We start from the raw sequence: 57,671 nt of genomic DNA, 5'->3' as shown, positions 1-57,671 counted from the left end.
CGCCCGGCTCCTAACGTCGGTGCAGGTCACCGTGGTGCCGGAGCGTCCGGCACCGGACCGTTGGAGGCCGTCGTGGAAACCGTGGGAACGCGTGGTGCGCATCGGTGGCGCGCCGTGGCCGTACCGCTGACCGTCAACATCCTTTTACCGCTGGTTTTGTACTACGTGTTGCGGGCGCAGGGCGTCGCCGAATGGCAGGCCCTGTTGCTGAGCGGCGTGGTACCGGCCGCACACGCACTGGGCACCGCGCTGGTGCGCCGGCGGATCGACCTCTTCGACCTCCTCGTGGTCGTGCTGCTGGCGGTGTCCGCGGGGCTGTCCGCGATCAGCGGCAGCCCGCGGGTGCTGTTGTTGAAGGACGCGGGCATCCCGGCCGCCCTGGGCCTGTGGATGCTGGGCACCCTGTTCGGGGCCCGGCCCTTCGCGTTCCACTTCGGGCGCCGGCTGCGCAGGTCGGCGGGGGAGGCGGATGCGGAGCGTGCCTGGCGCGAACTGCCGGAATTCCGGGGTGCGTTGCGGGGAATGACGGCCCTGTGGGGCGGCGCGCAGTTGCTCGATGCCGCGCTGAGCACGGTGTGGGCGTGGGAACTGCCCGTGGACCTAGTGCCGGTGGTCGGCAGGATCCAGTCCTTCGCGATTCTCGGCGCGATGGTGGTGCTGACCGTGCGCCGCAGCCGCGCCTTCCGCGCCGACCACGGCACCCCGCTCTTCGGCCTGCGCACGCAGAACGCCGCGGACGCCCCGGCCCGGACGGTGGACGAGGCGCTGCGGACGTGACACGCGACGAGCCTCCGATGCCGGCTGTCGTTCAGCGGGGTGGGGCGGCGGGTGAGTTGGCACCGTCGCCGTCACGGTGCGGCCGGTCCGTCGTTGGACCGGACGACAATTCGCCCCCTCCCCTCTGGAGACCCCGATGAACTCCGTTGTGCGTGACCGCCGTCGTGGTCGTGGACGTGTGCCGGCGGCCGTGCTGCTCGCCGTCGGCGCGGTCCTGACGTCGACGGCCGCCGCCGGTGCGGCCGACCTCGGCATGATCACCTACACCACCCCGCACGGTAAGAGCGCCACCCTGAACCAACCCGAGCCCGGCCGTTGCTACACCGTCGCCGGTGCCGGCACCGCCTCCAACCTCTCGCTGGTCGGCAAGACCGCCCACTTCTACGCCCACCCGGGCTGCAAGGGCGCGCCGGTCGCCCACCTCGGTCGCGGCGAGCGGAAGAACCTGCACTTCGCGTCCCTGCGCGTCGACGCCGACTGAGCCGCGGACGTGGCGATACGGGGATCCGCCGGCGCGACCCGGGCGCGCCGGCGGAGGTTGCGGGCCGAATCCTTCCGGCGCGCTCAGTGCTCCCGCTCCGCGCGGGGCGCGGGTCTCGGTGGTGCCCGTCGGGTCACGCGGGGATGGCGACGTGGCCGGACCAGGTGTGCAGTGCCGCCTTGTCCTCGAACTTGCCGATGCTGGTGTCGATGGGCCGGTCGGTGTGCTGGTGGAACAGCCACGCGCTGTGGATGTCCGGCTGGCCCGGCTTGTTGTTGTACTGGGCGATCCAGAGGCCGTCCCCGGCGAAGGACGTGGTGTCGCGGTGCAGCCAGAAGTCCCGGTTGCAGTACAGGAGCGTCTTGTGGCCGGGGGTGCGCTGCTGCACCTGTTTGAGCCAGCTGTCCTTCCACGAATTCGGGACGCGGGCGTCCTCCCAGTCGAGGATGAGAATGTCCCCCTCGATCAGATTGATTTTCGAGAGGAAGAAGTCGACCTGGGAGGTGACAGGGCCCGGCCGGGCGAAATGATAGAAGCCGGTCACCAGTCCGGCGTTTCGTGCGGTCTTGCGCTGGGCCACCCATTTGGGATTCGTGTAGGTGGTGCCTTCGGTGAGTTTGATGAAGACGAAATCGCTGCCGGCCGTCGGGTACTTCTCCGACTGGGCTGACGACACGTCGATCCCTGTGACGGTCATGGTTGGCTCAATCCTTTATGCCTTGCGTCTTTCTTCCTTACGCCTTTGTGCCTTGGCGCCTTCGTTCCTTGAATCCTGGATGTCGTGAAGGCCGGCGTCGCAGCGCCCCGCGGGAGAGGCTGCCGAACGGCCTCTCGGAGCAGTGCCGTCGGTGCTGTCGCTGCCGGCGGTACGGGCAGCGTCGGCACCCCTCCGGCCTTGCGCAGGGGTCGTTTTCATCGTCTCGCTGTGGAGTGGCTGCGGCATCTGGATCATCTCGGATCGTTCCGTTGCGGATCGCCCGCCACGGCTTTTGTCGCTGTGGCCTTTGCCTGCCTGTGCGCGCAGGGTGTTTCGGCCTCTCGGGAAGCGGCCAGATGCCGGTTGACGTCGGAAATTATTGCCTGTTCCACTTCTTGGGCGGCTCGGGTTCTCGGGGTTCTGCGGGTGCCGTGGGATTGCGGGGGATTCCGTGGGGGAGGGTGGGGACTTGCGCTGCTGTGGGGTTGCCGTGGAGCACTCGACAGCGGTCGGAGGTGCGGCGCAGGATGGAAGCAGGGAAGTCGGCGGCATATGACCCTCCTCATATGACGCCGTGCCCCGATCGGAGCGTGTGGCTGGCCGTCAGGAGATGCGGAGGCGATGAGTCGCAGCACCGGGACGGAACTCGGCGTCGTGCGCGACACCCCGGCGATCCATCCGCCCGAGGGAGGGGGAACGCGGCGTCGTCCGCCCCCACCCCGCGGCCGCCGCGCACGCGTTGAACTGCTCGGCGGCTTCCGACTGGTCACGGATGACGACCCGGCGCGGATCCCCGCGGGATCGGAACGCCTGCTCGCCTTTGTCGCGCTGCGCTACGGCGCGGTGCCGCGGGGCCTTGTCGCGGAGAGCCTCTGGCCGGACGTCTCCGAGTGCCGGGCGTACGCGTCGTTGCGTTCGGCGCTCAACCGGCTGCGCTGTGCGGGCTGCCGCATGCTCGACGTGGGCCCCGGCGCGTTGGCGCTCGCCGGCGGTGTGGACGTCGACTTCCGGGAGTTGAAGCCGCTCGCCCACCTGCTCGTCGATTCTTCGGTGGCGTCCCCGGGCACGTCCGTGTGCCTGGGGTTGGGGGCCTCGGAGATCGACGCGCTGTCCCAGGACCTGTTGCCGGGCTGGTGCGACGAATGGGCGCTGCGCGAGGCCGAGGAGTGGCGGCAACTGCGGATGCACGCCCTCGAAGCGCTCGCCACCCGCTTCATCAGCGCCCAGCACTTCGGCCACGCCGTGTGCGCCGCCGGGGCCGCGGTGCGCGCCGAGCCGCTGCGCGAGACCGCCCGGGCAGTCCTGATCAAGGCGCATCTCGCCGAGGGTAACCAGTCCGAGGCGCTGCGCGAGTTCCAGCGCTACCGGTCCCTGCTCCAGGCCGAACTGGGGTTGCGTCCGACGTCCCGGCTGCTCGGTCTCGTCGCCGATCTGCGGTCGGCCGCGGCGCGGTGTGCCGCCTGTCCGGCGACGTACCGCGAACCGGTCGCCGGCGGGTATGACGCCTCGGTCACGCCGCGGTGACGGCGGAATGGCCATGATGACGTGAAGAGAGCGGGCACGCGCGCCGGTCGTCCGTTCGGCAGCCGGTACGCCGGTGACGGACGGCCCCCTACGGGATGACTGGTGAGGGGGCGGAGCCGCCGGTCACGAGCGTCGGCCGGGTCGGCCGTGCGGCTCGTCATGCGGCGATGCCCCGCGACGCGGCGGACGCCGAGGACGGCGCGTCGACGTCACGACGGGGGCCACCATCGGACGCCGGACACCACGAAGGGGCTGAGATGTCGGAGCGCGAGAACATTCTGCATGTGCGGGTGACCGCCGACGACGCGGAGACGCTGCGGACCCTGCTGCGGGAGGAGTCGCTGGACATCGGCGGACGTCCCCGCGGGACCACGGGGCCCGGGAACGAGATGACCATCGAGGCGTTCGTACCGCGCGGGAAGGCCGATCGGCTGGCGCGCGAGGGCGTTTCGGTGGACGTCCTCAGGGACGCGACCGAGACCGGGCGGGCCCGCCAGGCGGAGGTTGGACGCGGCAACCGGTTCGCCGATCCGCAGGAAGTGCCGTACGGACTGGGCGAGATGCTCAAGGACAAGGGGCCAGGAGGCTGAGATGCCGTATCTCAACACCACCGAGGTCGACTCGGCGTTGGTGAACCTGTCGAGGGCCTACCCGGCGCTCTGCGAGTTGATCGACCTTCCCGAGCCCTCGATCGAGGGCGTCGGCTGCCACGCCGTCCGCCTGGGCGCGGGACCCGCCGGCAGCCGGGACTGCGTGATGCTCATCGGGGGTGTGCACGCCCGCGAATGGGGCAGCTGCGAGATCCTCGTCTACTTCGCCGCCGACCTGTTGCGGGCCTGTCACACGCACTCCGGGCTGGCCTACGGTGGCCAGTCGTACTCCGCGGCCCAGGTGAAGACGCTCCTGGACGACCTGGAGATCGTGCTCTTTCCCCTGGTCAACCCGGACGGCCGGAAGTACAGCCAGACCGTCGAGCCGATGTGGCGGAAGAACCGCAACCCGGCCTACGGGAACGGCGAGGGTGACTGTGTGGGCGTGGACATCAACCGCAACTACGACTTCCTCTTCGACGCCGCGACGGCCTTCGCGCCCACCGCGGGCGTGCGGGTGTCGACCGATCCGTGCGATCCGCAGCTGTACCACGGGCCCGGTCCGTTCTCCGAACCGGAGACGCGCAACGTGCGGTGGCTGCTGGACGCCTACCCCCGGACCCGCTGGTTCATCGACGTGCACAGTTTCTCGGAGGACATGCTGTATGTCTGGGGCGACGACCAGGACCAGTCCACCGACCCGTCGATGAACTTCCTCAACCACACCTTCGACGGCGTGCGGGGCGACGCGGGGGACACCCAGTACCGCGAGTTCATCCCCAAGATCGACTTTGATCACGAGATCGAACTGGCCCGGGACTTCCGGGACGGATTGCAGGCCGTGCGCGGCAGGAAGTACACCGCCAAGTCGGCCTTCGACCTGTATCCGACCTGTGGGACCAGCGACGACTACGCGTTCGGCAGGCACTTCGTCGACCCGGCCAAGGGGAAGGTCCTCGCCTACACCATCGAGTGGGGCACGGAGTTCCAGCCGCCGTGGAACGAGATGGAGAACATCATCAAGGACGTCAGCGCGGGGCTCGTGCAGTTCTGCGTCAACGCACCGTCCACCGTGGCGGCCTGATCGCGGGCCCGGTCCGGCCGGACAGCCGGACCGGGCCCGCATAGCGGCCGGCCCTATGCGGGCATCGGTTGCTGGAGGCGGAACGCCTGTTCGGCCAGGGGGTCGCGGGCGGGCAGCACGGCGCCTGCCGGCTCCGTGGCCAGGCTCTCGATGTCCTGGGCCGTCTCGGGGTGGACCCCGCCGCTGGGGGGAACGAGGTGCTTGGCGTAGCGCGAGCTGGGGTGGGCGGCGAGCACGCGCACCCGGCCGTCACCGGAGCCGCGCGGTGCGACCGGGACGACCGCGACCGACAGTCCCTGGTCGTCCTCGACGAACAGGTTGAAGTCGTCGAAGCGGAAGTGGTCGATGTCCACGATCGGCTTGGGGTAGTGGTGGTAGCCGGCGGCCGTCGGGAGCACCCCGGAGTGAATACCGGCAGGTAGTGGTACCGACGCGTTGAATATCGAGTCCGTCCACTCGGACACCTGCTCGGCGGTCTCGATCCGCGTGTTCAGCAGCCGCTCGCCGTCCTGATAGCCGAACTCCGCATAGCCGGGCAGCGTGTCCGGGAACGCGGCGATCACGCGGGCCGCGAGCAGGCGGATCTGGTCCACCTTGGCCGGATCCGCGCAGAACTGCGCCGACCACTCGATGCCCAGCGGCAGGAACAGGCATATCCAGCCGCCCTGGTCCTTGACCCAGACTCCGCCGCCGTGGTGGTCCTGATAAGGCCCGGGGGCGAACGTCCAGTCATCGATCGTGTCGACGAGCTTCAGCATCAGCGCGCGGCTGTCCTTGTACTGCTGGCTGTCGACGCGCTTGGGGTGGTCCGCGACGGAAATCGTCCATGGGTGGTTCTCGTGCTCGGTATGCGTGTCTGCCGCGGATTGGTTCCCTGCCGTGGTGTTCATGGTGTTCTCCCTCTGAGGGCCGGAAGCAGGGTAGTCCCGAGGGCCGGAAGAAGCGCCCCGACTCGATCTGACTCAATCCGACTCGATCTGATGCGTGAGGCGGAGAGAAAACGCAAGCGGATCATTCGACCGCTCCGTGCCAACTCCCGGAATGTGGCGACGGTATGAGTCGCCCTCTGTGAGCGATCCTACGCCTGTTCGCCCTGCTGGGACCCGGCAACTTCCCCCAATTCCGGCGGCGATTGCGCTGTCACTGGGGGTAGTTGTCGCCCCGGCGCCGGTGCCCGGGCTGCCGCGTCCGTGAAATTGCGGAGGTGATGGCGGGGTGCGAGTCGATGTGATGTGGTGCGGCGCGAGGTGAGGCGGGGAAAACAAGGGGGCTTTTTCTGTGGCGCATTCGGGGCGAGATCGTCCGAAATTCAAGAGCGGTCCGTGCGGTTCGCCCGGAATTCACTGCGCGGGAAGCGGGAAGCGGGAAGCGGGAAGCGGGAAGCGGGAAGCGGGTCGGGGGTCAGGGAGAGGGGCGGGAAGGGGGCCGGGAAACGGGGTCGTCCAGTTGCTCCGGGTCGGCGGCGATCGATTCCCAGAACTCCGCGTGGGCCCGTTCGTGGAGCACCCCGAGTCGGAGCAGTCGGGCCCGGGACCGCTGTCGGGAATCCTCGGCGGGGGCGAGGTCGGCGCGCAGCGAGGTGTAGTGCGCGAGCCAGGTGCGGTGCCGCGCGGCCTGGCGGTTGGCGAGCGCGACGATGTCCGACGGGTCGCCGAGGTCGGCGAAGAAGAGCTTGAGCTGCGCCGGGTCGCGGGTTTCCGCCTCGGGGGTGTCCGGGTCGGCCAGCCAGCGTGCCAGTGCGGCGCGGCCGGCGTCGGTGAGGTGGAAGATCCGGCGGCGCCGACCGGTGGTCTCGGCCTCCTCCCGCAGCAGGCCGGCCTGGGCCAACTCGGGCGGAATCCGGTAGAGCTGCGCGTGCAGGATCGGCCAGAAGGGCTGGATGTCGTCCTCGACGCGGGCCTTGAGCTCGTACGGCGTCATGGCGCCGTGCCGGGCGATCAGACCCAGTACGACGTACCTCGCCGGGCTGTACTCCGCCATGTTCCCCTCGCCTGTTCCGCTCACTTGACACGGTCTCATTGAGACCATACCTTCCTTCTCGTTGGGACCATATCAATGAGATGGTCTAAGTCGCGGTGGTCATGGTGGCCTCGACGGTCGACAGCGGTGGCCGAGGGTTGCCGCAGTGACCGCCGCCATGCCGTGGCACGCCGCAGAACGGGGACAGATACCGCATGCACGCCCACTCCCACGCCCACGACCAGGGCGAAACCCGCTCGTCGCACCTCTCCGTGCATCCCGAACTGGCCGACGTCTTCGCCGCGTTGCCCGAGCGGCCCGACAATCCCTACGCCGATGTCGCGGCACTCCGGGCCGGCTTCCGGGCGCTCATGGCGCCGTTGATGCCCGCCGACGACGGCCGCGTCACCATCCGGCGGACGTCCCTGACCGGCCCGGACGGCAACACCATTGACGTCCAGGTGCTCCGGCCGGCCGGAGCGGTGGGCGTACTGCCGGGCGTGCTCTATCTCCACGGGGGCGGCTTCGTCTACGGGGAGCTGGACGGGCCCAGCCCCATGGCGCGTGAGGCGTGCGTCGCGGCCGGCGCGGTCGTGGTCAACGTCCACTACCGGCTCGCCCCCGAACACCGTTATCCGGCCGGTGTCGAGGACTGCTACGCCGCCTTGGAATGGATGGCCGCCCACGCCGGCGAACTCGGCCTGGACGCCGACCGGATCGCCGTCACCGGGGCCTCCGCGGGCGGCGGCCTCAGCGCCGCCGTCTGCCTCATGGCCCGCGACCGCCGGGGCCCCCGCATCGTCTGGCAAGGGCTCCTCATCCCCTGTCTGGACGACCGTCTCCACACCGCCTCCGTGCGGGGCGTCACCGACCGCCGGATCATCAACGGCGCCGGCCTGGGGCACACATGGGACACCTACCTCGGCCCTGACCGCGGTCCGGACACCCCCGCCTACGCGGCCCCCGCCCGCGCCACCGACCTCTCGGGCCTCCCGCCCGCCTACGTCCTGACCTGCGGACTCGACCCGCTGCGCGACGAGGGGCGGGACTACGCGCGCCGCCTGATGGAGGCCGAGGTGCCCGTCGAGACCAAGGACGTGCCCGGCGCCTGGCACTTCTTCGAGGCGTACGCGCCGCACACCGAGGTGGCCCGCCGCACCACCGCGCACTGGCTGGCCGCCCTGCGCGCCGCCCTGACGACCGCGCCGCGAGAGTCCGCGCCACGACCTTCGGCCGCGCGGGCCTGACCGCCGCCGGATGCCTGGCGCGCCCGCACCGCGCCAGGCATCCGGCGGCATCGAACGGGCGGAAATGGGCAGGTGATCGTGGTCCCCTCCGGGTTACGGTGATGCCGTCCCGCGCCTGCTGTGGCCGGCGGGGCGTACGAGGAAAGGATGAGGGAATTGGAACTGCCCGCACTGACACACGCCGCACTGTCCGACCGGCTCATCGCGCTCCGCGACGAGCACCAGCGCCTCAAGGGCCAGGGGCTGCGTCTGGACCTGACCCGAGGCAAGCCTTCCCCCGAGCAACTCACCCTTTCACAGCCTCTGTTGGGGATGCCGGGCGCCGACGGCCACACCGCGCAGGACGGTACCGACTGCCGTAACTACGGCGGCCTGCAGGGCCTGCCCGAACTGCGGGCGACGTTCTCCGGGCCGCTCCAGGTCCCGGCCGAGCAACTGGTCGCCTTCGGCAACTCCAGCCTGGAGCTGATGTACGAGTGCCTGGTGGACGCCGTGCTGTTCGGTGTGCCCGGCTCGTCCGCGCCCTGGCCCCGGGAGGGGCGGACCGCCGTGCTGTGCCCGGTGCCCGGCTACGACCGGCACTTCGCGATCTGCGAGAAGCTGGGCCTCGACATGATTCCGGTGCCGATGACCGAGACCGGCCCGGACATGGACGAGGTCGAACGCCTCGTCGCCGACGAACGGGTCAAGGCGATCTGGTGCGTGCCGAAGTACAGCAACCCCACGGCCGTCACCTTCTCCGCCGAGACGGTGCGCCGCCTTGCCGCGATGGAGACCGCGGCCCCCGACTTCCGCGTCTTCTGGGACAACGCCTATGCCGTGCACGGCGTGACGGACGCGGACGAGCCCCTGCTGGACATCCTCGGCCTGAGCGCGGAGCACGGCCATCCCGACCGGGTGTTCGTCTTCGGCTCGACCTCGAAGATCACCGCGGCCGGCAGCGGCGTCGCCTTCTTCGGGTCCTCGCCCGCCAACGTCTCCTGGCTGCTCGGTCACTTCGCGAAGCGGACGATCGGACCCGACAAGGTCAACCAGCTGCGGCACGCCCGCTTCCTGCCCGACGCGCCGGCCGTGGCGGCCCACATGGAACGCCATGCCGCCCTGCTGCGTCCCAAGTTCGAACTGATCGACACCGTCTTGGAGAAGCGGCTCGGGGGCACGGGTGTCGCCTCCTGGACCCGTCCCCGGGGCGGCTACTTCGTGAGCCTGGACGTGTTGGACGGCTGCGCGGCGCGCGTGGTCGAGCTGGCCGGGGAGGCCGGCATCGCGCTGACCCCTGCCGGAGCCACCTTCCCCCACGGCAAGGACCCCCGGGACCGCAATATCCGTCTCGCCCCCAGCTACCCCGACCTCGACGAGCTGCGCGACGCGCTGGAGGGCCTGGTCGTGTGCGTCGAACTCGCCGCGGTGGAGCGCCTGTTGGCGGCGTCCGACGGGACGGGCTGAGCGGCGGCCCGACGGCCCGCCCGCGCCGGGGCGCCCAGGGTACGCTCCGTGCTCCCCGCCCCACGCTGAGGAACCTCCGCAGGTCCGACCGGTCCGGGTGGCGCCGACGGGGGCCGCGGTCGTAGCCTGCTCCGCAGAGGGGCAGCGACGGCCCCGCGGGGACGTGTATCGGCCCGTGACGACGACCGCACCCTGCGTCGCAGCCGGTGTCCGAGGTGTCCACCCGTGCGAGCGGCTGAGGAGCGGATATGCGAGTTCACAGGGCAACGGCAGCACTCATCGTCTGTGCCGGTGTGGCACTGGCGACGGCCACCGCGCCGGTCTCCGCCTCCGCCGTCTCCGCTCCGCCCAGGGGCCAGCGGGTGGCGGTCGTCGACTGCGCCGGCAAGGCACTGGAGCGTCCCGGCAGCTTCATCCTGGCCTGCGGTGACGGCAACAACGTCCTGAAGTCGCTGCGCTGGTCGCACTGGACCTCCCCGTCCGCGGCGGCGGTGGGGATGGACATGGTCAACGACTGCCGCCCGTACTGCGCGGCGGGCCACTTCCACGGCTACCCCGTCCGGGTGCGCTTCGACAACCCGCAACCCCGGTCCGGTCACTCCGGTCAACAGCACTACACACGGGTGACGTTGACCTATCCGGCCGACCGTCCGGCGAACACACCGCGCGTGGTCACCACACGGCTCTGGAGCTGACGGCACGTCCGGCGGGTGGGGCACTGCCACCCCACCCGCCCCCGCCCCTCGTCGACCGCCGTTCCGACTACTTCAACCAGCCCGCTTCGGCGAGCTGTTCGCTCCCGAGGCCGGTCGGGCCGAAGTTGGCGAGTCCCTTGCGCACCGCGAAGATCTGCGGACGCTGGTACAGGGGGAGCGAGTGGCCCAGCCGCCAGACCGCGGCGTCGGCCTTGTTGTAGAGGGCGATCTGCCGTGCCGCGTCCGTGGTCCGGGACGCTTCCAGCAGCAGCGCGTCGACCTCGGGGGACGACACCCCGCCGTAGTTCGTGAAGGTGTTGTCGCCCTGAGGCGTGCGGTAGCCGCCGTACGCCTCGGAGCGGAAGACCTGGTCGACCTGGCGGAACTGGCTGAGGTCGTAGTTGCTCCGGTGGATGTACTTGTCGAAGTAGTCGTTGGACGGCACCTTGCGCAGCTCGACGGCGACGCCGATCTCGCCGAGCATCTGCTGGGTGAGCTTGGCCTGGTCCATCGCCAGTCCCGCGGTGTCCGACGGCAGTACGTAGTCCAGGGTCAGCTGTCTGCCGTCCTTGGTGCGCGGCTTGCCGGGCCCGTTGTCCCGCCAGCCGGCGGCATCCAGCAACTGCTCGGCACGTGCCGTGTCCCGCTTTCCGAAGCCGCCTGAATTGTCCTGGTAGCCCTCCTGGTTGGGCATGAAGAAGTGGTTGCCGAGGACCTTGGGCTGGAACGGCAGGTCCTTGCCGGCCACCTTCGCGAGGGCCGAGCGGTCGACCCCGAGCATCACCGCCTGCCGGACCCGGACGTCCTTGAGCGGGCCGCGCCGGCCGTTGAGGCTGAGGGTCACCTGGTCCCAGCGAGCGCCGATCCGGATGTCGGTGCCCTTGTCGCCCTTCAGGCGCTGGTACGCCTCGGGGCTGGCGGCGCTGGTGTAGTCGATCTCCTTGTTGAGGTAGGCGTCGACATAGCCGGAGCCGTCCAGCGCCCAGTAGATGATCCTGTCCAGCTTGGGCTTCTGGCCCCACCAGTTGGGGTCGGGCACGGCCGTGATGGTCTGTGCGGTCCGGTCGTAGGAACCGATCCTGAAGGCGTTGGCGGTCACCGGGACGGTGCCGGCCCACGCTGTGGCGAAGCTCTCCGGGGTGGCGTTGAGCGAGGCCGGCAGCAGCGGGTCGAACAGGCGCTGCCAGTCGGCGTACGGGGTCCCGAAGGTGACCGTGACCTCCTGGTCGTCGGCGCCGCGGGCCACCTCGGAAATCTGGGCGTAGCCGCTGGTGTCGGCGGCGGCGAACCGCTTGTCCCGCCCGTTCAGCGCCTTCCACTGGGCCGCGAAGTCCCGCCAGCTCAGCGGCTTTCCGTCGGACCACTTCGCCTTCGGGTTCAGGCGGTACCGGACCACCTGCGGGTGGTCGGAGACGACCTCGGCGGAGGTGAGGAAGTCGGGGTTGCGGTGCGGCACGCCCTTGGCGTCGAGGAGGAACAGGTCCGGCTCGACCAGCTCGGTGATGGAGGAGGCGTCGCCCTGGGTGCCGTCGACCTGGTTGGGGTTGTACTGGCCGATCCACTGTTGGATCGTCATCTTGAGGGTGCCGCCCTGTCGGAGGTCCGCGGCCGGGTGCGGATTGAGGTCCTGGGTGCCGACGGCCGGCGCCGAACCGCCCCGTGACGCGTCGGCCGAAGCACCCCCGGACCCACCACAGGCAGTGAGCACCGCGGCGGTGGAAAGGGTCACGACGGCCAGCGCCATGGTTCTGCGGGCCCGGTTCATGCTGCTCTTCCCCTCGGTGGACGGGCGCCGCACGACCACGGCGCACAGGCACCGTAAGCCGGTCCAGACCTTTTAAAAGACCCAGGTCAGGGCATTTATCAAGGCTGCAATGAAGGGTTTACGCAGCAGTCTGGCGGCGGCCGATCGGTGCGATAGCGTCTGGCCGCACCGCCTCCCCGTGAAGGATTCCCACCGGTGATCGCCCACCTCTCCAAACGCCTCGGCTATTACGCTCTGTTGCTGGCCCTGGCCGTCGTCATCTCGTACGTCCTGTCCTCCCTCGCCCTGTCGCCGCGCGGCTACTTCGAAGGCAGACAGCCACCCCCACCACCCGAAGCGATCGACACCCAACTGACCGCGCTCGGCATCAACGACCGCACACCCCTGTGGGAACGGTTCGGGAACTGGCTCGGCCACGCGCTCCACGGCGACCTCGGCCGCACCCTCGACTCCTCCGACGTCGGCACGGAGTTCGGCCGCCGGATCGGCGTCAGCCTGCGCCTGCTGCTGGCCGGCACGCTCCTCGGCACCGTCGGCGGGGTGCTCCTCGGCACCTGGGGCGCGGTGCGCCAGTACCGGTTCTCCGACCGCGCCGTGACCCTCTTCGCGTTCCTGCTGCTCTCCACCCCCACGTTCCTGCTCGCCGTCCTGCTCAAGGTCGGCGCCATCCGCACCAACCAGGCAGTCGGCCACGAACTCATCACCTTCACCGGTGAGAAGACCCCGGGCCTGACCGGGAGCCTGCCCACGCTGTTCGGCGACCGCGCGGTGCACCTGCTGCTGCCGACCCTCGCCATCGCGCTCGGCACCGCCGCCGCATACAGCCGCTACCAGCGCGGCACCATGCTCGACGTGCTCGGCTCGGACTTCCTGCGGACCGCCCGCGCCAAGGGCCTGCGCCGCCGCACCGCCGTCCTCAGGCACGGCCTGCGCACCGCCCTCGTACCGATGTCGACGTTCTTCGCCTACGGGTTCCTGACCCTGTTCACCGGCGCCGCGTTCACCGAGAAGGTCTTCGGCTGGCACGGCATGGGTGCCTGGTTCGTCGACGCGGTCGGCAAGGGCGACATCAACTCCGTCGTCGCCGTCAACGTGTTCGCCGCGGTCATGGTGCTGCTCGCCGGTTTCCTGGCCGACGTCCTGCACGCCGCGCTCGACCCGCGCGTCCGCACGAGCTGAGGAGCCGCACATGAACCGCGTCGCCCGGCGCCGCTTCGTCCGCAACCCCCACGCCGTCCTCGGCGCCTCGCTCCTGCTGCTGCTCTTCCTGCTCGCCTTCGCGGGCCCGTTCCTGACGCACTGGAGCCACACCGACATCGATTACACCGCACTGCGCCAACCCCCCTCGGTGGAGCACTGGTTCGGCACCAACAGCATCGGCCAGGACCTCTACGCACAGGTGCTGCGCGGCCTCCAGAAGTCCCTGCTGATCGGCCTGCTGGTCGCCCTCTTCGCGACCGTCCTGGCGTCGTTCGCCGGCGCCTGCGCCGGGTACTTCGGCGGCTGGGCCGACCGGCTGACCACCCTGCTCATCGACCTGCTGCTGGTCTTCCCCGCGTTCCTGATCATCGCAATCGTCTCGCCGCGGCTGCGCTCGGCGAGCTGGCTCGTCCTCGTCGGCCTGCTGGCCGCCTTCGGCTGGATGCTGACCGCCCGCGTGGTCCGCTCGATGACCCGCTCGCTCAAGGAACGCGACTTCGTCCGCGCCGCCCGCCTCATGGGCGTCCACCCGCTGCGCATCGTCGTCCGTCACATCCTCCCCAACGTCGCGTCCTTCCTGATCGTCGACGCCACCATCGCCGTCGGCGGCGCGGTGATGAGCGAAACCGGCCTATCCTACTTCGGCTTCGGCGTACAGCCGCCGGACGTCTCGCTGGGCACCCTGATCGCCGACGGTACCGGGGCCGCCGTCACCTACCCCTGGATGTTCTTCTTCGCCGCCGGACTGCTGGTGGTGTTCGTCCTCGCCGTCAACTTCCTCGGCGACGGACTGCGCGACGCACTGGACCCGACCTCGGACCGGGCGCGGGGACGACGCACGAAGCGGGCGCCCGGCCGCCGCGAACGGGCTGCCCGGCGGCCGTCGCACCCCGTCGAACAGGGGCACCCCGCCCCGGAAGGGACCGCAGGAGCATGACCGCACCGCGCACAGCCCCCGACGGGGGCCGGTCCGCGACCGCACCGCCCGGCATCGCCGCCCCGGCCACCCCGCGCACCGACGCCGTGCTGCGCATCCGCGACCTGCACGTCGAGTTCGACGGCCCCCGCGGCCCGGCACCCGCCGTGCGCGGCGTCGACCTCACGCTGCACCGCGGGGAAGTACTCGGCCTGGTGGGGGAGTCCGGCTCGGGCAAGTCCACCGTCGCACTGGCCGCCATCGGCCTGCTGCCGGACACCGCCCGGGTCGCCGGCTCGATCACGATCGCCGGCACCGACGTCGTCGGGGCGGACGACGCGACCCTCTCCGGACTGCGCGGACGACGCGTCGGCATGGTCTTCCAGGACCCGCTCTCCGCGCTCACCCCCGTGCACCGGGTCGGCGACCAGATCGCCGAGGCCATCCGCACCCACCACGACGTCCCCCGGGCACACGCCCGCCGCAGGGCCGTCGAACTCCTGGACCTGGTGGGCATCCCCGACCCCGCGACGCGCGCCGCGGCCTATCCGCACGAGTTCTCCGGCGGGATGCGCCAACGCGCCCTGATCGCCATGGCCATCGCCAACGAACCCGACGTCCTGCTCGCCGACGAACCGACCACCGCCCTCGACGTCACCGTCCAGGCCCAGGTGCTCGACGTGCTGCGCACCGCACAGCGCGCGACCGGCGCGGCGCTGCTGCTGGTCAGCCACGACCTGGGAGTCATCGCGGGAACGGCGGACCGGGTGGCCGTGATGTACGCAGGCCGGGTGGTGGAATCCGGGCCCGCCACCGCGCTGTTCGCGGCACCCCGGATGCCGTACACGATGGGGCTGTTGGGTGCCGTGCCCAGGCTCGACGCGCCGGTGGACGCCGCAGCCGCCGCGCCCGGCGCGAAGGAGCCCGCGCACGGCGACACGGCCCCGACCTCCGACCGGGCAACCGCCCCCGGCCCGCGCACGCCCCTCATCCCGATACCCGGCACACCGCCCGAGCCGCACGACCTGCCCACCGGCTGCGCCTTCGCGCCGCGCTGCCCGCTGGCCGACGACGCCTGCCGGGCCGCGGAGCCGGCACTGCTGTCCGTCGGCACCGAGGAGCCGGGCCGACACCACGCCGCCTGCCGGCACGCGGACCGCATCGTCGAACGCGGCCTGACCGCCACCGACGTCTACCCCCTGCCCGACCCGCCCGCCTCCTCCGCCCCCGCCCCGGACCGGGACACCCTCCCACCCGTCCTGAAGGTCACCGGCCTGACCAAGACCTTCCCCGTCCGCAAGGGCTCGGTCGTCAAACGCCGGGTGGGCAGCGTCCACGCGGTGAACGGCGTCGAGCTCGACCTCGGACGCGGCGAGACGCTGGGCCTGGTCGGCGAGTCCGGGTCAGGGAAGTCGACGACCCTGATGGAGATCCTCGGCCTGACCGCGCCCGAGGGCGGCACCGTGGAAGTGCTCGGCCGCGACACCCGGACCCTGGACCGGGCCGCGCGCCGACAACTGCGCGGCACCGTCCAGATGGTCTTCCAGGACCCGCTGTCGAGCCTGGACCCCCGGCTCCCGGTCGGCGAGATCATTACCGAGCCGCTGCGTGCCCAGGGCGTCGACCGGGCCCGGGCGGCCGCCCGCATACCCGAGCTGCTGCGCCTCGTCGGCCTCTCCCCGGACCACGCGGACCGCTATCCGCACGCCTTCTCCGGCGGCCAGCGGCAGCGCATCGGCATCGCCCGCGCCCTGTCCGTCCGGCCGCAACTGCTCGTCCTGGACGAACCGGTCTCCGCCCTCGACGTCTCCGTCCAGGCCGGCATCCTCAACCTGCTCACCGCACTCCGCGCCGAACTCGGCCTGTCGTACCTCTTCGTCTCCCACGACCTGTCCGTGGTCCGGCACATCGCCGACCGGGTGAGCGTCATGTACCTGGGCCGCACCGTCGAACACGGCCCGGTGGCCGAGGTGTTCGGCGCGCCCCGGCACCCCTACACCCGCGCACTGCTGTCGGCGGTACCGCTGCCGGACCCGGTGCGCGAGCGCGGACGCGAACGGATCCTGCTCGCCGGCGACCCGCCGAGCCCCACCCGACCGACCACCGGCTGCGGCTTCCGCGGACGCTGCCCGCGCTACGCGGCGATGTCCCCCACACACGGCGCCGACCGGCGCAGCCGCTGCGAACGGGAGACCCCGGCGCTGACCGCACCCGGTCCAGGCCGCGCCGCAGCCGCCTGCCACTTCGCCGGACCGCCGTGACCGGCCCGCCCCACGGCCACCCGACCCGGGGCACGTCCGCTCCACAAGAGCCCGGCGCCCCGCACCCACACCCACCACCCAAGGGAACGAGCACGATGCACCACACCACCCCGTACACCGCCACCCGGCGCCCGGCACCGAGACGCCCCCGCGCACCGCGCCGCCGGGCCCTCCTCGCAGCCACCGCCGCGACCGCCCTCACCCTCCTCGTCGCCGGCTGCGGCACGTCCGGGGCCGCGACCCACCGCATCCGGGTCGGCGTGAGCGGCGACTCCACCGAGTGGGACGTGCTGGCCAAGGAGGCGAAGAAGCAGGGCCTCGACGTCGAGGTGGTGCCCTTCGACGACTACTCCCTCCCCAACAAGGCACTGGCCGCCGGCGACATCGAACTCAACGCCTTCCAACACCTGGTGTTCCTGGCCCAGTCCAACACCGAGAACGGCACCGACATCGTGCCGCTGGCCCCCACCAGCGTCGTCCCGATGGGCCTGTACTCCAAGAAGGCCAAGAAGCTCGCCGACCTCCCGGACGGCGCACGCATCGCCCACCCCAACGACCCCGCCAACGAAGGCCGGGCCCTGCGGCTGCTGGCCCGGGCCAAGCTGATCGAGCTGAAGAAGGGCACCGGGCTCTACGCCACCGCCGACGACATCGCCGCCAACCCCCACCACCTGCGCCTCACCCCCGTCAACGCCCAGCAGACGCCCCGGCTGCTCGCCGACGTCGACGCGGCGGTCATCAACGACGGAGTCGCCTCGCTGTCCGGCATCCGCGCGGAGACCGCACTGTTCAAGGACGATCCGCACAGCCCCGACGTCCGCCCCTACCTCAACGTCATCGCGGCCCGTGCCGAGGACCGGAACAACCCGGACTACGCCAAGGTGATCAAGCTCTACGCCGGCAAACCGGTCCAGGACGAGGCCCGGCGGACGTCCAACGGCACCGCCGTCCACCTCGACCTCTCCGCCGCCGAGCTGGCCGAGGAACTGGCCCGCGTCGACCGGCAGCTCAAGGGGGCGTCGTGACCCCTTCGCAGCAACCCGACACACCCCGACCGCTGATCAGACTCCGGGACCTCAGCAAGGAGTTCACCGGCGGTACGCGCGCCGTCGACCGGGTGACACTCGACATCGCACCCGGCGGCGTCTTCGGCATCGTCGGCCACAGCGGCGCCGGCAAGTCCACCCTGCTGCGCCTGATCAACCTGCTGGAGACACCCACCTCCGGCACCGTCACGGTCAACGGACAGGAACTCACCGCACTCGGCAGCCGCCAACTCCGCGCCGCCCGCCGGGACATCGGGATGGTCTTCCAACAGTTCAACCTCTTCCGCTCCCGCACTGTCCTCGGCAACGTCGCCTACCCGCTGCGGCAGGCCGGCACCCCCCGGGCTCAGGCCCGCGACCGGGCCCACCAGGCACTGCGCTTCGTCGGACTCGCCGACCAGGCCCGCCGCTACCCCGAACAGCTCTCCGGCGGCCAGCGCCAGCGCGTCGGCATCGCCCGCGCACTGGCCACCCAACCCCCCGTCCTCCTCTGCGACGAGGCCACCTCGGCCCTCGACCCGCAGACCACCGGGGAGGTACTCGCCCTGCTGCGGCGGGTCAACGACGAACTGGGCGTGACGATCGTGCTCATCACCCACGAGATGGAGGTGGTACGGGCGCTCTGCGACCGGATGGCCGTGCTGGACGCCGGACGGATCGTGGAGACGGGTCCGGTACGAGAGGTCTTCGCCGCGCCGCAACACCCCACCACCCGGGCGTTCGTCCGCAGCGCCGTCCAGGCGTCGCCGCTCCTCGACCTGCTCCCCGCCGCACTGCGCAAGCACGGCGTGGACGAGGCCGTCGCCGCGTCGGTACTGGCGGAGGTGAGCGCATGATCCAGCAGGACTGGAGCCTGCTCTGGCCCAAGATCGCCGAAGCCACCGGCGAAACGCTGTACATGGTGCTGGCCACCCTCGCCCTCTCCGGCCTCCTCGGCCTGGTCGTCGGGCTGGCCCTCTACGCCACCCGCAAGGGCGGGATCCTCCAACAGCGGGCCGTCTTCGTCGTCCTGAGCACCCTGGTCAACGTCGTCCGACCGGTGCCCGCACTGATCGCGATCGTCGTACTGTCCCCGATGACACGGGAGTTGATCGGCACGGCGGTCGGCACCGACGCGGTGATCTTCCCCATGACGGTGATCGCGACGTTCGGCGTGGCCCGCATCGTGGAGAGCAATCTGCTCGCCGTCGAGCCGGGCGTCATCGAGGCGGCCCGCGCGATGGGCACCGGCCCGGTCCGGATCCTGCTGACGGTACTGGTGCCCGAGGCACTGGGGCCGCTGATCCTCGGCATGACGTTCATGCTGGTCGCGCTGATCGACTTCTCGGTGATCGCCGGCACGGTGGGCGGCGGGGGAGTCGGCAACCTCGCCATCACCCACGGCTATCTGCGGTTCGACACCCGGGTGATGGTGGTGACCGTCGTCATCCTCATCGTGCTGGTGCAGGCAGCGCAGTTGCTCGGCAACGTCCTGTCGCGGAAGGTGCTCAGACGCTGACACCCACCGGACGGCGACCGCCGGACGCCCCGGCCCCGGCCGCGATCAGGGGCTCGGATACCCTGACCGCTGCCGTGGGGCCGGGGCGGGCCCGACGGCCGACCCACAGACCGCAGAGGGAGACATGCGCAACAAGCAGCGACTGGTACGCACGGGACTGGTGGCGCTCCTCGCAGCCTGCCTGGGCGCGTGCGGCGGTGCCGGGAACGGCGCCGCGGGTCCGCACGGTGACGGTCGCGGCGCCGGCCAGAGCGGTCAGGACACCCCGCCGCAACAGAGCGCGGTCTCCGGCCTGCGGGCCGACGTCCGTCACCTCACCCGGCTGACGACCACCGGCGCCCGCCCGCACATGGTCACCACCTGCACACCCGCCACCAGGCAGGTCAAGCACACCAAGCGAAGCGGCCGGACCAAGAAGACCTGGTACTCCACCGAGCACTACCAGGACTGCCGGAAGACCGCCAAGGGGACCGAGACCTACCGCCGAGTGGTCCGGCCGGAGCGCTGGTGCGTGAAACTCGACGACGTCAACGGCAACCCGCGCAAGGACGGCGTCTGGTACCGCGTCACCTCCGCCACCTACCACCAGGCGCTCGGCGCGGACGCCCGCGCCCGCCTACAGTTCACCCCCACCGGAAGCGGTTGCTGAACCTCACAGGGCCCGCCCGAAGAGGTCCAGCAGCGCCTGCCAATGCCGCTCCGCCGCCTCGGCGTTGTACGCGGCGGTGTCGGTCTGGGTGTACCCGTGGTGGGCGCCCTCGTACAGTTCGCTGCGGTACCGCACCCCCGCGGCGTCCAGCGCCTGCTCCAACGCCTTGATGTGCTCGGCCGACATCGACTGGTCCTCGTCGGCGTGGCCGAAGTACAGCTCCGCCGTGATCCGGTCCACGAGCCGGTGCGGGCTGTCCTCGGCGTCGGTGACCAACCGGCCGGCGTGGAAGGCGCCGGCGGCCGCGACCCGGTCCGGGTACGCCGCGGCGGTACGGACCGCGAGGACACCACCCATGCAGTAGCCGGCCGTTCCCACGGGACCGGCCGCGACCAGGGGCGAGGCCGCCAGCCAGTCGAGGTAGACGGCGGCGTCCCGCATCGCCACCTCGGGGGTGAGGGCCTGCAGATGGGGACTGAGCTGGGCGAAGAGCTCGGGCCGCTCGCCGGGGTCGATGAACTCCGGCAGCTCTACCACCGGGGCGCGCCCGGAACGGTGGATCACGTTGGGCACCAGCACCGTGTACCCGTGCCCGGCCAGTCGCCGGGCCATCGCCTCCAGCGCCGGACGCAGCCCGAAGGCGTCCATGTAGAGCAGCACACCGGGGTGCGGCGCGCCGTCGTCGGGGTGGGCGAGATAGGCGTCGGCGGTCCCGTCCGGAGTGGTCAGGTCGATCGATTCACCGCGCACGTTGGTCATCTCTCCGTACCTTTCATCGAGCGTCCGGACGGCACGCGTCGAGCGGCCGCCCACCCGTCGACCGCACCCTGCGGCCGGCGGATCCTCACACGGTAACCCCTTGCCCGATACACCTTCCGACAGGGACCGGGACAGGGACACGGACACGGACCGGGACGGGGCGTCAGGGCGAACCGGGAGTTGGCACGCCTCCCGACAAGCGCTCCTCACGCCCCGTCAGGCTCCCGCTCCTCCGCACCAGACGCCCTCCCCGCGTACCGCCGGACGACGGGCTCCAGATGGTCCACGCACGGCCCGCCCAGGCCCGACAGTTCCTCGGGTGCGCGCACCAGGCGAACCCGCTCCAGTTCCGGTTCGCGTCCCTTCGCCCGCTCCGACGCCCCCAGCGCCGCATGACGTTCGAGCAGCCAGTCCGCCGGCCGACCGGGGGCGCGGAACACCACGCCGACGCTCCCGCGCACACCGCGGGTGACCAGCCACAGGGCCAGGTCGTCCGGGGCCGCATCGTTCCCGGTCTCCTCGGCCAGTTCCCGGACGGCATTCCGACGCAGTGCGGCGATGTCGAGAGGCGCGTGGGGAGCGGGCGGCTCGATCGACCCACCGGGCAGCTGCCAACGCCCGGGCGCGGCCGTCCACGAGGACTGCCGCCCCACCAGCATCCGCCCGTCGTCCGAGGGCTGCACCACGGTGACGAACAGGGCCGGCAGCCAAGCCGTCACACCCGGGACCCGGCGCAGGGCGAAGTGCCGGTAGGTCGTCCGCATCCAGGAGAGGACCACACCGTCCGGCTCCTCCCGCACCAGCCCCGCACTCGCCGCCACCGGCCCGTCGAACAGGCTCGGATTGGCCCGCACCGCCGCGTTCCAGGCGCGGTCCATGACCAGCCGCTCGTCCTCCGACAGCCCCGGCGCGGCCACCTCGACCAGACGCACCCGACGAACCTCCAGGACCTCCACGTCGGAGGACCACGAGCGTGGCGCGGTCATGGCCCCACCTGTGCGCGAGCCGGCCGGTAGGCGTCGGCGCACGCCGGACCGGCGGCACTACCGGACCGGAATCGGCGGAGGAGTCCCAGCGGCTCGCTCCCCGGCAGCTCCGGCTCCGGCTCCGTGACACGACTGAGGGGATCGGTGATCCGGACGACCTCGACACGTTCGGTCGTGCGGTGGATCGTGGGCAGCAGCATGCTCCCAGGATCGCTCACCGCACCGCCACGACGCCCCTCTTGTGGGCCGCGGCGTGGCGCCGGAACGCCCGGAGCCGGGGTGATGGGACGGAGCGAGTGCGCTCGACGGAGCCGCTCGCGCGTTGTGTGCCCGACGCTCCCGTCCACTCCAGGCGGCTTCCGTTCGGCGCCTGACGGTTTGTCATGTGAGCCGCCTGCCGGCTACTCGCGGCGGCCCGAAGCAGTGGCCGCCATCCTTCACGGATCGCCAACTACGTAGATATGTAAGGGAGTTGGCAGAGCAAGGGGGGGAGGGGATGGGACGGGGAAGGGAGGGGGTTCTGCGCGAAGCGTGGGGAACTCGCTCCGGGCGACGGTGCCTTGGTTCTTGCTTCTCGACTCTTGGTTCGTGGCTCTTGTTCTTGAGTTCTCGGAGCTCGGAGCTCGGAGCTCGGAGCTCGGAGCTCGGAGCTTGGTGTGCGGGCCCGCCGGTGGTGTGTCCACTCGGCAGGCCCGCACCCACACCGTTTCCGGAGGCGTCAGGCCGCCGCGTAGGTGCCCCGTCCCGGGCGCGTGACCAGGTCCGTCTTCTTCACGGCCCGGTCGAGGGTGTTGCGCACCGACTCGATCTGGCCCGGGGTGGATTCCCGGCCCAGCGCCTCGTTGATGTCCCGCGGACGCATCGGTGCGCCGGAGTTCTTCAACACATCGAGCGCGGCGTCCAACAGGCTGCCGGATTCCTTGTCCTGGGCGACCGGCTGCTTCTCAGCCACGGTCCGCTTCGCGGCCGCCTTCTTCGCCTTGGGCTTCGCGGCCGCAGGCTTCTTGGCCGCCGCCGCCTTCTTCGCCGGACGGCGCTTGGTGCGCGGCGACGTCGCGGTCCGCGGCTGCGGAACGACGGACGCCTCAACCGCAGGCTCCGCCTCCGTCTCCGGCTCGGCCGCGACCGGTGCCGCGGCGGCGGCGTCCGCAGCCTGGTTGTCGCCGGCCGCCTCCTGCACCGCGGCGGAGACCGAACCGGCCGTCACGGGCTGCCTGTCGGCGAGTTCCGCACCGGTCAGCACACGGAGGTGCTCCAGGGCGCTGCGGGCGGAAGTCGCCCGCTGGACCACGTCGTCGAGTTGGTTGCGCAGGTGCCGCTCCTGCTCTTCGAGCGTCGGCAGCACGCCTTCGAGATTCTGGATCGTCTGATGGAGAACTGAGTCAGTCATGTCTTTCCTAACCTCACGGGGGAATGAGATTCCAGTCACCATACGCCCAACGACCGTGAGGCGGGAGAGGGGACGGCCTTGCAACCACGAACTGACGCATCCGCGACCTGCGGTCCACGGCCGATTCCTGACTGTGGGACGTGCTTCGGGCATAGGACTGTGCACTGTCTGAAAACGCTCGGGCCAGGGCAAATGCCGGCGGGAACGGGTTGTCGGCCGGTGCCTTGGTGCGCGGCGCGGTCAACGTGCCGCCGACGCACGGCTCAGGCGCCAGGCGCCAGGCGGTCCCCGCGCCACAGGCGCTCAGGCGTGCGACGCGTACGTCTACGGTGTCCGGGGGCGCCGCCGGCTCAGTCGCCCGCGCGCCGAGCCAAGCGCAGTGCGTTGTCCTGCATCCGTCGCAACAGCCCCTGCAACTGGTCGCGTTCGGTCGCGCTGAAGCCCGTGTACAGGGCTTCCTCCGTGCGTTCCTGCACGGCCCACAGGGCGGCGATGGCCTGCTTGCCCTCCGCGGTGATGGTGAGGTCGGCTGCGTCGTCCTCGGCGACGGCCACATAGCCGCGATCGAGCAGCGGCGCGACCGCCTCCCGCACTTCCGTCAGCCCGACGCCGATATCGCGGCGCAGCTGCTCCAGCGGCGTGCGCTCTTCCACGGCGAAGTCCCCGTAGGGATCGGTGCGCTGCAGCGGTGCCGGCAGGTGGGCGATCGCCAGCCAGTCGACCGGCTTCGCCCCACCGGTGATCTTGCGCAGCAGGCCCGCGCGCACCGCGTGGACCGGCACCCGCGCATCGCGCAGTTCCTCATGCAGGGACGGGTCGTCGCCGGCGGAGTCCACCGAGGTCAGTACGTACGCCAGGCGTGCGCCGGCGGCCCGCGCCTGGCGGATCAGGCCCCTTCGACCAGACAGCGGCCGGCGGTGTCCCGACCGGCCCGGGTGGCCAGCGAACGGGCCGTGGCGATCCGCGGGTCCTTGATCGCATCGATGGGCGTCATGACCGGTCAGGGTAGTGCGACGACCGCGCCGGGGCGCTGGATTTCCCGGCCGGGTGATCGTCGAGTACGTCGGTCAGGCGCCGGCGGTCAGGCGCCGGAGCCCGATCGGCCGGCGATCAGGTCCGCCAACTGCCGTGCGGGAGCAGTGGGGTTGACGGGGTGCACGAGCTCGACGCGGTGGACCAGGCGGGGTTCGGAAACCGGGACGGCCGCGATGCCGGGGAGGGTGGCGGCAACCGGTAGGGGGAGGGCGGCCAGGCCATGGCCGGCGGCGGCCAGCGCGGCCAGCCCGTGCAGGTCGGTTCCGCGGTGGCGGATCCACGGTCGGAACCCGTCGGTGCGGCAGACGGTTCGCAGCCGGTCGAGGGGGACGGCGGTGTCGGGGGCGTCGATCCACTGTGCCTGGGCCAGGTCGGTCAGCCGCACCGCGCGGCGCCCCGCCATCGGATGGCCGAGCGGGAACAGCACCGCCAGGGTCTCCTCGGCCGCCGCGAGGGTGGTGGTGGGGCCGAGGTCCGGCATCGGGAGCGGATCGCTGGGTGCGGCGGCACCGTCGACGAAACCGAGGTCGGCGCGCCCGCCGACCACGTCGGACAGCACCGCCTCCCGCCCCAGGACCCGCACCTCCACGTCCAGCGCATGGGCGGTGGCGCGCAGTTCGGCGAGGGCCCGGGCCACGGTGGGGCCGAGGGCGGCCGGGGAGGAGGCGAGCGTGAGGTGGGTGGGGCGGGCCTGGTGCAGGCGGGCGATGTCCGCACGGGCGGCGTCCAGGCGCAGCAACAGGGCCGGGGCGTGTTCCAGCAACCGCGCTCCGGCGGGCGTGGGAGCCACCGGACGGCGCTCGACCAGTCGGCTGCCCAGGTCGGCTTCCAGGGCGGCGATGTGCTGGGAGACCGCGGACTGGGTGTAGCCGAGTGACGCCGCGGCACCGGAGAAGGAACGGTGGTCGAGGACCGCGACGAAGGTGCGCAGCAGATGCGGATCCATGCGCCGCAGTATCGCACGCACATCAGGAACACTTATCCGCAATGCATGAATCATCGTTGGACCTGATCCTGGGGCGCACAGCAGGATGACTGCCATGAACGACACCACGTCCCCGGCGCACTCCGCGCGGCCCGCCCGTTCCCCGCACGCCGGCCCCACCGCACCCCTCGCCCGTATCGCCCTGATCGGCGACCGCTCCGAAGCCGTCCGCTCGCACGCCCGCATCCCCACCCTCCTCGACGCCCTGCGGGTGCGGGACGGACTCGACCTGGACGCCTACTGGATACCCACCGACGAAGCGGACGAGGACCTCACCGGATTCGACGCGATCTGGGTGCTGCCCGGCAGCCCCTACCGCAGCGAGGCCGGCGTCCTGTCCGCGATCCGCTCCGCCCGCGAGTCCGGTATCCCCTTCCTGGGCACCTGCGGCGGCTTCCAGCACGCGCTGCTGGAGTTCGCCCGCAACGTCTGCGGACTGGCCCACGCCGGTCACGCCGAGAACACCCCGGGCCTTGCCGACGAGGACGCATTGGTCGTCCCGCTGGCCTGCTCACTGGTCGGCCACGAGGGAACCGTCGACGTCACCCCCGGCTCCCGCGCGGCGAGCCTGTTCGGCGCCGAGCGCACCCGGGCCCGCTACCACTGCAACTACGCCCCCAACCCCCGGCACCTGGACCTGCTGCGCGCACACGGTCTGGCCTTCACCGGTACCGACCCCGCCGGCGAGGTCCGCCTCGCCGAACTGCCCGGCCACCCCTTCTTCCTGGCCACCCTCTTCCAGCCGGAACTGGACGGCGACGGCACCCGTGCCCACCCCCTGATCACCGGCCTGGCCACCGCAGCCGTCGGCCACGCCCGAACCCGGTGAAGCCGGCCCCCATCCGTGCCTGGCCGAGCACCCTGCTGCACGCCTGGCTGCGCGCATGCACTGTGTCCGATGCCCACGCCGCCAGCCCGCTGGCCACGGCCCCGGACGCCGCGCTCGCCGCCCTACGGGTCGACACACGCGCCGGCACGCGCGTGGACGCCTCCGTTGATACACGCGCCAATTCGCGCGGCGATACAGACGGTGACACGTACCCTGACGGTGCCCGTCGGTCCCCGCCGGGCCTCTACCGCGGAGGGTGGTGCAGGCGATAGGACCCGGCCAGATCCCGCACCTCCACCGAGGAGATCACCTCTCGCGCAGCGCCCCCTGGACAGCCGAGAAGACCGGGAAGCCCGGACCGGCCGGGTGCACCGGGTACATCGGGCAGATGCTTGCCGAGCAGGGCCAGTACGTCCTCCGACAGCCGTCCCTTGAGCTCGTCGGAGCGCCCCGGCAGCAGTCCCACGGCCACATGGACGAAGGCCGGCTGCCCCTCCTCCTGGTCGCCGACATAAGTGTCCGAGGCCGGCCGGAAGAAGGTCTTGCACACGCCTGCCGAGCCGCTGACGTCGAGCACCATGGGGTGCAGCTCGCGCACGAAGGCATGCCGGTCGAAGACACCGGCCAGCTCTGCGGAGTAGTCGACGGTGATGTGGGGCATGAGGGACCTCTCGCGTGCGTTTGCTCTATGCAGCCAGTTTCCGTCATGCACCGGACAGGACGGCGCGGGCCCCGGTCGTCCCCCGCGCCGGGCGGGCTGCTACACGCTCACCCCGCGACCGCGTCGAGCACTGCGCGACCGCGTCGAGGTCGAGGTCGAGGTCGAGCAGGCACTCGACGTACGTCGCCGGCAACTCACCCGGCGGGCGCGTGAGAACGGCGGGCTCGGCGGAGGTGGGGCGGCCGTGGCAGTGCGGGGCGCGGTGACGTCCCCGGGGCTGGCCGAACCCTCCGACCGCCTGAAATCCGATGCCGGAAAAGGGCGGTGTTCCCGACTTGTGACGCGCTGTCCGGCGCCGCGGCACGCTGGAACGGATCCGGGTCGTGGCACGGTCCGACTGACGGCCCACGCCGGCAGGGGACATGGAGGCGTCGCGCGCGCCGCGGCCCGGCAAATATCCGACAGCCGATCCGTCGTCCGGGCCATCGCATGAGTAGGGTGCATCCATGCAGACCAGCGGGGAGGAACAGCGCGGCCACGTGCTGTTGATCGCGGGGGCCAGGGCCACGCACCGACGCACCGTCCAGGTGATACCCAGCGCCAATTTGGCCGCGCTGACCGCCGTTCCCGTGTCCGCGCTGCTCGGCAGCACCCTGCCGGCCGACCTCGTCCACCTCGATGGCGCGCGTGACCAGAACACCATGCTCATCAGGTTGCGCACGGCCGCCGCGGCCTCCGGGCCCCTGCTCGTCTATCTCGCCGGCCAGTTGACCGTGGACCGCAAGCACCACCGGCTCCACCTCGCCTCCGCCGGTTCGACCGCCGCCACCACGCGCTACACGGCGCTGCCCTGGGAATGGGTGAGGAACGAACTGCGCCAGCGGAGCGGCCCCACGACCGTGCTGGTCGACATGGCCGCGGACAAGGGCGCCTGGGCCGTTCTCCACGAAGTCGGCGGCCTGCCGGAAGTGAACGCCGAGGTGTACGGGGTCATCACACCGCCCGGCCTCTCCGGTACGGCCGACGGCATCAGCGTCTACACCCAGCATCTGATCGATGTGTTGCGCACCCAGACCGACCGGCCGGCGGACGCCCGGCTGCACGCGCTGGCCGTGGCCGCCGCGGCGATACCGCCCGGCACCCTCGTCTTGCCGAACACGCCACAACTCGCCCCCTCTTCTCCGCACCACACCGCAGAAACCCAGCCAAAAGCACCGATCAAGCGTCTGCTGTCCGGAGACCGCGCCTTCCTGCCCGCGCTCCGCCGCCGAGTGCCCGAGCCGTCGCCCGGCCCGGCCGACCCGGAGCCCTTCCCGCCGTTCCCGCCGGCCGTGACGTATGGGGCGCCGCCGTTCGTCGGCGACCATCCTCAACCCCACGCGCAACAGCCCGCCGCGCCGGGCCCGTTCCCCGTGCAGGTATCGCAGCCGGCCCCGCTCCCCGGTCCTGGTGCACCCGCCACTCCGGACCAGGGGCAGATGTTTCCAGAGCCCCCGGTGTCTCCGGCATCTCTCGCATCTCCGATGTTTCCTGTGACCCCTGCAGCCCCTGCGTCTCCTGCGTCTTCGGTCTCCGCGATGGCACCGGTGCCTCAGGCGTTCCCCCAATACCAGCCCACTCCTGAAGCGCACCAGGCCCCTGCGGGACAGCCGACCCCACTGCCGCAACCCGCACTTCCGCACCAGCCGGCTCCCGCGCCGCCGGCGTCGACGCCAACTCCCGTGCCGTCCCCGGAACAGGCGCCGTCACAAGCCCCGTCCCCGTCCCCGGCCCCGTCCCAGGACGCGGACCGGGACCCTGCCTCAGCCTCGGCCTCAATCCCCACCCCCACTCCAACACCCACTCCTACGCCCGCTCCCGCTCCCACCTCGCCCCCGCCCCTCGTCGCCCCGCAGGCGCCCGCTCCTTCCGTCCCGGCAGCCAACGAGCCGGACCCCAAGCCGCTCATCTGGCAGGCGGCGCAGGCCGGTCGGCACGACCAGGCCGCGGAGATGGCGGCGTCGTGGGAGCAACAGGCATTGCAGCGCTATGGGTATGACTCGCCGCAGGCCACGCAATGGGCTGAAATCCGGGCCGATCTCGCCCGAATCGCCGGCCGTTGGCCACTCGCCACACAGCTGTGGGTGGCCGCTGCGCACACCCGGCTGGCCCATCAGTCGCCGGACTCCGCCGAAGTGCTCAACGCGGCCCGCGGGGCGCACCATTGCTGGAACCAGATCACCGACATCGGCCAGGCGATCGAGAACGGTCCCGAGCTGATCAATCTGCTGCGTCAGCTGCCCGCGCTCGATCCCCGCCATGTGTCCACGGCGCAGAGCCGTCTCCAGTATCTGCACCAGCAACCGACCGGACGCGATTGACCCGCCCCACCGACACACGAAGTGCCCCTTGCCGCCGAACAAGGAGAGGTTTCGATCGGAATGCCCACCCGGGGCACGGTGGCCTGGGCGATCGGCAACCACGAGCTCTACGTGCCCAACCGAGCGGTGCATGCACTACCACGACCCGCAGTTGTGGGACGAAGTCTGGCTCAGTGAGGCGTAGTTCAGCTGGTTGGCGGAGCGACTGGCGTACTGGACGCGGCTGCGTAAGCCGGTCATGGTGATCACGCACCACCCGCTGCCGGACACCGTCCCCGGCAGTCGCAACAAGCTCGCCGGATCAGACCTTGGTGAAGCACATCGTGTAGTCGGCCATGCGCCGGCCGGTCACGCTGATGCTGTAGTCGTAGGACGAGCGGTCGCACTGCTTGTCGGCGCCGATGAGCCGTGCGCCCATCTTGTACTGCGCGCTGGGGGACGTGCAGTCGACGATCGTCGGCAGCGGCTCGCCGTTCGGATGGTCGACCTTGACGCAGTCGCCGACGTGCGGATCGTGTGTCTTGGCCGCCGCGTTCCGCTCGGCCCGCGCGGCTTCCTTCTTGGCCTTGCCGCCGTTGGGGTTGGTGTTGTAGTCCCAGACGTACCAGGCACCGCCGCCGAAGATCGCCAGGATGATCACGGCGGTGATCAGGCCGCGCAGCGGACTGCGCTGGGGCTGCCGTTGCTGCCCGGGTGCGGGCTGCTGGTGCGGCGGACCGTAGGGCTGTTGTGGAGCCCCGGCGTAGGGCTGCTGGGGAGGGTGGTTCTGATACCTGTTGGGCGGCCCTTCCTCTGCCCGCACCCCTCTCCTGCCTCTTCTCGCCCCTCTCCTCCTCCCTCTTTTCCTCCCGCTTCCCTACCGCCTCACCTTTCCTGTTTCCCTTCCCCTGCTGCCTCCCCTTCTCCTTTCCTTCGCGTCGGCGTCAACGTTTAGTGTCTCCGTATGCGCATCGGCGAACTTGCGGAACGGGCCGGGGTCAGCACGCGGACGCTGCGGTACTACGAGTCCCGCGGACTGCTGCCGGCCCGGCGGGCGGTCAACGGATACCGGGTGTACGACGAAGAGGACGTGTGCCTGGTGACCCAGATCCGCACCCTTCAGGAGTTCGGGTTCGGGCTCGACGAGACCCGGCCGTTCGTGGAGTGCCTGCAGGCCGGGTACCCGAGCGGGGACTCCTGCCCTGCCTCGCTCGACGGGTACCGCCAGAAGATCGCCGAACTCGACGCGTTGATCGGCCAGTTGCAGTCGGTGCGCGACCAAGTGAACACGCAGTTGGTACGGGCCGAGGCGGAGCTGCCTGGTGGGCCCGAACCGCGGTGCGAGATGAGGGGATGACGATGAGCGGGACGGCGGCGCCGCACGGAGCGGCGGAAATGTCGGAGATCACGGACGACACGTTCGAGGCCGAGGTACTGACGGCGGAGCTTCCGGTACTGGTCGAGTTCACCGCCGACTGGTGTCCGCCGTGCCGGCAGTTGGCCCCGGTACTGGCCGCGGTCGCCGACGAGGAACGCGGCCGGCTCAAGGTCGTCCAACTCGACGTGGACCGCAACCCGCGGACGATGATCGCCTACGGGGTGCGGTCGGCGCCCACGCTGATCGTGTTCCGTGGTGGGGAGCCGGTGCAGTCGATGGTGGGCGCGCGGTCCAAGCGGCGGCTGCTCCAGGAGCTCGCGCCGGTGTTGGAGGCGTAGTCGCCCAGCCAGGCCCGGCAGGACCCCGCACCGCCGGCAGCGGCACCGTGCGGTGGCGTCGCCGTGTCGGTGGGCGTGCGGGAGCGCAATGCGGCGTGAGTGCCGGAGCACGCCCGGTACGCACGCCGCCATGCCTCCAACGCCAGGCGCCGAGTTCGGGAAACTGCCCCCTGCCGCCCCTGGCGCCGACTGATACTGGCGGCGGTTCGATGACTGGCCGCTGGCATCGCCGGCGGCAGTGGCCTTCCCGCCTACACCGAGGAGCATTGCCATGCGTCGTATGCGTTCGTTCGCCGTCGCTTCGGCCGCCCTGGCGGTCGTGTTCGGTCTCGCGCCCACCGCAACCGCCGCCTCCGCGGCGCCCGCCCACCGGGCGTCCTATCGCTGCACCCCCGGCTACTTCTGCATCTACAGCAACTGGAATGGTGGGGGGACCCGTTGCCAGTGGTCGCAGCGGAGCAAGGCGAACACCGCTGATGACTGTTCCTTCATCCGACGGGGCCAGAAGGTTCGTTCCCTGTGGAACGGCACCGGTCACCGGGTGCAGTACTACACCCAGACCAACTACCACGGCCGTGTCGGCTCCACCCCGGCCGGTGCGGGCGGCAACCTCCAGGGCAGCTACCAGATCCGTTCCTTCAAGCCGCAGTAGGGGAGAGGAAGAGGGAGAGGAATGGCTGTCCGGCCGGCGGTGGTCTGTTCGCGGAATTGACGCGTCAACCTGAGCGAGCGCTGTGGGGCACCACTGTCGGTGCCCCACAGCGCACTTCGATGTCTGCCGTCGTGCGAATGCTTCGCACGGAGTCGAAGTCGAGGGCGAGGAAAGCGAGGGGACTAGATTCAAGGAAGGAGGAGAAGGAAGTCCCGTCATGGCCTCGCCGTGGCCAACGATAACAGTCAGGCGGGGATCAGGTCGCGGAGATTTCCCGGGGTGACGACCCGGGAATCCGGGTGCAGCCCCTCGGGGCGTTCCAGGCCGAGGTAGGTGACCGGTTCGTCGGGGAGCGACCCGCCCTCCCATCGCGTGACGGTCGTGGCGGAGTCCGCCATCAGGTCGGCGAGGTAGCGAACGGTGAGGTAGTCGCGGGCGACGATGCCGCGCAGCAGGGTGGCGACGGACACCCGGTTCCCCTCGACCTGGTTGGAGGTCGGTGTGCCCGTCAGGTAGAGGTGCAGCCACTTGGCGCGCCACCGGCCGTCGGTGCCGCGTTGGAACGCCAGCGGCAGCGCGACCCGGCCCGGGCCGCGCAGTTCCGACTTCATGCGCACGGTGCGGGGTTCGAACGGGCGGCCCCGCTGTTCGGCGTCGCGCAGCATGAAGCCGAAGAACGACTCCTCGACCTCGTCGAAGCCCTCGCCGGAGAAGACGTTGACCTGCGGGACGATGAACGTGCCGGGGACGGCGTCCAGGCGCAGGTTGATGAACTCCGAGGCGCCGTCGGGTGCGTCGGTGATGTCGCCGGAGTGCTCGCCCCCGACACCGGTGAGGGCGGTGTAGGAAAGCCAGGAGTGGGTGGAGTAGTCGGCGTTGAGCATCAGTGCCGACAGGTCGAAGTCCGTGGTGCGGGAGGTCTGCTTCCAGTAGACGAAGAAGCGGAGCAGTTCGCCCTCGACGGGGGATATCGAGCCGCGCGGGAGGACGCCCAGGCCGGAGGTGGTCGCCTTGCCGCTGAGCGGCAGCGCGACGTCCAGCACGGCGGGGTCGATGAGCAGGTGACGCGGGGTCGGCAGGCGCCGGCGGAGCTCGGCGTCCACCGTGGCGGTCAGCCGCTCGCGCTCCGCCGGCAGCACGGGCGGGCGGGCGTCGGCGGTGACCCAGGCACGGCCCCGGCGGTTGACGAACACCCGGCGTTCGCCGGTTTCCTCGGCGCGGTTGTGGAGGTGCTCGCGGACCGCGAGCAGCACACGGCCGGAGACCTGCGGTGCGACCCGTTCGGCGGCGGCCACGACGGCGTCGCGCTCCGCCTGGGTGAGGGCGTCGCGCAGCAGCCGGTCCAGGGCGCGGAACAGCTTGCCCGGCGCGGACGTCAACAACTCCAGTGCGCCGGCGATGTCGTGCATGGCCAGGCACTCTTCGGCGCGGCCGGCGAGGGAGCGGGCCCGCTGCTCGCCGCGGGCGACGGCGAACACCTCGGCGGCGTGCGGCCAGCGCGGGTACTCGTGCGGGTGGAGGCGTTCGCCGAGGCGCTTCCACGGCTCGCGGTGGGCCGGCACGTCGGCGAGCTTGGCCGGGGACGCGGCGACCACTCGGTCCAGCCCCGCGAGGAGGGCGCGGCGGACCGGCCGGGACAGGGCCCGGAACCGGGTCGGCTCCAGCAGCGTCACATCGCCGTCGGACAGCGCGCAGGCCAGCCGGAGGACGTCGGTGACGGTGTCCAGGAGGAGGTCGGCGCCCTTCGCCAGGCGGACCTGGTTGATCAGGGCGCGGTTCTCGCGGACCGGGATGGCCTCGGGCTGGGGGCCGCACGCACCGTGCTCGGCGAGGAGCCGCAGGTCGTTGCGGTCGTCGTCCCCGAGGGGCGTGCTGCTGCCGGCCAGCGCGAGGTACACCGCGGTGGTCTCGTCGGCCAGGCTGCCGCCCAGGTGCAGCACCGTCATGCGGTCGCCGGCCGCCGCGATCAGCTCGTCGTGGGCGGCGAGCATCTCGGCGTAGGTGTGCCGATAGTTGCCGTAGGACGGGAGGGTGAGCAGGTCCAGTACGCCGGTGCGGAGCTGGGCGAGGGTACCGGCGCGGGCGGTGTCGTCGGCCAGCGCCTCGGCGATGCACTGCATCCAGAAGTCGAGGGTGGCGGGCACATGGGCCGGAAAGTCGCGGAAGTAGACGTTGTGCTCGACGTGGTCGCCGAGCCTCGTGCGGACGGCGTGCAGGGTGTGCGCCGCGGTGTCCACGACCGTGCCCTCGGACAGCTCCGACAGGTGTGCCAGCAGCTCCGCGGAGAGTTTGAAGCCCACCGACATCAGCGCGGCGTCGAGCTGCCGCGCCGCGACGGCACCGTCCCCGGCGGGTCCCGCGGGGGCCGGGAGGCGGTGGGTGTGGCGGATGACCAGTGATGCGAGACCGTGTCCCATTCCCGCATGATCCCAGGCGGGTGTGCGGTGACGCATGCGGATTTCGGCGACGAAGTCGGGCCGCTTCCCGCGGCCGGACCGGGCGGCCGGGTGTGGCCAGGCGGTCCCGGTCCCGGTCAGCGGCTCTGCCTCCTGCGGTCGGTGTGTGCCTGGGCCGCGCCACGGGCCACGGCGCGGGCCAGGCGTTCGGACTCTTCGTCGATGCCGATCAGCCGGTTGTGATGCATCTGGAGCAGCGCGTGCAGCACCTGGTCCGGGTGGCTCCAGGAGCGTTCGCCCAGCTCGCGCAGGAGATGCCGGTAGGCGGACACCTGCCGTGCACGGCGGGCCCAGGCGGTGCGCAGCACATGCCCGCCGGCGGCCGGACCCGGATCGCCGCGGTACGGATCGACCAGGGACAGGACCTGGCGCCGTCGCTCGCGGAAGGCCCGGTACGCCCCGTCGTCCCTGGGCACGGACCGCAGCAGCCAGTCCGCACCGGCGTGCGCCTCGCGGTCCGGTGCGGGTGCCGCCGCGCCGTCGGCGTGGAAGGCGCGCGCGAGGTCCGCGAAGCCCGCGGCGGCCAACAGCGGCGGTTCGACGGCCTCCTGCCGTGCGTGGCCGCGGCGCAGATGCTCCAGCACGGCGACGCTGTCGGCGTGGAAGACCCGCTCCGCGGCCGCGATCGCCTCCGGACCGCCGTACCGCTCCCACTCCGGGTCGTAGCCGTCGCAGACGACCCGCCCCAGCAGGCCGCCGTCGCGCAGCCGACCGGTGGTGTCGTGCAGCCGCGGCAGCAGCTTCCCCGCCAGCACCTCGGGCGGGGCGTGGAACCGGAGCGCCAGGTGCGGCCCGTACGCGTCACGGTGGCGCAGGAAGAACCACCGGTCGACCTCCGCGGGCAACTGGTCCACCAGCGCCGGCAGATGCACGGCGAGCAGTTCCTCGTGCCGTGCGGCCGGGGCGTACCAGGCGGTGGACAGCCATTCCCCGCCCGGCAGATGCACCCCGGGCCGGGGGCGCGGCGGGACGTGACGCCGGGGCGCGGGCGGCTGCGGCTCCGGACGCTCCGCGGGACGGGTCAGTCGCAGTGGGAGGACCACCTCGGCGTGGTGGGCGCCGCCCGGACCGCGCAGCCAGCCGTCCGGGCGGCCCGCGGCATCGGCGGCCACCTCCCGCAGCTCGGCCTGCCCGGACCGCAGCAGCTCGTGCCGGAGCAGCGCCAGATGCCCCGGCAGCGACAGATCGAGCTGGACGCCGCGGTCGCGCTGCCCCACCCAGACCCGCTCGGGGACCCGCCACCCCTCGCGCCAGCGCCGCCAGACATCCCGCCAGTCCGCGAACGGCAGCCTGACGTCCAGCAGTTCGGGGGCGGGGCGCCAGCGCGCCGGTGCCAGCACGGTCCGCCCGTAACGCACCCGCGGCAGGTACGGCAGCACCCCGGCCCCGCCCCAGTCCCAGGCGCGCCAGCGGCGCACCCCGCTCTCGGCCAGCTCGCAGACGAACCGGGCCGCGTCGGGCAGGTCCCACTGCGGGGTGAGGACGTGGAACACGGCGGGGTCGACCCGCCGGCCGGTCGCGGAATCCACCAGGGACAGCCGATCCGGTTCGGCGCGGACGGCGAGACCGCGCAGGTCCAGCACCCCGGGATCGTCCGGGTCGGCGAAGCAGCCGACGGGGAGGAGGCGGTCCAGCAGCTGGGGGACCTGCGTCGCGTTGCCCGGCCGGGCGCGTCCGGGACGTAAGGCGACCTGGGCGCGCCAGGGCCCCTCCGCTGCCGGCTCCTCCCGTACCAGCGCGGCCAGTTCGGCGACCGTCCGGCCGTCCAGCAGGTGGCCGAACCGGCCGAGCAGCGCACCGGCCTGACCGGTACCGCCGACCACCACCAGGCCGAAGTCCCCGTCGGACAGTGCCTCGCAGGACGCGGCGAGCAGCTGCGCGTGCAACTCCAACGTCGCCGGCGGCCGGCCACCGGCACGGGCCAGGCGGCGCACCGCCGGATGGTCGGCATCCAGCACCACCTCCGAAGCACCGGACAGCAGGGCCTGCTGGGCCAACCCGGCCAGGACCCGGTCGCGTTCCGGATCGCCCGCGGTGGCCTGGGCGCGCCCGGAACCGGCCGGACACCGATAGCCCGCCGGTGCGCCCAACCCCACGTCCGGGTCCAGCACCTCCGTCACCGGCACCACACGGTCGGTCCCGTAGCGCGTCACGAACGCCTCGCGGTACTCCCGCAGATGATCCGGTGCGGACTCCGGGGGGCTCAGGCGCCACAGGAACTCCGCCGCCCGCGCGGCCTCCTCGACCACCGCGGCCGGCAGCCGCACCTCGACGTCCAGGGCGAGCTCCACATGGAGCGGGACGGGCCGGTCGCACAACCTCCGCATCCGGCCGCCGAGCTGCTCCAACGCGGACGTCCCGGACCCCACCGGCCGAGCCGCGTAGGACGTCAGCTCTGCCCGGATCAGGCGCAGTTCGGCGAGCTCCGGAAGGTGTGCGGGCGGCACGTCTGCGCAGATGCGCAACACATGGCGCAACGGGTCGCCCGCCGTCGACGGCGGGCGCGCCTCGGTCAGCAGGATCTCCTTGGCGACCAGTTCGGACAGCGTCCCGTACACCGACTGCTCGGTGGCTCCGGGAATCCGCAACAGCAGCGCGCCGACCAGCTCCGCACCGCGCAGTGGGCGGCGCGCGAGCTGCCGCACCGCCTGCACCACCAGGGTGTTCCGCACGCTCACTTCCCGGAACGCGCGCCGGCCGCCGGCACCGTCCGGGGCGTCGCCCGGCGGCCCGCCCTCCCGCGCCGACTGCGGCACGTACGGCAGCACCAGCCGACCGCCGCGCTCCGTGCACAGCCCGTTGACCACCACCCGCAGATGGGCCAGTACGCCCGGCCGCCGTTCCCAGGCCGCGACGAGCCCGGCGAGCCACTCCAGGTCCGGCCGGACCCCGCGGGTGTGCGCGCCGCCCCAACGCACCTTTGCCGCATCCGCCGCGTCCCGCTCCGTGCCGCACCGCACCGGCGCGACCCCCGCCATCAGTCCGAACGGTGTGGCACGGGTGCTCATCCGCAACCGGTGGGACGCCAACGTCCGCACCGCCTGCCGGAGTCTGGCCGGGTTCACGTCCGGCGATCCGTCCAGCACCTGCCGCACCACCGCGGCCAGCGCCGGATGGGACGCCAGCACCGCCTCCCGCACCAAGGGGTCGGCCGCCAGCATGCGTAAGGAGGTGGCCGGGTCGAGCAGCTCGGCCGGTTCGGGCGGCCCCGGTCGGCCGGTGGCCTCCTCCTGATCCGTCCCGAGGTCCGCCGGGACCTCCGCCGCCCGGCACATCGGAAGGACCGGGGCGCGCACCATGCCCACGCCGACCCCGCGAAACAGGCACTCACCGGACACGAACGACTTCCCTCACTTCCCCGGTACCCCGGACCTGTGCGTCACAGTTCTCGGGGTCCGTCCGGGACCTTACGTGAAGCACCGTTTACCTGTATATGCAGAGAATTCTCCGACCCGGTGCGCGGCGGCCGGAGCGCCCCCGCAGCGTGGTGAACTGCCTGGTCAGCCACCATTCGTCGCCCATGGCTACGCCCTGAGGCCCCTGCCGAGTTCGCCCTGATTAAGGTGGGCTGCCCAACCGACTTCGAGGTGAGTGAACTTGACGCATTCGAGGCGCACGACGGACGCGGAAGCCGCAGACCCGGGAGATTCCGGAGGCGGAGGAGAGCAGGCAGAGCCGGCACGCGGCAGACGGCGTGTCCTCCTGCTGTTGGGGGTGGCGGGCTGCGCCTACCTGATCGACCTGTGCAGCAAGCTGGCAGTGGTGGAGAAGTTGGAGTACCGCGATCCCGTCCCGGTGCTCGGCGCCTGGCTGGAGCTGCGGGTGACGCGCAACTCCGGCGCGGCGTTCGGCATGGGCGGCGCGATGACCATCCTGTTCACCGTGATCGCGGTGGCCGTCGTCGTGGCGATCGTCCGCCTGGCGCGCAAGCTCTACAGCGTCCCGTGGGCGATCGCGCTGGGCCTCCTGCTCGGTGGTGCGCTCGGGAATCTGACGGACCGCCTCTTCCGGTCTCCGGGGGGCCTGCAGGGCGCGGTCGTCGACTTCATCGCCGTCCGCGGCTTCAGCGTGATGAACCTCGCCGACTGGGCGATCGTCTGTGGTGGCGTCCTCATCGTGTTCTGTTCCTTCCGGGGCTGGGAACTGGGCGACACCGGCCGCAAGGCGGACGACGCGACGGCCGGGGCCCCTCCCTCGTGAGGCGGAGCCGTACCGATGGGGGTGGGTGGTCGGGCGGGTCGGTGGCGGCAGGGCACTACGCCCACGGCAAGGACCGGTGACTGCGCGGGTGACCGGTGGGTAATGTCGCGTGGCAGCGCACCGGATGAGGGCGAGGCGTCCTGGCCCGGCAGGCACATCCGACCCGACCAGTCCCCGACCGGACATCAATCGCAACGGTGGTATTCGATGGCAGACCATGACCTGACCGGGTTCGACCGCGACCACTTCACCCACGACGGCGTCACGCGCCGGATCCTCCGACGTGGCACGGGGCCCGCGGTGGTGGTGCTGGCGGAGGTTCCCGGCATCACGCCGAAGGTGCTGGAGTTCGCGGAGCGCGTCGCCGCCATCGGCTGCACCGCCGTGCTCCCGGTACTGTTCGGCACCCCCGGTCGCGATGCCGACCCCCATCACGTCGGGTGGCTGAAGTCCACGCTGTACACCGCCTCGACGGCCCGGAAGGTCTGCGTGAGCCGGGAGTTCACGCTGCTCGCCACCGGGAAGTCCTCTGCGGTGGTGACCTGGCTGCGGGCCCTGGCAGCGCAGGAGCACGAGCGTTGCGGCGGGCCCGGCGTCGGGGCCGTCGGCATGTGCCTGACCGGCGGCTTCGCCCTGGCCATGGCCGTCGACGACCGGCTGATCGCCCCCGTGCTGTCCCAGCCCTCGCTGCCCCTGGCCCTGACCAGGAGCCGGGCCGGGGGCATCGACATCTCGCCCGAGGACCTCGCCACCGTCCGGGGCCGCTGCGAGCGCGAGGGCCTTTCGGTGCTGGGCCTTCGGTTCCAGGGCGACCGCCTGGTGCCGAGCGACCGGTTCGCGTTCCTGCGCCGCGAACTGGGCGACGCGTTCACCGCCGTGGAACTGCCCGATTCCGCCGCCAACCCGAGGTCCGCGCTGGCGCCGCACTCCGTGCTGACCGAGCACCTCGTCGACGAACCCGGCCAGCCGACCCGCGAGGCCCTGGACGACGTGCTGGACCTCTTCCGCACGCGCCTGCTGGGGGAGTCGCGCGATACGGACGAGACGGTGCCGTCCGCACAGACCGGGGAGTGACCGAAACGGGCCCCGACGCGCCACCGACGTGCGGGGCCCCGACCCCAACGTGGCGGGGGCGCGGGGGTGAGTGGGGACGGCCGGCTCGTGGATGACGATCCGGTTGCGATGCGGGGCGCCACCGAGTCCGCGGCCGGATGTCCTCGTTGGCCGGATATGGGGTCTTCCGTCTTCGAGCCGGAGAGTGCCGGCACGCCGCGGTTGCGCGGCGCGTACTGGGTGGATCAGCAGCGGGTCAGAGCGGACCGCTGTTGCTCGTGGTGTGTGCCGCGGGAGGTGCCGACGGTGCCGTGCGTGAATCGAGGCGTGGTCGCCGTCGCGATCGCGGTGGTGTCGGTGCTGCTCGTGCTGACCGTGGTGGTGGCGACGGCCTACTTGCCGTGAGCCCGGTCCTTGCGCCGCGACCTGGGCAGCGGATGCACCTCTTCGGTCGACGCCAAGGGACGGTGGCGCAGGTCAAGATAGGCGCGGACGGAGACGCCGGGCTGCCCCGGCGTCTGCCAGGGCGCGGAGGGGCCGCTGGAACGCCACAGGCGGCCCAACTCGGCCGCGGCAAGGGTGGCGGTGGCTTCGTCGGCTGCGGTGACGTCGATGACGACCATGCCGGGTTCGCTGACATGTTCCTCGTGGATATGCACAGTTCTGTATGACCTATTTCGCCCCGTGACGTAAGGAGTAGCCGGCGGGTTTCATCCGAAGGTGGGGCGCGGGAGCGGTGAGTTGACCGTGAGGTGCGTGCGGTGTTCCCGGTCGCGCCGGGGGACGGGCGCCGGCAGGTGGACCGCCGTGGTCAGCAGGGCGGAGGTGGTGTGCCAGCGGCCGGGGAAGTCCGTGACCCGTCGGCCGCCCAGCAGGGGGCCCGGGACCAGGAGGCGAGCGGTGAAGGTGCCCTGTGTCGGGTCGATGACGATCTCGGCCTCGGAGAAGTCCAGTTCGCGTCGGGTCAGGGGATACCACGCCTTGAAGACGCTCTCCTTGGCGCTGAAGAGCAGCCGGTCCCAGTGGACGTCCGGACGATGGGCCGCCAGGGCCACGAGATGCGGCCGTTCGGAGGGCAGGGCGATGGCCTTCAGGACGCCGACCGGCAGCGGACCGTTCGGTTCGGCGTCGATGCTCACCGCGGCCGACAGCTCCGCGGGGGAGACGGCGGCGGCGCGGTAGCCGGCGCAGTGCGTCATGCTGCCGACGATGCCGGGCGGCCACTGCGGGGCGCCGCGCCGATCGGGCAGTATGGCCCGGTCCGGGTGGCCGAGCCGGCGCAGGGCCCGGCGGGCGAGATGGCGGACGGTGGTGAACTCGCGCTGCCGGGACTCCACGGCCCGGGCGATGACCTCGCGTTCCGAGGAGAGCAGCCGGTCGCCGGGGCGCGGCCGGTCGTCGTACGCCGCCTCGGTGGCGACCGTGGCGGGCAGGATCAGTTCGATCACCGCATACCTCCGGCGAACGGTAAGAACAGGGGGTTGCTTCGGGGCACGGTTCCGTCCTTGACGGGGGCGCCGCGGGGCGGCCGGGTCAGCCGGCCGCGGCGCCCGCGGTGGGAGTGTGGGTGCGGGCTGCGTGCAGCCGGGCGTACAGGCCCTGCGCGCACAGGAGTTGAGCGTGGGTGCCCTGCTCGACGATGCGGCCGGCGTCCATCACGACGATCAGGTCCGCGTCGCGGATCGTGGACAGGCGGTGCGCGATCACGAAGCTGGTCCGGCCCGCCCGCAGGGAGCGCATGGCGCGTTGGATCAGGACCTCGGTCCGGGTGTCCACGGAGCTGGTGGCCTCGTCCAGGACGAGGACGGCCGGTTTGGCGAGGAAGGCCCGGGCCACGGTCAGCAGTTGCTTCTCGCCGGCGCTGACGGTGCCCGACTCGTCGTCCAGCACGGTGTCGTAGCCCTGCGGCAGGGTGCGGATGAAGCGGTCGGCGCAGGTCGCGCGGGCCGCCTCCTCGACATCCGCGCGGCAGGCCCCGGGTGCGCCGTACGCGATGTTCTCCGCGATGGTGCCGCCGAACAGCCAGGTGTCCTGGAGCACCAGCCCGAAGCGGGACCGCAGGTCGTCGCGGGTCATCGTCGCGGTGTCGGTGCCGTCCAGGAGGATGCGGCCGGAGTCCGGTTCGTAGAAGCGCATCAGGAGGTTGCCGAGGGTGGTCTTGCCGGCGCCGGTGGGGCCGACGATCGCCACGGTGCTGCCCGGTTCCACGGTGAGCGAGAGGTTCTCGATGAGGGGCGTGTCGGGGGAGTAGCGGAAGGACACGTCGGCGAACTCGACGCGGCCCTCGGCGCGGGCGGGCGTGCCGGGCCGGTGCGGGTCCGGGGCCTGCTCGGGGGCGTCGAGCAGGGTGAAGACGCGCTGGGCGGAGGCGATGCCGGACTGGAGCCTGCCGGCCACCGAGGCGATCTCCACGATCGGCTGGCTGAACTGGCGGGCGTAGAGGATGAACGCCTGCACGTCGCCGAGGGTCAGGGAGCCGTTGACGACCTTCCAGGCGCCGACGACGGCCACCAGCACATAGCCGAGGTTGGCGACGAACATCATGACCGGTTCCATGGCACCGGAGGCGAACTGTGCCTTGGCCGCCGCCCGGTACACCGCGTCGTTGCAGGCGTCGAAGCGCTCCTCGACCGCCGCGCGCCGGTCGAAGCCCTTGATCAGCGCATGACCGGTGCACACCTCCTCCACATGGGCGTTGAGGGTGCCGTTCGCGGACCACTGCGCGGCGTAGTGGGGCTGCGCGCGCTTGCTGATCCGGGCCGCGACCAACGCCGAGACCGGCACGCTCAACAGCATCACCGCGGCCAGCGACGGCGAGATCACCAGCATCAGCACCAGCATCGTCAGCAGCGAGAAGATCGAGGTGATCAGCTCGGCGAGGGTCTGCTGGAGGGTCTGTTGGAGGTTGTCGATGTCATTGGTGGTGCGGCTGAGCAGCTCACCGGCCGGCTGCCGGTCGAAGTGGCCCAGCGGCAGCCGGGTCAGCTTCTCCCGGGCGTCGCGGCGCAGTTCGTGGATGGTGCGCCACACCGCGGACGCCACCAGCCGGCCCTGCGCCAGCATGAACAGCGACGCCACGACGTAGAGCGCCAGCAGGACCAGCAGCAGCCGGCCGATCGCGCCGAAGTCGATCCCGGGCGCCGGGCCCGGGCCGCCGCCGAGCACGCCGTCGGCGATCAGATCGGTGACCCGGCCGAGCAGCAGCGGGCCGAACGCGTTGAGCACGATCCCGCCGACGCCCGTCAACACGGCGAGTGCCACGGCGCGGCGGTGCGGACGCAGCAGGCCGACGAGCCGACGTGCCGGCCGGGGCGCGGTCCGCTCCTCCTCAGGGTCGTCCGGCGAGGCCATGGGCGGCTTCCTCCTCGGTGAGCTGCGAGAGCGCGATCTCGCGGTAGGTCGGGCTGGTGCGCAGCAGCACGTCGTGGGTGCCCTGGGCGACCACGCGCCCGCGGTCCAGGACGACGATCCGGTCCGCGTCGCGGCTGGCGGAGATCCGCTGCGCCACGGTGATCACCGTGGCGCCCGCGGTGTACGGCACCAGCGCGGTCCGCAGTGCCGCATCGGTGGCCTGGTCGAGCGCCGAGAAACAGTCGTCGAAGAGATAGATCTCCGGCCGGCGCAGCAAGGCCCGGGCGAGGGAGAGGCGTTGGCGCTGGCCGCCGGAGACATTGCCGCCGCCCTGGGTGATCTCCGCATCGAGGCCGCCCGGCATCCGCGCCACGAAGTCGGCCGCCTGGGCGACCCGCAGCGCCTCCCACAGCTCCTCGTCGGTGGCGTCCGGCCGCCCGAAGCGCAGATTGCTCGCCACGGTGCCGGAGAACAGGTACGGCCGCTGCGGCACGAACCCGACGGCGGCGGCGAGCGTGGCCGCGGTCAGCTCGCGGACGTCGGTGCCGCCGACCCGCACCGCGCCCTCGGTGGCATCGGCCAGCCGCAGCACCAGGTTCAGCAGGGTCGTCTTGCCGCTGCCGGTGCTGCCGAGCACGGCGATCCGCTCGCCCGGCTCGACGGTCAGGTCGATGTCCCGCAGCACGGGCTCCTCGGCGCCCGGGTAGCGGTACCCGGCCGCGCGCAGTTCGACCCGGCCGGCGGGTCCCCGTACCGGCTGCGGCGCGGCCGGCGGCGCCACGCTCGACCCGGTGTCCAGGACCTCCGTGATCCGACCGGCACACACCCGGGCCCGCGGCACCGACAGGAACACGAAGGCGAGCATCACGACGGACATCAGGATGAGCGAGAGATAGCTCAGGAAGGCGCTGAGCGAGCCGATCGGCATCCGGCCCGCGTCGATCCGGTGGGAGCCGGTCCACAGCAGGGCGACGGTGAAACCGTTCATCAGCAGCAGCACGACCGGCAGCATCGTCGCGATCAGCCGACCCACCCGCCGCGACAGCACGAGGAACGCGTCGTTGGTCTGCGCGAACCGCGCGCGCTCGTGGTCGTCGCGGACGAAGGACCGGACCACCCGCACCCCGGTGATCGCCTCACGCAGCAGCCGCCCCAGCCGGTCCAGGGTCAGCTGCATCCGCGCGTACAGGGCGCCCATCCGGGCCAGCAGCAGGCCGAAGCAGACCGCCACCACCAGCACCAGCGCCACCAGGAGCAGTGCCAGCGGAACGTCCTGGCGCAGCGCCAGCAGCACGCTGCCCAGGCACATCAGCGGCGCGCAGACGACGATGCCGAAGCCGGACTGGGCGAGGTTCTGCACCTGCTGCACGTCGTTCACCGACCGGGTCAGCAGGGAGGGGGTGCCGAACCGGCCGATCTCGCGGGCGGAGAAGTCCAGGATGCGGCGGAAGATCGCGGACCGCAGATCGCGGCCCATCGCCGTCGCGGTCCGGGCGGCCAGCGCCGCCGCACCGAGCGCGGCGGCGATCTGCACCAGCGCCACCACGCCCATCACCACACCCAGCTCGGTGATGCGCCCGCCGTCGCCGCGCACCACCCCCTGGTCGATGAGTGCGGCGCCCAGCGTCGGCAGCAGCAACGTGCCCAGGATCTGGACGAGTTGGAGGACGACGAGAGCGGCGGTGGCCCAGGCATAGGGGCGCAGCTGTGCCCGCAGAAGTCTCAACAGCACGGAGGAACACCCCGGTTGACGGCGGCGTGCGGCCGCACGGTGGACGGAGTCGGCCGGCCCGCCGACATGGTCATTGCACCGCAGTCCGCTCCGAAATTTCACTAGTGTTGGGGGTGGCCACGGACTTTTGACGGCCGGGTACTCGTGAATTCCCTAGAAAGCCCGGGATGCGTTGACAGCGTCTTCCGCGGCTTGCGAGCGTGCGGGTGTCTAACGTCCGGACTGCGTATTCGACGCCAGGTCGTGGCCGAGCTCAAGCGTTTGGACGGTCTCTTTCGTGTTCGAGAAGGGTTTGCCATGTCCAAACGAGCGCTGATCACCGGAATCACCGGCCAGGACGGCTCCTATCTCGCGGAGCACCTGCTGTCCCAGGGCTACCAGGTGTGGGGCCTGATCCGCGGCCAGGCCAATCCCCGCAAGTCCCGGGTCAGCCGCCTCGTCTCCGAACTCAACTTCATCGACGGGGACCTGATGGACCAGGGCAGCCTGGTCTCCGCCGTCGACACCGTGCAGCCCGACGAGGTCTACAACCTCGGCGCCATCTCGTTCGTGCCGATGTCCTGGCAGCAGGCCGAGCTGGTCACCGAGGTCAACGGCATGGGCGTGCTGCGCATGCTGGAGGCCATCCGCATGGTCAGCGGACTGTCCACCTCCCGCACGGTCAGCCCGCGCGGCCAGATCCGCTTCTACCAGGCGTCCAGCTCGGAGATGTTCGGCAAGGCCGCCGAGACGCCCCAGCGCGAGACCACCCTCTTCCACCCGCGCAGCCCCTATGGCGCGGCCAAGGCGTACGGGCACTACATCACCCGCAACTACCGCGAGTCCTTCGGCATGTACGCGGTCTCCGGCATGCTCTTCAACCACGAATCCCCGCGCCGCGGCCAGGAATTCGTCACCCGCAAGATCAGCCTGGCGGTCGCCCGTATCAAGCACGGCCTCCAGGACAAGCTGGCGCTCGGCAACCTCGACGCGGTGCGCGACTGGGGCTACGCCGGCGACTACGTCCGCGCCATGCACCTGATGCTCCAGCAGGACGCCGGCGACGACTACGTCATCGGCACCGGGCAGATGCACTCGGTGCGCGACGCGGTCCGGATCGCGTTCGAACACGTCGGCCTGAACTGGGAGGACCACGTCGTCATCGACCCCGACCTGGTGCGGCCCGCCGAGGTCGAGGTGCTGTGCGCCGACAGTGCCAAGGCCCAGGACCGCCTCGGCTGGAAGCCGGACGTCGACTTCCCCGCCCTCATGCGCATGATGGTCGATTCCGACCTGGCGCAGGTTTCCCGCGAAAACCAATACGGCGACGTGCTGCTCGCCGCCAACTGGTAACGGATCCCAAGCTTTCGAAAACTAGTGAATTCCTGCCGGAATTCCGACGACACTCGCCACATGGATTCCCTCGGTGAGTGGCGAATCCAGGTGGCGAATCCGAACGTACCGCCGAAACGGCGTGGAGAAGTCGGACGCCATTCACGTGCGGCCGTCGGCTGTCGAGATGGGTTGAGTTGAGATGGACAACGAACAAAAACTCCGGGATTACCTCAAGCTTGCGACGGCCGACCTTCGACGCACCCGTCGGCGCGTCCACGAGCTGGAGTCGGCGGCCCAGGAACCGGTGGCCATCATCGGCATGACCTGTCGCTACCCCGGAGACGTCCGCAGCCCCGAAGACCTCTGGCGCATGGTCGAGGCCGGCGAGCACGGCGTCACCCCGTTCCCCACCGACCGCGGTTGGGACCTGGAGGCGCTGGCCGCCGCGCCGACCGCTTCCGGTGGATTCCTGCACGACGCCCCCGACTTCGACGCGGACTTCTTCGGCATCTCGCCGCGCGAGGCGGTCGCCATGGACCCGCAACAGCGCGTCGTCCTGGAATCCGCCTGGGAGGCGTTCGAACGCGCCGGCATCGACCCGACGTCCGTGAAGGGCAGCCGCACCGGAGTCTTCATCGGCGCGATGGCCCAGGACTACCGCGTCGGCCCCGCCGACGGCGCCGAGGGCTTCCAACTCACCGGCAACACCGGCAGCGTGCTGTCCGGCCGCATCTCCTACACCTTCGGCACGGTCGGCCCCGCCGTCACCGTCGACACCGCCTGCTCCTCCTCCCTGGTCGCCGTCCACCTCGCCACCCAGGCGCTGCGGGCCGGCGAGTGCACCCTCGCCCTCGCCGGCGGCGTCACCATCATGTCCGGCCCCGGCACCTTCATCGAGATGGGCCGCCAGGGCGGGCTCTCCGCCGACGGCCGCTGCCGCTCCTTCGGCGACACCGCCGACGGCACCGGCTGGGCCGAAGGCGTCGGCATCCTCGTCCTGGAACGGCTCTCCGACGCCGTCCGCAACGGCCACGAGATCCTCGCCGTCGTCCGCGGCACCGCCGTCAACCAGGACGGCGCCTCCAACGGCCTGACCGCCCCCAACGGCCCCTCCCAGCAGCAGGTGATCCAGCAGGCCCTGGTCAACGCCCGACTCACCGCCGGGGACATCGACGTCGTCGAGGCGCACGGCACCGGCACCACCCTCGGCGACCCCGTCGAGGCTCAGGCCCTGCTCGCCACCTACGGGCAGAACCGCCCGGAGGACCGGCCGCTGCTGCTCGGCTCGGTCAAGTCCAACCTCAGCCACACCCAGGCCGCCGCCGGCGTCGCCGGCGTCATCAAGATGGTCATGGCGATGCGGCACGGCACCCTGCCGCGCACCCTGCACGCCGAGGAGCCCACCCACCACGTCGACTGGTCGCAGGGCGCCGTGCGGCTGCTGACCGACACCACCGACTGGCCCGCCACCGGGGCACCGCGCCGCGCCGCCGTCTCCTCCTTCGGCATCAGCGGCACCAACGCCCACACCATCATCGAGCAGGCCCCCGAACCGCAGCCCGAGGACGCCGCGACCGCGCAGGCCGACGACGCCGCCGGCAGCGCGCCGGCCACCGCCCCCGTGGTGCCCGGCGTCGTACCGGTCCTGCTCTCCGGCCGCACCCCGGACGCCCTGCGCGGCCAGGCCGCGGCCCTGTGCGCCGCCCTCGACACCGGCCGGCGGCCCGACCTGCTCGACCTCGCACACTCCCTCGCCACCACCCGCGCCGGGTTCGAACACCGCGCCGTCCTCCTCGCCACCGACCACCCCGTCCTGGCCGACGGCCTCACCGCCCTCGCCGACGCCGACGACCCGGCCGCCGCCCCCGCCTGGATCACCGGCACCACCCGGGCCGAGACCCGGCTCGCCGTCCTCTTCACCGGCCAGGGCGCCCAACGCCTCGGCGCGGGACGGGAACTCGCCGCCCGCTTCCCGGCGTTCGCCACCGCCCTCGACGCGGCGCTCGACGCCTTCACCCCGCACCTCGACCGTCCCCTGCGCGAGGTCCTGTGGGGCACCGACGCCGCCCTGCTCGACCGCACCGCATACGCCCAGCCGGCCCTCTTCGCCGTCGAAGTGGCGCTCTACCGGCTGATCGAATCGTTCGGCGTCCGCCCCGACCACCTCGCCGGCCACTCCGTCGGCGAGATCGTCGCCGCGCACCTCGCCGGCGTCCTCTCCCTGGCCGACGCCGCCACCCTCGTCGCCGCCCGCGGTCGCCTGATGCAGGCGCTGCCCGACGGCGGCGCGATGATCGCCGTCCAGGCATCGGAAGCCGACGTCGCCCCGCTGCTCGCCGGGCACGAGGACCAGGTCGCGATCGCCGCCGTCAACGGCCCCTCCGCCGTCGTCCTCTCCGGCGCCGAAGCCACCGTCACCGCGCTCGCCGAACAGCTCGCCGCCGACGGCCGCAAGACCCGCCGGCTGCGCGTCTCGCACGCCTTCCACTCGCCGCTCATGGAGCCGATGCTCGACGCCTTCCGTGCCGTCGTCGAGGACCTCACGCTCCAGCCGCCGCTGCTGCCGGTCGTCTCCAACCTGACCGGCAGGCCCGCCACCTTCGCCCAACTCACCTCCGCCGACTACTGGGTCGACCACGCCCGGCACGCCGTCCGCTTCGCCGACGGCATCGACTGGCTCGCCCGGCACGACACCACCGCCTTCCTCGAACTCGGCCCCGACGGCGTGCTGTCCGCCATGGCCCAGGACTGCCTGGACGCCGCCGACGCAGGCGCCGTCACCCTCCCCGCCCTGCGCGCCGGGCGCCCCGAGGAGCACACCCTCACCACCGCCCTCGCCGGCCTGCACGTCCACGGCACCACCGTGGACTGGACCGGCTGCTTCGCCGGCACCGGCGCCCGCCGCGCCGACCTGCCGACCTACGCCTTCCAGCGCCGCCGCTACTGGCCCAAGGCCCTCCAGAGCGGCACCGCCGACCTGCGCTCGGTCGGCCTCGGCGCCGCCCACCACCCGCTGCTCTCCGCCGCCGTCTCCCTCGCCGACGCAGGCGGCACCCTGCTCACCGGCCGCCTCTCCCGGCAGACCCACCCCTGGCTCGCCGACCACACCGTCCGCGGCACCACCCTGCTGCCCGGTACCGCCTTCCTCGAACTCGCCGTCCGCGCCGGCGACGAGGTCGGCTGCGACCGCGTCGAGGAACTCACCCTCGCCGCACCGCTCCTGCTGCCCGAACAGGGCGGCGTCCAGGTCCAGTTGTGGATCGGCAACCCCGACGCGTCCGGTCGCCGCACCGTCAACGTCCACGCCCGCCCCGACACCGGCGACGACACCCCCTGGACCGCCCACGCCACCGGCGTCCTCGCCACCGCCGACGCCTCCCCCCGGTTCTCGGCCTCGTCCGAGCAGGGCGGCACCCCCCTCGCCGGCGACCCCCACCCCGCCCTCGACGCGGCCCCGTGGCCCCCGGCCGGCGCCGAACCGCTGCCGCTGGACGGCCACTACGACCGCCTCGCCGACGGCGGCTTCGGCTACGGCCCCGTCTTCCAGGGCCTGCGCGCCGCCTGGCGCAGCGGCGACGCCGTCTACGCCGAGGTCGAGCTGCCCGAGGCCGGCCGGTCCGACGCCGAGGCGTTCGGCCTCCACCCCGCCCTGCTCGACGCCGCCCTGCACGCCGCGCCCTTCACCGGCCTCGGCGAACGCGGCCGGGGCGGCCTGCCGTTCTCCTGGGAGGGCGTCGCCCTCCACGCCGGCGGCGCCACCACCCTCCGCGTCCGCCTGACCCCGGTCGCCGACGACGCGCTCGCCCTGACCGTCGCCGACGGCACCGGTGCGCCCGTGCTGTCCGTCGACTCGCTCGTCCTGCGCAGCGTGGTGACCCAACAGCTCGACGCGGCCGCCGCCGTCGCCCGCGACGCCCTCTTCCGCCTCGACTGGACCCCCGTCCGGCCGACCGCCACCGACCCCGGGCCCGTCGCCCTCCTCGGCGCCGACCCCTTCGGCCTGCTCACCCACGCCGGGTTCGCCGACGCCACGGCATACCCTGACCTCGCCGCCCTTGCCGCGGCGGACGGCCCGGTCCCGTCCACCGTCGTGCTGTCCCTCGCCGGCACCGGGGACGACGCGGCCGATCCGGCGCAGTCCGCACACCGCTGCGCCGCGGACGCCCTCGCCGCCGTACAGACCTGGCTCGATCACCATCAGCGCTTCGCCGCCGCCCGCCTGGTCTTCGTGACCCGTGGTGCGACGGTCGGGCGTGATGTGGCGGCTGCTGCGGTGTGGGGTCTGGTGCGTTCGGCGCAGTCGGAGAATCCGGGTTGTTTTGGTCTGCTTGATCTGGATCCGGATGGTGTGGTGGGTGCGGAGGTGCTGGTCGCTGCGTTGGCCGGTGATGAGCCGCAGGTTGCGGTGCAGGGTGATGTGTTGCGGGTCGCGCGTCTGGTGCGGCGGTCGTTCACCGAGGGTGGTGAGGGCGTCGATGGCGTCGCTGGTGTCGTTGGCGGTCGGGGTGGCTCGGGCTCTGGTGTGTCGTTCTCGGGTGGGGGTGCGGTTCTGGTCACTGGTGGTACGGGTGGTCTGGGTGCGGTGTTGGCGCGTCATCTGGTGGCCGAGTACGGGGTGCGGGATCTGCTGTTGGTCAGTCGCAGTGGTGAACGTGCGGTGGGTGTTGGGGAGTTGGTGGCGGAGCTTGCGGGTGTGGGTGCGCGGGTGCGGGTGGTTGCGTGTGATGTGAGCGATCGTGCCGCGGTGGTGGAGTTGGTTGGCGGGCATTGCGTGTCTGCGGTGGTTCATGCGGCGGGTGTGCTGGATGACGGCATGGTGGGTGCGTTGACCGGGGAGCGGTTGTCCGCGGTCCTGCGGCCGAAGGCGGATGCCGCCTGGCATCTGCACGAGGCGACCCGTGGCCTGGACCTGGAGGCGTTCGTCGTCTTTTCCTCCCTGGCCGGTGTCTTCGGCAGTCCGGGCCAGGCCAACTACGCGGCGGCGAATGCCTTCCTGGACGCGCTGATGGTGCAACGCCGGGCGGAAGGACTGCCCGGCCTGTCACTGGCCTGGGGCCCGTGGGAGCAGTCGGGCGGCATGACGGGCACCCTGACGGACGCCGAGGCCGAACGGCTGGCCCGCTCCGGTGTCCCACCGCTCTCCGTGGCGCAGGGCCTGGCCCTCTTCGACGCTGCCGTGGCCGGGACCGACGCCACCTGCGTGCCGGTCCGCCTGGACCTCCCCGCCCTTCGTGCACGGGGCGAAGTGCCGCCGCTGCTACGGTCGTTGATCCGCGTCCGGGCGCGCCGTGCCGCCGTCGCCGGCTCCGCCACCGCGGGCAATCTCGCCCAGCGCCTGCGCCGCCTGGACCAGGACGGCCGCGACGAGATGGTCCTGGACCTCGTCCGCGGCCAGGTAGCCCTCGTCCTCGGCCACGCGACCGGTGGCGACGTCGACGCCGGCCGTGCCTTCCGCGACCTCGGTTTCGACTCGCTGACCGCCGTCGAACTGCGCAACCGCCTCAACACCGTCACCGGCCTGCGGCTCCCCGCCACCCTGGTCTTCGACTACCCGACCGTCCGGCACCTCGCCACCTACGTCCTGGACGAGTTGTTGGGCGCGGATGCCGAGGTGGCGATCGTGCAGCGGGCCGCGGTGGCGGACGACCCGATCGTCATCGTGGGCATGGCCTGCCGCTACCCCGGCGGCGTCAGCTCCCCCGAAGACCTGTGGCGCGTGCTCACCGAAGGCACCGACGCCGTTTCGGGCTTCCCGACCAACCGTGGTTGGGACGTCGAATCGCTCTACCACCCGGACCCGGATCACCCGGGTACTTCCTACACCCGCTCGGGTGGGTTCCTGCATGAGGCGGGGGAGTTCGATCCGGGGTTCTTCGGGATGAGTCCGCGTGAGGCGTTGGCGACCGATTCTCAGCAGCGGTTGTTGTTGGAGTCGTCGTGGGAGGCGATTGAGCGGGCCGGTATTGATCCGGTGAGTTTGCGGGGCAGTCGGACGGGTGTGTTCGCGGGGGTGATGTACAGCGATTACAGCGCGATGTTGGCCGGTCCGGAGTTCGAGGGTTTCCAGGGCAGTGGGAGTTCGCCGAGTTTGGCGTCGGGTCGGGTGGCCTACACGTTGGGGTTGGAAGGCCCTGCGGTGACGGTGGATACGGCGTGTTCGTCGTCGTTGGTGGCGATGCACTGGGCGATGCAGGCGTTGCGCAGTGGTGAGTGTGGGTTGGCGTTGGCCGGTGGCGTGACGGTGATGTCGACGCCTGCGGTGTTTGTGGACTTTGCTCGGCAGCGGGGTCTGTCGCCGGATGGTCGGTGCAAGGCGTTCGCGGATGCGGCTGATGGCGTGGGCTGGTCCGAGGGCGTGGGTGTGCTGGTGTTGGAACGTCAGTCGGATGCGGTGCGCAACGGTCACGAGATTTTGGCCGTGGTGCGGGGTTCGGCGGTCAACCAGGACGGTGCGTCCAATGGTTTGACGGCGCCGAACGGTCCGTCCCAGCAGCGCGTCATCCGCCAGGCACTGGCCAGCGGCGGCCTCTCCACGACCGACGTCGACGCGGTCGAGGCCCATGGCACGGGCACCACACTGGGCGACCCGATCGAGGCCCAGGCACTCCTCGCCACCTACGGCCAGGACCGCGAACAGGAACACCCGCTGCTTCTCGGCTCGGTCAAGTCCAACCTCGGCCACACGCAGGCGGCTGCCGGTGTCGCCGGCGTGATCAAGATGGTGCTGGCGATGCGGCACGGCGTGCTGCCGCGGACGCTGCATGTGGATGCGCCCTCCTCGCATGTGGACTGGTCCGAGGGTGCGGTGGAGCTGCTGAGTGAGCAGGCTGCCTGGCCGGAGACGGGTCGGGTGCGGCGGGCGGGTGTCTCCTCCTTCGGCATCAGCGGCACCAACGCGCATGTCATCGTCGAGCAGGCGCCGGGCACCAAGGCGAGCGCCGCGGCCGGTGCGGCGCGGCGCACGCCGGGTGCGGTGCCGGTGCTGCTCTCGGGGCGTGGCCGGAGTGCCCTGCGGGGCCAGGCCGCCCGGCTGCTCGGACACCTCCAGGCCCGACCCGACGCCGAACTCGTCGATGTCGCACTGTCCTTGGCCACCACCCGGTCCCGCTTCGAGCAGCGGGCCGCCGTCGTGGCGCAGGACCGCGACCAGCTGATCGCCTCGTTGGGGGCGCTGGCCACCGGCCGCCCGGACCCCGCCGTCGTCGAGGGCGAGGCCGCCGGACGCGGCCGGACCGCGGTGCTGTTCACCGGACAGGGCAGCCAGCGAGCCGCCATGGGACGTGAACTCCACGGGACGCAGCCGCAGTTCGCCGCGGCGTTCGACGCGGTGTGTGCCGCGCTCGACCCGCTGTTGGACCGACCGCTGCGCGAGGTGGTGTTCGCCGAGGACGGCAGCGACGAGGCCGCACTGCTGGACGAGACCGGGTGGACCCAGCCCGCTCTGTTCGCCGTCGAGGTGGCGCTGTTCCGGCTGGTGGAGAGTTGGGGTGTCCGTCCGGACTTCGTGGCCGGCCATTCGATCGGTGAGATCGCGGCGGCGCACGTCGCCGGGGTGCTGACGCTGGAGGACGCCTGCCGCCTGGTGGCCGCGCGGGCGACGCTGATGCAGGCGCTGCCCGCCGGCGGCGCGATGATCGCGATCCAGGCGACCGAGGACGAGATCGCGGCGCACCTCGACGACACGGTGGCGATCGCCGCCGTCAACGGGCCGCAGTCCGTGGTGATCTCCGGCGACGAGGAGGCGGCCGAGACGATCGCCGCCACGTTCGCCGAACGCGGGCGCAAGACCAAGCGGCTGCGGGTGAGCCATGCCTTCCACTCGCCGCGGATGGACGGGATGCTGGACGCCTTCCGGACCGTCGCCGAGGGGCTGATCTACCGGGCGCCGCGCATCCCGCTCGTCTCCGACCTCACCGGTCGGCGCGCCGACGACGCGGAGGTGGGCACCGCGGAGTACTGGGTGCGGCACGTCCGCGAGGCCGTGCGGTTCGCCGACTGCGTGCGGACGCTGCGCGACGCCGGGGCCACCACCTTCCTGGAACTGGGGCCCGACGGCCTGTTGACCGCGATGGCCGAGGACACCCTCGGCGACGACCACGACGCCGAACTGGTGCCGATCCTGCGCGCCGGGCGCTCCGAGGAACTGGCCGTGGCCTCCGCCCTGGCCCGCCTCCAGGTGCGCGGCGTGGACGTGGACTGGGCGGCGTACCTCGCCGGCACCGGCGCCCGGCGCACCGACCTGCCGACCTACGCCTTCGAGCACGCGTACTACTGGCCGCAGCTGCCGGCCCAGGCCGCCGCCCTTGCCGCCGCCGACCCCGCCGACCAGCAGCTGTGGGCTGCCGTGGAGCGCGGCGACGCCCGGGAACTCGCCGACATCCTCGGCCTGGGCGAGCAGGACCTCACGCCGCTGGACTCCCTGCTGCCCGCCCTCACCTCGTGGCGGCGCGGCAACCAGGAGAAGCACCTCCTGGACACCCTGCGCTACCGCGTGGAGTGGACACGACTGGGCAAGCCGGCCGCCCCGGTCCTCGACGGCACCTGGCTGCTGGTCGCCTCCGACGCCACCGCGGCCGACCAGGCAGCCCTTCTCGACGGCCTGGCCGACGCCCTCGGCTCGCACGGCGCGCGGGTGCGTCGCCTGCTCCTGGACGACTCCTGCGCGGACCGCGCGGTGCTCGCCGAACGGCTGGCACGCACCGCCGACGTGGACGCCGCGACCCAGGTGCTGTCCGTGCTGCCGCTCGACGAGCGGGACGCCGACGACTGCCCGCCGCTCACCCGCGGACTGGCGCTGACCGTCGCGCTCGTCCAGGCCCTCGCCGACACCGGCGCCCAGGGCCGGCTGTGGACCGCCACCCGCGGCGCCGTCTCCACCGGCCCCGCCGACCCGGTCACCCACCCCGTCCAGGCCGCCGCCTGGGGCCTGGGCCGGGGCGCCGCCCTGGAGCACCCGCGGCTGTGGGGCGGCCTGGTCGACCTGCCGGAGGTCTTCGACGAGCGGGCCGGACAGCGGCTCGCCGGGATCCTCGCCGTCAAGGACGTACCGGACGGCGAGGACCAGGTGGCGCTGCGGGCCACCGGAGTGTCCGGCCGCCGGCTCGTCCGCCACACCGTCGAAGCGCTGCCCACGGCCGCGGAGTTCACCGCCGCCGGCACCGTCCTGATCACCGGTGGCACCGGTGGCCTGGGCGCCGAGGTCGGCCGGTGGCTGGCCCGCGCCGGCGCCCAGCACCTCGTCCTGACCAGCCGCCGCGGCCCGGACGCGCCGGGCGCCGCGGAACTCCGGGCCGAACTGGAGGGCTACGGGCCGTCGGTGTCCGTCGTCGCCTGCGACGTCGCCGACCGGGACGCGCTCGCCGCGGTCCTCGCCGCACTGCCCGAGGAACTGCCGCTGACCGGTGTCGTGCACACCGCGGGCGTCGGCCACTACGGCCCGCTGCACACGCTGAGCACCGCCGAGTTCGCCGGCCTCACCGCCGCCAAGCTCGCCGGCGCCGCCCACCTCGACGCCCTGCTCGCCGACCGCGAACTGGACTTCTTCGTCCTCTTCGGCTCCATCGCCGGTGTCTGGGGCAGCGGCAACCAGAGCGCCTACGGCGCCGCCAACGCCTACCTCGACGCGCTCGCCCTGCACCGCCGCGCCCGCGGCCTCGCCGCGACCTCCGTCGCCTGGGGCCCGTGGGCCGAGGCCGGCATGGCCGCCGACGACGCGGTCTCCGAGACCCTGCGCCGCCAGGGCCTCGGCCTGCTCGACCCGGCCCCGGCCATGACCGAGCTGCGCCGCGCCGTCGTCCGGCAGGACATCAACGTCACCGTCGCTGACGTGGACTGGCAGCGCTACGCACCGCTGTTCACCTCCGCCCGGCCCAGCGCCCTGATCGCCGGCCTGCCCGAGGTCCGCGCCCTCGCCGCCGACGAGCGCACCGAGCAGGACGCCGCCGACGCCTCCGAGGTCGTCACCCGCGTCCGCGCCCTGACCGAACCCGGGCAACTGCGCCTGCTGACCGATCTCGTCCGCACCGAGTCCGCCACCGTCCTCGGCCACAGCTCCGCCGACGCCGTCCCCGAGGGCCGCGCCTTCCGCGACGTCGGCTTCGACTCGCTGACCGCGGTCGAACTCCGCAAGCGCCTGGGCGCCGCGACCGGGCTGTCCCTGCCCAGCACCATGGTCTTCGACTACCCGACACCGCTGGAACTCGCCCAGTACCTGCGGGCGGAGATCCTCGGCGCTGTGTTGGAAGTCGCCGGCCCGGTCGCCACCGGCGCCGCCGCCGACGAGCCGATCGCCATCATCGGCATGGCCTGCCGCTTCCCCGGCGGCGTCAGCTCCCCGGAACAGCTGTGGGACCTGGTTGCCTCCGGCACCGACGCGATCAGCGAGTTCCCCGTCAACCGCGGCTGGCACACCGGGCACCTCTTCGACCCGGACCCCGACCGGCCCGGCACCACCTACTCCACCCAGGGCGGCTTCCTCCACGAGGCCGACGAGTTCGACCCCACCTTCTTCGGCATCTCGCCCCGCGAGGCGCTGGTCATGGACCCGCAGCAGCGGCTCCTGCTGGAGACCACCTGGGAGTCCTTCGAGCGCGCCGGGATCCGCCCGGAAACCCTCCGGTCCACCCTGACCGGCACCTTCGTCGGCTCCAGCTACCAGGAGTACGGCCTGGGCGCGGGCGACGGCACTGAGGGCCACATGGTCACCGGCAGCAGCCCCAGCGTGCTCTCCGGCCGGCTGTCGTACGTCTTCGGTCTGGAAGGCCCGGCGGTCACCGTCGACACCGCCTGCTCGTCCTCGCTCGTGGCGTTGCACCTGGCCTGCCAGTCGCTGCGCAACGGCGAGAGCAACCTGGCCGTCGCCGGCGGCGCCACGATCATGACGACGCCCAACCCGTTCATCGCGTTCAGCCGGCAGCGCGCCCTCGCCAAGGACGGCCGCTGCAAGGCGTTCTCCGACGACGCGGACGGCATGACGCTCGCCGAGGGCGTCGGCGTCGTCCTCGTCGAGCGGCTCTCCGACGCGCAGCGCAACGGCCACCCGGTCCTGGCCGTCCTCCGCGGCTCCGCCATCAACCAGGACGGCGCCTCCAACGGCCTGACCGCGCCCAACGGCCCGTCCCAGCAGCGGGTCATCCGCCAGGCCCTCGCCAACGCCCGCCTCGCGCCCGGGGACATCGACGCCCTGGAGGCGCACGGCACCGGCACACCGCTCGGCGACCCCATCGAGGCCCAGGCACTGTTCGCCACCTACGGCCGCGACCGCGATCCCGAGAGCGCGCTGTTGCTCGGCTCGGTGAAGTCCAACATCGGCCACACCCAGTCCGCCGCGGGCATCGCCAGCGTCATCAAGATGGTCATGGCGCTGCGCCACTCCGCACTGCCGCCGACCCTGCACGCCGACGCGCCGTCCTCGCACGTGGACTGGTCGGCCGGGACGGTCCGGCTGCTGACCCACGCGCGCGCCTGGCCGGAGACCGGTCGCCCGCGCCGGGCCGCGGTGTCCTCGTTCGGCATCAGCGGCACCAACGCCCATGTCCTGCTGGAGCAGGCGCCCGTCGCGGACACCCCGGCCGAGGAGCGGCCCGCCGTGGCACCGGTCCCGATCGCCGCCGGCGTCGTCCCGTGGGTGGTCACCGCCCGCAGCGCCGCCGCCCTGCGCGGCCAGGCCGACCGCCTCCTCGCGTACGCCGAAACCGTCGGAACCGCCGAAAGCGCCGAAACCGCGCTGCCGGCCGCCGGACCGCTCGACATCGGCCTGTCGCTGGTCTCCGCGCGCGCCCGCTTCGAGCACCGGGCCGTCGTCGTCCCGCCCGCGGGCACCGACCCGCTGGCCGCGCTGCGCGCCGTCGCGACGGACGGGCCCTCGCCGGTGGTCGCCCGTGGCGTGGCGGACGTCGAGGGTCGGACGGTGTTCGTGTTCCCCGGTCAGGGTTCGCAGTGGGTGGGGATGGGTGGGCAGTTGCTGGATGAGTCGCCGGTGTTCGCGGAGCGGATTGCGGAGTGTGCGGCGGCGTTGGCGGAGTTCACCGATTGGTCGTTGGTGGATGTGTTGCGGGGGGTGGTGGGTGCGCCGTCGTTGGAGCGGGTTGATGTGGTGCAGCCGGCGTCGTTTGCGGTGATGGTGTCGTTGGCTGGGTTGTGGCGTTCGCGTGGTGTGTTGCCGGATGCGGTGGTGGGGCATTCGCAGGGTGAGATTGCTGCTGCGGTGGTGTCGGGTGGGTTGTCGTTGCGGGACGGGGCGCGGGTGGTGGCGCTGCGGAGTCAGGCGATCGGTCGTGCGTTGGCGGGGCGGGGCGGGATGATGTCCGTCGCGTTGTCGGTGGAGGCGCTGGAACCGCGGTTGGAGGGGTTCGAGGGGCGGGTGTCGGTGGCCGCCGT

The 57,671-nt window shown here is 72.0% G+C and carries 40 protein-coding genes and 1 pseudogene (1 of these 41 only partly in view); 24 read left to right on the top strand and 17 right to left on the bottom strand.

Annotated elements, in window-relative coordinates; translation table 11 throughout:
* Nucleotides 1-72 precede the first annotated feature (72 nt).
* Both JNO44_RS35635 and JNO44_RS35630 read left to right on the top strand, forming a co-directional pair.
* Complete coding sequence (locus JNO44_RS35635) at nt 73-777, top strand: VC0807 family protein (protein WP_240167811.1); 705 nt, start codon at nt 73-75, stop codon at nt 775-777.
* Between the two features lie 136 nt (nt 778-913).
* Nucleotides 914-1,258, top strand: a complete 345-nt coding sequence (locus tag JNO44_RS35630; protein WP_205368122.1) for a hypothetical protein — start codon at nt 914-916, stop codon at nt 1,256-1,258.
* A 133-nt stretch (nt 1,259-1,391) separates the two neighbouring features.
* Here JNO44_RS35630 and JNO44_RS35625 read toward each other — a convergent pair whose 3' ends face one another.
* Nucleotides 1,392-1,955: a glycoside hydrolase family 25 protein gene (locus tag JNO44_RS35625; protein WP_205368121.1), complete on the bottom strand. Its 564-nt coding sequence runs from the start codon at nt 1,953-1,955 to the stop codon at nt 1,392-1,394.
* 621 nt (nt 1,956-2,576) lie between these two features.
* On the opposite strand from JNO44_RS35625, the gene JNO44_RS35620 reads away from it, so the two are divergent.
* From JNO44_RS35620 to JNO44_RS35610, 3 genes are all read left to right on the top strand, one after another.
* Complete coding sequence (locus JNO44_RS35620) at nt 2,577-3,479, top strand: AfsR/SARP family transcriptional regulator (RefSeq protein ID WP_205368120.1); 903 nt, start codon at nt 2,577-2,579, stop codon at nt 3,477-3,479.
* A 257-nt stretch (nt 3,480-3,736) separates the two neighbouring features.
* Entirely contained in the window at nt 3,737-4,069 is a 333-nt protein-coding gene (locus JNO44_RS35615; RefSeq protein ID WP_205368119.1) for a hypothetical protein, read from the top strand.
* Between the two features lies 1 nt (nt 4,070).
* Nucleotides 4,071-5,153: a M14 family metallopeptidase gene (locus JNO44_RS35610; protein WP_205368118.1), complete on the top strand. Its 1,083-nt coding sequence runs from the start codon at nt 4,071-4,073 to the stop codon at nt 5,151-5,153.
* A 53-nt stretch (nt 5,154-5,206) separates the two neighbouring features.
* Here the strand turns inward: JNO44_RS35610 and JNO44_RS35605 are convergent.
* Nucleotides 5,207-6,046 (bottom strand): annotated as a pseudogene (locus JNO44_RS35605) (DUF6424 family protein); the annotation flags it as partial.
* A gap of 508 nt (nt 6,047-6,554) precedes the next feature.
* On the bottom strand, nt 6,555-7,157 hold the full coding sequence (locus JNO44_RS35600; RefSeq protein ID WP_205368116.1) for a PadR family transcriptional regulator: 603 nt from the start codon (nt 7,155-7,157) through the stop codon (nt 6,555-6,557).
* 170 nt (nt 7,158-7,327) lie between these two features.
* Here JNO44_RS35600 and JNO44_RS35595 point away from each other — a divergent pair, with 170 nt between their 5' ends.
* From JNO44_RS35595 to JNO44_RS35585, 3 genes are all read left to right on the top strand, one after another.
* Nucleotides 7,328-8,359, top strand: coding sequence for an alpha/beta hydrolase (locus tag JNO44_RS35595; protein WP_205368115.1), 1,032 nt, complete (start codon nt 7,328-7,330; stop codon nt 8,357-8,359).
* Between the two features lie 156 nt (nt 8,360-8,515).
* Nucleotides 8,516-9,805 (top strand): aspartate aminotransferase type Ic, encoded by a 1,290-nt coding sequence (locus tag JNO44_RS35590; RefSeq protein ID WP_240168025.1) that lies wholly within the window; start codon nt 8,516-8,518, stop codon nt 9,803-9,805.
* A 248-nt stretch (nt 9,806-10,053) separates the two neighbouring features.
* Nucleotides 10,054-10,500 carry a hypothetical protein gene (locus JNO44_RS35585; protein ID WP_240167810.1) on the top strand — a complete coding sequence of 149 codons (447 nt, stop codon included), beginning with the start codon at nt 10,054-10,056 and terminating at the stop codon, nt 10,498-10,500.
* 67 nt (nt 10,501-10,567) lie between these two features.
* Here JNO44_RS35585 and JNO44_RS35580 read toward each other — a convergent pair whose 3' ends face one another.
* Nucleotides 10,568-12,265 (bottom strand): ABC transporter family substrate-binding protein, encoded by a 1,698-nt coding sequence (locus JNO44_RS35580; RefSeq protein WP_240167809.1) that lies wholly within the window; start codon nt 12,263-12,265, stop codon nt 10,568-10,570.
* Between the two features lie 195 nt (nt 12,266-12,460).
* Between JNO44_RS35580 and JNO44_RS35575 the strand changes: the two genes are divergently transcribed.
* The 7 genes from JNO44_RS35575 to JNO44_RS35545 all read left to right on the top strand — a co-directional run bounded on the left by JNO44_RS35575 (nt 12,461) and on the right by JNO44_RS35545 (nt 19,835).
* Nucleotides 12,461-13,444, top strand: a complete 984-nt coding sequence (locus tag JNO44_RS35575; RefSeq protein ID WP_205368112.1) for an ABC transporter permease — start codon at nt 12,461-12,463, stop codon at nt 13,442-13,444.
* Between the two features lie 10 nt (nt 13,445-13,454).
* The gene (locus tag JNO44_RS35570; protein ID WP_205368109.1) at nt 13,455-14,402 is read left to right on the top strand and encodes an ABC transporter permease; all 948 of its coding nucleotides are present in this window, start codon (nt 13,455-13,457) and stop codon (nt 14,400-14,402) included.
* Nucleotides 14,399-16,642, top strand: coding sequence for a dipeptide ABC transporter ATP-binding protein (locus JNO44_RS35565; RefSeq protein ID WP_205368107.1), 2,244 nt, complete (start codon nt 14,399-14,401; stop codon nt 16,640-16,642). Before JNO44_RS35570 ends, JNO44_RS35565 begins: the two co-directional genes overlap by 4 nt.
* A gap of 95 nt (nt 16,643-16,737) precedes the next feature.
* Nucleotides 16,738-17,667 carry a MetQ/NlpA family ABC transporter substrate-binding protein gene (locus tag JNO44_RS35560; RefSeq protein ID WP_205368105.1) on the top strand — a complete coding sequence of 310 codons (930 nt, stop codon included), beginning with the start codon at nt 16,738-16,740 and terminating at the stop codon, nt 17,665-17,667.
* On the top strand, nt 17,664-18,524 hold the full coding sequence (locus tag JNO44_RS35555) for a methionine ABC transporter ATP-binding protein (RefSeq protein WP_338058594.1): 861 nt from the start codon (nt 17,664-17,666) through the stop codon (nt 18,522-18,524). The genes JNO44_RS35560 and JNO44_RS35555 overlap by 4 nt, the downstream gene beginning before the upstream one ends.
* Complete coding sequence (locus JNO44_RS35550) at nt 18,521-19,186, top strand: methionine ABC transporter permease (protein WP_067343797.1); 666 nt, start codon at nt 18,521-18,523, stop codon at nt 19,184-19,186. Before JNO44_RS35555 ends, JNO44_RS35550 begins: the two co-directional genes overlap by 4 nt.
* 124 nt (nt 19,187-19,310) lie before the next feature.
* Nucleotides 19,311-19,835 (top strand): hypothetical protein, encoded by a 525-nt coding sequence (locus JNO44_RS35545; RefSeq protein ID WP_205368104.1) that lies wholly within the window; start codon nt 19,311-19,313, stop codon nt 19,833-19,835.
* A gap of 3 nt (nt 19,836-19,838) precedes the next feature.
* On the opposite strand, the gene JNO44_RS35540 is transcribed toward JNO44_RS35545, so the two are convergent.
* The 5 genes from JNO44_RS35540 to JNO44_RS35520 form a co-directional block, all read right to left on the bottom strand.
* Entirely contained in the window at nt 19,839-20,594 is a 756-nt protein-coding gene (locus JNO44_RS35540) for a dienelactone hydrolase family protein (RefSeq protein ID WP_205368103.1), read from the bottom strand.
* Nucleotides 20,595-20,800: 206 nt separating this feature from the next.
* Nucleotides 20,801-21,580, bottom strand: coding sequence for an NUDIX hydrolase (locus JNO44_RS35535; protein ID WP_205368102.1), 780 nt, complete (start codon nt 21,578-21,580; stop codon nt 20,801-20,803).
* A gap of 718 nt (nt 21,581-22,298) precedes the next feature.
* The gene (locus JNO44_RS35530; RefSeq protein ID WP_205368101.1) at nt 22,299-22,970 is read right to left on the bottom strand and encodes a hypothetical protein; all 672 of its coding nucleotides are present in this window, start codon (nt 22,968-22,970) and stop codon (nt 22,299-22,301) included.
* Nucleotides 22,971-23,320: 350 nt separating this feature from the next.
* Complete coding sequence (locus tag JNO44_RS35525) at nt 23,321-23,806, bottom strand: hypothetical protein (RefSeq protein WP_205368100.1); 486 nt, start codon at nt 23,804-23,806, stop codon at nt 23,321-23,323.
* Between the two features lie 245 nt (nt 23,807-24,051).
* Entirely contained in the window at nt 24,052-24,951 is a 900-nt protein-coding gene (locus JNO44_RS35520; RefSeq protein ID WP_205368099.1) for a LysR family transcriptional regulator, read from the bottom strand.
* Nucleotides 24,952-25,045: 94 nt separating this feature from the next.
* Between JNO44_RS35520 and JNO44_RS35515 the strand changes: the two genes are divergently transcribed.
* Complete coding sequence (locus JNO44_RS35515; RefSeq protein ID WP_205368098.1) at nt 25,046-25,819, top strand: CTP synthase C-terminal region-related (seleno)protein; 774 nt, start codon at nt 25,046-25,048, stop codon at nt 25,817-25,819.
* 244 nt (nt 25,820-26,063) lie between these two features.
* On the opposite strand, the gene JNO44_RS35510 is transcribed toward JNO44_RS35515, so the two are convergent.
* Complete coding sequence (locus JNO44_RS35510) at nt 26,064-26,480, bottom strand: 5-carboxymethyl-2-hydroxymuconate Delta-isomerase (RefSeq protein ID WP_205368097.1); 417 nt, start codon at nt 26,478-26,480, stop codon at nt 26,064-26,066.
* Nucleotides 26,481-26,986: 506 nt separating this feature from the next.
* On the opposite strand from JNO44_RS35510, the gene JNO44_RS44645 reads away from it, so the two are divergent.
* Nucleotides 26,987-28,840: a hypothetical protein gene (locus JNO44_RS44645; RefSeq protein WP_205368095.1), complete on the top strand. Its 1,854-nt coding sequence runs from the start codon at nt 26,987-26,989 to the stop codon at nt 28,838-28,840.
* Nucleotides 28,841-29,141: 301 nt separating this feature from the next.
* Here JNO44_RS44645 and JNO44_RS35500 read toward each other — a convergent pair whose 3' ends face one another.
* Nucleotides 29,142-29,642 (bottom strand): LppU/SCO3897 family protein, encoded by a 501-nt coding sequence (locus JNO44_RS35500; protein WP_205368093.1) that lies wholly within the window; start codon nt 29,640-29,642, stop codon nt 29,142-29,144.
* A gap of 141 nt (nt 29,643-29,783) precedes the next feature.
* On the opposite strand from JNO44_RS35500, the gene JNO44_RS35495 reads away from it, so the two are divergent.
* The 3 genes from JNO44_RS35495 to JNO44_RS35485 all read left to right on the top strand — a co-directional run bounded on the left by JNO44_RS35495 (nt 29,784) and on the right by JNO44_RS35485 (nt 31,187).
* On the top strand, nt 29,784-30,176 hold the full coding sequence (locus JNO44_RS35495; RefSeq protein ID WP_205368091.1) for a MerR family transcriptional regulator: 393 nt from the start codon (nt 29,784-29,786) through the stop codon (nt 30,174-30,176).
* A gap of 38 nt (nt 30,177-30,214) precedes the next feature.
* A complete protein-coding gene (locus tag JNO44_RS35490; protein ID WP_205368089.1) occupies nt 30,215-30,535 on the top strand; it encodes a thioredoxin family protein in 321 nt (106 codons plus the stop codon).
* Between the two features lie 271 nt (nt 30,536-30,806).
* Nucleotides 30,807-31,187 carry a peptidase inhibitor family I36 protein gene (locus tag JNO44_RS35485; RefSeq protein WP_102924887.1) on the top strand — a complete coding sequence of 127 codons (381 nt, stop codon included), beginning with the start codon at nt 30,807-30,809 and terminating at the stop codon, nt 31,185-31,187.
* A 245-nt stretch (nt 31,188-31,432) separates the two neighbouring features.
* Here JNO44_RS35485 and JNO44_RS35480 read toward each other — a convergent pair whose 3' ends face one another.
* Nucleotides 31,433-33,604 carry a TerD family protein gene (locus JNO44_RS35480; protein WP_205368087.1) on the bottom strand — a complete coding sequence of 724 codons (2,172 nt, stop codon included), beginning with the start codon at nt 33,602-33,604 and terminating at the stop codon, nt 31,433-31,435.
* A gap of 116 nt (nt 33,605-33,720) precedes the next feature.
* Complete coding sequence (locus tag JNO44_RS35475) at nt 33,721-36,981, bottom strand: lantibiotic dehydratase (RefSeq protein ID WP_205368085.1); 3,261 nt, start codon at nt 36,979-36,981, stop codon at nt 33,721-33,723.
* Nucleotides 36,982-37,240: 259 nt separating this feature from the next.
* On the opposite strand from JNO44_RS35475, the gene lspA reads away from it, so the two are divergent.
* Both lspA and JNO44_RS35465 read left to right on the top strand, forming a co-directional pair.
* Nucleotides 37,241-37,843, top strand: coding sequence for a signal peptidase II (gene lspA, locus JNO44_RS35470; protein WP_205368083.1), 603 nt, complete (start codon nt 37,241-37,243; stop codon nt 37,841-37,843).
* 207 nt (nt 37,844-38,050) lie between these two features.
* Nucleotides 38,051-38,917 (top strand): dienelactone hydrolase family protein, encoded by an 867-nt coding sequence (locus tag JNO44_RS35465; RefSeq protein WP_205368081.1) that lies wholly within the window; start codon nt 38,051-38,053, stop codon nt 38,915-38,917.
* A 371-nt stretch (nt 38,918-39,288) separates the two neighbouring features.
* On the opposite strand, the gene JNO44_RS35460 is transcribed toward JNO44_RS35465, so the two are convergent.
* The 4 genes from JNO44_RS35460 to JNO44_RS35445 form a co-directional block, all read right to left on the bottom strand.
* Entirely contained in the window at nt 39,289-39,555 is a 267-nt protein-coding gene (locus JNO44_RS35460) for a DUF6207 family protein (protein WP_229922323.1), read from the bottom strand.
* Nucleotides 39,556-39,606: 51 nt separating this feature from the next.
* Nucleotides 39,607-40,344 (bottom strand): 4'-phosphopantetheinyl transferase family protein, encoded by a 738-nt coding sequence (locus tag JNO44_RS44640; protein WP_205368078.1) that lies wholly within the window; start codon nt 40,342-40,344, stop codon nt 39,607-39,609.
* An 85-nt stretch (nt 40,345-40,429) separates the two neighbouring features.
* Nucleotides 40,430-42,247, bottom strand: a complete 1,818-nt coding sequence (locus JNO44_RS35450; protein ID WP_205368076.1) for an ABC transporter ATP-binding protein — start codon at nt 42,245-42,247, stop codon at nt 40,430-40,432.
* Nucleotides 42,225-43,979 (bottom strand): ABC transporter ATP-binding protein, encoded by a 1,755-nt coding sequence (locus JNO44_RS35445; RefSeq protein ID WP_205368075.1) that lies wholly within the window; start codon nt 43,977-43,979, stop codon nt 42,225-42,227. The genes JNO44_RS35450 and JNO44_RS35445 overlap by 23 nt, the downstream gene beginning before the upstream one ends.
* Before the next feature lie 297 nt (nt 43,980-44,276).
* Between JNO44_RS35445 and JNO44_RS35440 the strand changes: the two genes are divergently transcribed.
* Together JNO44_RS35440 and JNO44_RS35435 are read left to right on the top strand one after the other, a co-directional pair.
* Entirely contained in the window at nt 44,277-45,311 is a 1,035-nt protein-coding gene (locus tag JNO44_RS35440; protein ID WP_205368074.1) for a GDP-mannose 4,6-dehydratase, read from the top strand.
* 181 nt (nt 45,312-45,492) lie between these two features.
* A protein-coding gene (locus tag JNO44_RS35435; protein ID WP_205368073.1) for a type I polyketide synthase crosses the window boundary here: on the top strand, nt 45,493-57,671 show its 5' portion. It continues 16,429 nt past the right edge of the window; 12,179 of the gene's 28,608 nt are visible here — the first part of the coding sequence; the start codon lies at nt 45,493-45,495; the stop codon falls past the right edge of the window.

The organism is Streptomyces noursei (assembly GCF_016917755.1).
GTDB lineage: Bacteria > Actinomycetota > Actinomycetes > Streptomycetales > Streptomycetaceae > Streptomyces > Streptomyces yunnanensis.
Note: the sequence above shows the minus strand (reverse complement) of the source record. Positions and strands in the feature narration are given on the sequence as shown.

What these genes read in the sequence shown, in the direction of transcription:
- JNO44_RS35550 (WP_067343797.1), top strand. Translation starts at nt 18,521, where the DNA reads ATGATCCAGCAGGACTGGAGCCTGCTCTGGCCCAAGATCGCCGAAGCC.
- JNO44_RS35545 (WP_205368104.1), top strand. Translation starts at nt 19,311, where the DNA reads ATGCGCAACAAGCAGCGACTGGTACGCACGGGACTGGTGGCGCTCCTC.
- JNO44_RS35485 (WP_102924887.1), top strand. Translation starts at nt 30,807, where the DNA reads ATGCGTCGTATGCGTTCGTTCGCCGTCGCTTCGGCCGCCCTGGCGGTC.
- JNO44_RS44645 (WP_205368095.1), top strand. Translation starts at nt 26,987, where the DNA reads ATGCAGACCAGCGGGGAGGAACAGCGCGGCCACGTGCTGTTGATCGCG.
- JNO44_RS35465 (WP_205368081.1), top strand. Translation starts at nt 38,051, where the DNA reads ATGGCAGACCATGACCTGACCGGGTTCGACCGCGACCACTTCACCCAC.
- JNO44_RS35560 (WP_205368105.1), top strand. Translation starts at nt 16,738, where the DNA reads ATGCACCACACCACCCCGTACACCGCCACCCGGCGCCCGGCACCGAGA.
- JNO44_RS35580 (WP_240167809.1), bottom strand. Translation starts at nt 12,265, where the DNA reads ATGAACCGGGCCCGCAGAACCATGGCGCTGGCCGTCGTGACCCTTTCC.
- JNO44_RS35620 (WP_205368120.1), top strand. Translation starts at nt 2,577, where the DNA reads ATGAGTCGCAGCACCGGGACGGAACTCGGCGTCGTGCGCGACACCCCG.
- JNO44_RS35440 (WP_205368074.1), top strand. Translation starts at nt 44,277, where the DNA reads ATGTCCAAACGAGCGCTGATCACCGGAATCACCGGCCAGGACGGCTCC.
- JNO44_RS35565 (WP_205368107.1), top strand. Translation starts at nt 14,399, where the DNA reads ATGACCGCACCGCGCACAGCCCCCGACGGGGGCCGGTCCGCGACCGCA.
- JNO44_RS35480 (WP_205368087.1), bottom strand. Translation starts at nt 33,604, where the DNA reads ATGGGACACGGTCTCGCATCACTGGTCATCCGCCACACCCACCGCCTC.
- JNO44_RS35490 (WP_205368089.1), top strand. Translation starts at nt 30,215, where the DNA reads ATGTCGGAGATCACGGACGACACGTTCGAGGCCGAGGTACTGACGGCG.
- JNO44_RS35630 (WP_205368122.1), top strand. Translation starts at nt 914, where the DNA reads ATGAACTCCGTTGTGCGTGACCGCCGTCGTGGTCGTGGACGTGTGCCG.
- JNO44_RS35610 (WP_205368118.1), top strand. Translation starts at nt 4,071, where the DNA reads ATGCCGTATCTCAACACCACCGAGGTCGACTCGGCGTTGGTGAACCTG.
- JNO44_RS35450 (WP_205368076.1), bottom strand. Translation starts at nt 42,247, where the DNA reads ATGGCCTCGCCGGACGACCCTGAGGAGGAGCGGACCGCGCCCCGGCCG.
- JNO44_RS35530 (WP_205368101.1), bottom strand. Translation starts at nt 22,970, where the DNA reads ATGACTGACTCAGTTCTCCATCAGACGATCCAGAATCTCGAAGGCGTG.
- JNO44_RS35570 (WP_205368109.1), top strand. Translation starts at nt 13,455, where the DNA reads ATGAACCGCGTCGCCCGGCGCCGCTTCGTCCGCAACCCCCACGCCGTC.
- JNO44_RS35510 (WP_205368097.1), bottom strand. Translation starts at nt 26,480, where the DNA reads ATGCCCCACATCACCGTCGACTACTCCGCAGAGCTGGCCGGTGTCTTC.
- JNO44_RS35520 (WP_205368099.1), bottom strand. Translation starts at nt 24,951, where the DNA reads ATGGATCCGCATCTGCTGCGCACCTTCGTCGCGGTCCTCGACCACCGT.
- JNO44_RS35615 (WP_205368119.1), top strand. Translation starts at nt 3,737, where the DNA reads ATGTCGGAGCGCGAGAACATTCTGCATGTGCGGGTGACCGCCGACGAC.
- JNO44_RS35595 (WP_205368115.1), top strand. Translation starts at nt 7,328, where the DNA reads ATGCACGCCCACTCCCACGCCCACGACCAGGGCGAAACCCGCTCGTCG.
- JNO44_RS35625 (WP_205368121.1), bottom strand. Translation starts at nt 1,955, where the DNA reads ATGACCGTCACAGGGATCGACGTGTCGTCAGCCCAGTCGGAGAAGTAC.
- JNO44_RS35585 (WP_240167810.1), top strand. Translation starts at nt 10,054, where the DNA reads ATGCGAGTTCACAGGGCAACGGCAGCACTCATCGTCTGTGCCGGTGTG.
- JNO44_RS35495 (WP_205368091.1), top strand. Translation starts at nt 29,784, where the DNA reads ATGCGCATCGGCGAACTTGCGGAACGGGCCGGGGTCAGCACGCGGACG.
- JNO44_RS35540 (WP_205368103.1), bottom strand. Translation starts at nt 20,594, where the DNA reads ATGACCAACGTGCGCGGTGAATCGATCGACCTGACCACTCCGGACGGG.
- JNO44_RS35515 (WP_205368098.1), top strand. Translation starts at nt 25,046, where the DNA reads ATGAACGACACCACGTCCCCGGCGCACTCCGCGCGGCCCGCCCGTTCC.
- JNO44_RS35535 (WP_205368102.1), bottom strand. Translation starts at nt 21,580, where the DNA reads ATGACCGCGCCACGCTCGTGGTCCTCCGACGTGGAGGTCCTGGAGGTT.